This is a genomic window from Gemmiger formicilis, assembly GCF_016900095.1.
GTDB lineage: Bacteria > Bacillota > Clostridia > Oscillospirales > Ruminococcaceae > Gemmiger > Gemmiger formicilis_A.
On the sequence record NZ_JACJJP010000010.1, the window covers coordinates 57672 to 98961 of the forward strand.

Below are 41290 nucleotides of genomic sequence, written 5' to 3' on the forward strand. Positions count from 1 at the left end.
CAACTACGACTTTGCCACCGACGATATCGACGCCGTGCGCTACCAGGCCCGGGAGGAAATTGCCATCAAGAAGATGCTGGACGCGGAAGAGTGCAAGGCATTCTCCAACACCTTCCAGGACCTGTACGGCATGGAACAGCTGCCGGGTCTGGCCAGCCAGCACCTGATGGCCCAGGGCTACGGCTACGGCGGCGAGGGCGACTGGAAGGTGGCCGCCATGACCGCCATCCTGAAAGCCATGGGCGAGGGCGGCAACGGCTGCTCGCTGTTCATGGAGGACTACACCTACAACCTGGTACCCGGGGCGGAGTACAGCCTGGGCGCCCACATGCTGGAAGTCTGCCCCTGCTGCGCGGCCCAGCGGCCCCGCATCGAGACCCACCCCCTGGGCATCGGCATGAACGAGAAGGACCCTGCCCGGCTGGTGTTTGAGGGCAAGCCCGGCAAGGCCATTGTGGTGAGCCTGATCGATATGGGCGGCCGTCTGCGGCTGATCTGCCAGGACATCGAGTGCGTGAAACCCATCCTGCCCATGCCCAACCTGCCGGTGGCCCGGGTGATGTGGAAGGCCCTGCCCAGCCTGACAACCGGGGTGGAATGCTGGATCACCGCGGGCGGTGCCCACCACACGGTGCTGAGCTACGACGTCACTGCCGAGCAGATGCACGACTGGGCCAACATGATGGACATTGAGTTTGTCCACATCGGCAAGGACACCACCCCCGAAAGCCTGGAACACGATCTGTTCCTGGCAGACCTGGCCTGGAAGCTGAAATAAAGGAACCGGTCCGGAAAAGGACCTTCAACGCAAAAGGAGCGAACCACCATGAAATTCTATATTGATACCGCCAACGTGGACGAAATCCGCAAAGCCAACGACATGGGCATCATTGCGGGCGTGACCACCAACCCCAGCCTGATTGCCAAGGAAGGCCGTGATTATGCCGAAACTCTGGCCGAGATCGCCACCATCGTGGACGGCCCCATTTCCGGCGAGGTCAAGGCCACCACCACCGACGCCGAAACCATGGTCAAGGAAGGCGAGGCTATCTACGCCCTGGACCCCAAGCATATGGTGGTCAAGATTCCCATGACCGCCGAGGGCCTCAAGGCCATCAAGATGCTGTCTGCCAAGGGCATTCCCACCAACTGCACCCTGATCTTCAGCGCCAACCAGGCGCTGCTGGCGGCCCGGGCCGGTGCCACCTACGTCAGCCCCTTCCTGGGGCGGCTGGATGACATTTCCCAGCACGGCATTGAGCTGGTGGAAAACATCCACGATATGTTTTTGAACTATCCCGACATCCAGACCCAGATCATCGCCGCCAGCGTGCGCAACCCCATGCACGTGACCGACTGCGCCCTGGCCGGGGCGGACATTGCCACGGTGCCCTACAAGGTGCTGGAACAGATGATCCACCACCCCCTGACCGACGCGGGCATTGAGAAGTTCAAGGCAGACTACATCAAGGTCTTCGGCGAGTAAGCTTTGTCCCTCGCTTTGTATTTTCACGGACAGAAAAATGGCGGCAGCCGGCGGAAAATCTTTTTCGCCGGCTGCTTTGTTGTAGGGTGACAGAACGGGATTCCCGTATTATAATAAAAAGATAAGCCTTTTACACCTCCAGGAAAGTGAGCGATGCATCTTCCATGAACAAGACACCGGACAAAGAATACTTATTTGAAAGCATGCCGGTTCCCAGTGCCGTTATGCAGCTGTCTCTCCCCATCGTGATCAGTTCCCTGGTCACCATCCTGTACAACCTGGCAGACACCTTTTTCGTCGGTATGCTCAACGACCCCGTGCAGAACGCCGCGGTCACCCTGGTGTATCCGGTGACCCTGGCCTTCAACGCCGTCAACAACCTGTTCGGTGTAGGTGTGTCCAGTGCTATGAGCCGGAATCTGGGCGCCAGGGAATACGAACAGGTGCGCACCTGTTCCGCCTTCGGCTTTTACGGCGCCTTTGTCAGCGGGCTGTTGTTTTCAGCGCTGTGCACCCTGCTGCACACCCCGCTTCTGGCCCTGCTGGGCACTGACGCCCAGACCCTGAACGCCACCATGGGGTACATGCGCTGGACGGTATGGTTTGGCGCCCTGCCCGCCATCCTGAACGTGGTACAAAGCTACATGGTGCGCAGCGAGGGCAGCACCCTGCACGCCAGCATCGGCACCATGAGCGGCTGTTTTCTCAACATTCTGCTGGACCCCATCTTCATCCTGCCCTGGGGGCTGAACATGGGCGCCGCCGGGGCCGGCCTGGCCACCTTCCTGTCCAACTGCGTGGCCTGCCTGTACTTCATCGTGCTGGCCCGCATCAAAAAGGGCAACACCTTCATCACCATGAACCCCCGCCAGCTGCGCAAACTGACGGTGAAACAGGTGCGCAACATTCTGGGCGTGGGCATTCCCGCCTCCATCCAGAACCTGCTCAACGTGCTGGGCACTACCATTCTGAACAACTTCACCGCCCCCTACGGCGCCGCCGCCATCGCCGCCATGGGCATCAGCCAGAAGTTGTACACGATCCCCATGCAGGTTTCCCTGGGCTTTTCCCAGGGGATCATGCCCCTGGTCAGCTACAACTACGCCAGCGGCAACCGCCAGCGGATGAAGCAGGCCATCCTGTTCGCTCTGCGCATCATTGTGTTTTCCATGCTGGTGCTCAGCGTGGTGTATTTCCTGGGCGCCCCTGCCATGATCCGTGCCTTCATGGACAGCGAGGAAATTGTGGGATACGGCACCCGTTTTCTGCGGGTTATGTGCCTGGGGTTTGTGTTCCTGTGCACCGACTTTCTGGCGGTGGGCGTATTCCAGGCCCTGGGCATGGGCCGCAACGCCCTGGTGTTCGCCATCTGCCGCAAGCTGGTGCTGGAAATACCCCTGCTGTTTGTGCTGAACTGGCTGTATCCGCTGTACGGCCTGCCTTTTGCCCCGCTGATCACCGAAGTGTTTTTGTCCTGCATGGGCATTCTGATGCTGCGGCGGATCATGCGCGAGGAAGTGCACACCTGATCCATTTTCCTGAAACAAAAAAGACGCAGCCGCCGCTGCGTCTTTTTTGTTTTCAGCTGTACCGCGCCACAATCGCTTCCATTTCGTCCCAGCAGGCTTCCATGTCCTGCACCAGCTTGAACTGGGTGCGGGCCCGGTCCAGGTTCTGCCCCGGGCGGGCGGTGTGGAAATAGTGATCCCCTTCCAGATAATCGGTGAGGAACCGCATGCCGCATTCCAGGGTCATGAGCCGGGCACCCCAGGGCAGGGTCTCTTTCTCCAGCGGGGTGAAGGCATCCCCCGCCGCCTGCAGAAATCCCTTGACGTAGATTTCGAACAGCTCCCTGTCAAAGTTGACCAGGCTGAGGTCGGGCTCATCCTCCGCGCTGTGGTTGGCGCCGAACCGGATGGAGTCCCCGAAATCGTTGGCGGCCAGGCCCGGCATGACCGTGTCCAGATCGATGACGCACAGCCCTTCCCCGGTTGTGCGGTCAAACAGGATGTTGTTGAGCTTGGTATCGTTGTGGGTCACCCGCAGCGGCAGTTTTCCCGCCGCCAGCAGGTCGGTCATGACCGCACAGTCCCTTTGGCGGGCCCGCACAAAGGCGATTTCCTGCTCCACGCCGGCGGCACGGCCCAGAGAATCGGCTTCCACCGCCTTTTCAAAGTTTTCAAAGCGGCGGGGGGTGTCATGAAAATGCGGGATGGTCTCGTGCAAGGTGGCGGCGGGATACCCTGCCAGCTGCTTCTGGAAGTTGCCGAAGGCCACGGCGCTCTGGTAAAAATCTTCCGGTGTCTGGACCTGCTGCAGGCAGACGGTGTCCTCCACAAAGGCATACACCCGCCAGCAGCGGTTTTCTCCGTCCCGGAAATAGGCGCTGCCGGCCCGGGTGGGAATCACCTGCAGGGTGACGCGGGCGGGGTCGGCCCCCGCTGCTCTGCCTGGCGGCGCAGGTATCCGGTGACACCGCAGATGTTTTCCATCAGGCCGTCCGGGTCGGTGAAGGTATCGGTGTTGATCTTCTGCAGGATGTAGCGGCGGCGGTCACCGCCGGGTCTTTGTACTTCCACGCAGTAGGTGGAGTTGATGTGCCCTTGCCCGTAAGGTATGGCATCGGTCACCGTGCCGCCCCAATCCCAGGCCGCCAGCACATCGGGGCAGGCAACGTTGTTTTTCATGGAAAACACTCCTTTGTACAGGTGGATACCGAAAGCCTCTGCATTGCACGCCGTTTTCCCGTGCCGCCGGGCGTCGGGCTCCGAATCCGGATTTTCTCTCTTTTGATTCCATGGTACGGCACCGCCCTGCCCTTTGTCAAGGAAAAAGGGCGAAAAGCGGACAAAAAAGCGCCGGTTTCCGGAAACCGACGCAGATTTTTGAGATGTGCGGAAAAAGGCGGTTCAGCCTTCGTCCGGCAGGATACGCAGCGCCACATCGCGGCCGTTGATCAGGCTGGCCTCGTGCTCAAAGAACACCCGGCCCCCCACAGGCGTACACAGGGTCTGGCGGATGGCGCCCGAACAGGGGTCCACCACCTGGGCCAGGGCCTGGCCGCGCCGCACCTTGTTGCCCAGCTCGGTCATGTACACCAGCAGTCCGCCCTGGGCGGGCTGGATGTTGCACAGGGTTTCCTCCGCAAAGATGCGGGCCGGCTCCCCCTGGGTGACCTCACACTGGCAAAGCCCCCGGGTGTGCAGGAACCGCACCACCGCTTCCACCGCCTGTCTGGCAGCAGACACGTCGATGCGGTCGGTGGCGGGGGTGTACAGGGAGAAGGTCTGGGTGTCCCAGATCTGCCAGTTGTAGTTCAGGGTGGTGGTGTCGTAGGGATGGGGTTCCCGCAGCGCAATGTAAGGCAGACCGAAGTCCCGGGCCAGTTCCGGGTTCTGGTAGCCGGTTTTCATGATGCGCAGATGGGGCAGACAATGTCCCGGCAGATACAGGCTGGTCACATGGATGCCGTAGGTGTACCCCTGCAGGGCCGCAAAGATCCGCGCCGCAATGCGCTGGGTAGTCTCGCCCGCATCGTAGCCGGGGAACATGCGGTTGATGTCGGTGTTGTCCGCCGCCCAGAACCGCCGCCCCACGTTCATGGAAAACTGGTTGGCGCAAGGGATGACCAGAATGCCGCAGTCCTGCCCCAAAGCGCCAGCCTGTTCCAGGGTATCCAGGCGGCGGATCAACTGGGAACAGACGTACATCTGCTGGATTTCGTTGCCCCGCAAAGCCCCCATGACCGCCAGGGTCTTGCGCCCCGGCGTGCCGAAAAACCAGCCCTTCACGGCCAGGGGCTGGCGATAGGGGGTATCCAGCGTAAACAATACTTCCTCTCTCATACACTGCCTCCCAAAACACGGGCTATCAGCGAACCCTCATACACCACGGGGTATTCCCGCAGGGTGAACAGCAACCCGGTGGCGGGGCTGTGCAGCGTTTCACGGATACCGCCGGTGAGAGGGTCGGCCACAACGCCCAGTTCCTGGCCTTTTTCCACCCGGACCCCATGGGCCACCGCGGGGAAAAAGACGCCGGGGAAATTCGCATTCACGAAGGAGACCGCGCCGTCGCTGCTGACGATGGGCGGGGCGATGGGCGCCACCGGGGCGTCCCACATGCCCAGGTGTGCCATGAGGGACAGGATGCCGGTGAGCAGCTGCTCCCCGAAGGAACGGGTGATCCGGATCCCGATGCCCATTTCCACCACCAGGGTGGGGGTTCCCGCTGCGTTCAGGCTGTGGGCCAGGGTGGATTCCAGCACGGTGGCCGCGGCGTGAATCCAGATCAGGTTCATATTCAGGTATTTGGCCAGGGGCACCAGCTTTTCGGCGGTGTTCACGTTGATGCGCACCTGGGGAATCTCCCGCAGGAAGATGTTGCTGGCGTGGATGTCGATGCAGGCATCGGCGCCGGTGATGTCCTCCATGATGCGGGCGGCAATGAGCTCCGACATGGCGCCGTCCCGTCCGCCGGGGAAGGTCCGGTTCATGTCCAGGTCGCACAGGGGCATGCCCCGGGTCATGGTGCTGATGCCCAGAGGGTTCAGCGCCGGATAAATGTCCACGGTGCCATGCAGGTGTTCCCGGTTATCCTGCAGCAGACGGTTCAGCCGCCAGGCCACATACTGGCCTTCCAGCTCGTCGCCGTGGGTGCCGGTGACCACGCACAGCCGGGGGCCGCCCGACCCGATGCGGCGTTTCTGGATGACCAGATCTTCGCCCACGGCCAGGGGGACCCGTACCACTTCCTGTATCATGAGTTTGTATGCTCCTTCAAACTTGGTTTATTGTTCGCTGACCTTCATAAAGACGGTCTGGCACTGGTTGGCTCCTCCCAGAAAGACACCCCGCTCCATGGGGCAGTCGGTGAAATCCCGGCCCACACCAAACCGGATATACCCTTCGTCGGCCCAGCGGGCCTGGGTGGGATCGATGCCGGTCCAGATGCCGTCCAGCCAGACTTCGCACCAGGCGTGGCTGGCCCCCTCTCCTTCCGGCAGGCCGTTCACATACCGGGCGCTGAGCCCGCACAGCCGGGCCAGGGCCAGATACACATGGGCGTAGTCCTGGCAGACCCCCTGCCCCATCGCAAAAGCCCTGGCAGCGGTGGTGTCCACCCCGGTGACACCGGGGGTATACTGCATATGCCGCCCCACCGCTTCCAGCAGAGCCCAGGCTTTGGCCCGGGCGTCGGCGGGCAGCTCCAGTGCCGCAGCAGCATCGCGAAGAGCGGCGGAAGGCGCCGTGCACGGGGACGGATACCGGAAAATCCGCCGGTCGGGTTCCGGTTGTCTTGCCCCGTCGTCCCGCAGGACCTGCCCTGCCGCCCGGTAGTGAAACTGCCGGTGGGGGGCGTCGATGCGGCCGATCTGCAGCCGGTTGCCGAAGCCGTCCCGCTGTTCGGTGTAGGGCACGGCGGGGTCCAGCGTCAGGGCGGCGGACAGCACCCGCTGTCCGGGGAAATCGGCGGGCAGGCAGCGCAGCACAAAACTGTGGGCGGTGACCGGCCGGTCAAAATCCAGGGCGATATCGTAGGAAAATTCCAGCGTCCGGCTCATACCACAAACAGCCCTTCCACGCTGCGCAGCAGCTCGTCCTTGGGCACATCCTCCCCTTCCAGGGCGAAGGCGGTCACCCGGCCCAGGGCGTCGGGGTCGGTGGTCAGATCGGTCTTGTACAGCCGGTTCATCAGCTTGCCGGCTTCCCAGCGCAGACGCTCGGGTTCCAGGTCCAGGCGCAGCATCAGGCTCAGCCGCTCCACCATGCCCCCGGTCTTGGCAATGTTGCGCACCCCTTCGTGGTCCACCGATTCGTCAAAGCTGCCCCGGAAAGCCATGATGTCGTCCAGCACCCACTGCAGCTCCACGGCGGGTGCTTCGCTGCGGGCCGCCATGTTCATGGCGTTTTCGGCCATCTCCAGATAGGCCAGGGTGGGGGTGGAGATGGTCTCCCGCAGCACCATGCCGTTGCCCAGCAGGTTGTCCATACAGCCGCGCGCCGAACCGGGCACGGCGGCGTCAAAGAGATACCGGCGGCAGAAATCCTCGGCACTCTGGTAGACATTCTGCACCCCCAGGCGGCGGCAGATATCGGCGTAATCCACAGCGGAATCCGCCCCGTCCAGCAGAGTATCGTAGGTTTTCATCAAAAGTTGTACGGTCATATATACGCGCTCCGCATAGCGCCCCAGCCAGAACAGCCGGTTTTGTTTGGTCAGTGTGACAGGACCCATGTATCCTTGAAACCTCCTCCTTGTGACGAGTTGACGATGAAACTGTCCGGATTGCGGGAAAACCGGGTCAGGCCGCTGGGCCAGGCCACGGTGTCCTTGGCGCCGGACAGCACGAAGGCGCGCAGGTCGGCCTTGCGCTCCACCTTCTCGGTGCCTTCCATGATGGGCAGATCCTCGAAGTCGATGACCTCCTGGGCAATGAACCGCCGGGGCTGGGCCAGAATGGTGTCCCGCATCTTGTCCAGTTCCTCCCGGCTGAGCTTGCTGCCGAACATCACGCCATAACCGCCGGCTTCGGCCACATCCTTGATGACCAGGGTGTCCAGGTGGTCCAGCACGTATTTCCGGTCCTTCTCATAGAAGGGCAGATAGGTGGGGGCGTTGTGCAGGATGGCTTCCTCCCCCAGATAATAGCGGACCATCTTGGGCACAAAATAGTAGATGCCTTTGTCGTCGGCGGCGCCGTTGCCAAAGGCGTTGAGCACCGCCACGTTCCCCGCCCGGTAGGCGGCCATCAGGTTGGGGATGCCGATGAGGGAACTGGGCTCAAAGGTCAGGGGATCCATGTACTCGTCGGACACCCGGCGGTAGATGGCGCCCACCCGGCAGTCCTCGTGGGTGCCCTTGTAGTACAGCACATCGTCCCGCACGTACAGATCCCCCGATTCGGCCAGCACCGCGCCGGTTTGTTCGGCCAGGAAGGCGTGTTCAAAATAGGCCGCGTTGTATCGTCCCGGGGTGAACACCACATTGATGCCGCCGGTGTTCACGCTGTCCATGGTGCGGCGCAGCAGATCGCCGTAGCCCCGGTTGTCCATCACCGCATGGTGACGGAAGGTATCCGGCGAACAGCGGCGGCAGAGCTGCCGGGCAATGAGGGGATAGGACGCCCCCGAAGGAATGCGCAGGTTATCTTCCAGCACATACCAGGTGCCGTCCTTGCCCTTGACCAGGTCAATGCCCGAAATATGGCTGTATACCCCACCGGGAGGCAGAATGCCTTCGCAGGGGGCTAGATACCCCGGAGAGCGATAGACGAATTCTTCGGGCACGACGCCGTCGGCCAGAATGCGCTTTTCTCCGTACACGTCCTTCAGGAACAGGTTCAGCGCCCGCACGCGCTGTACCAGCCCCTTGGACAGCACATCCCACTCCCCGGCCGTGATGACCCGGGGAATGGCGTCGAAGGGAAACAGGCGTTCCTGAAAGGTGCCGTTCTTGTAAATGCCGAATTTGACCCCGTTGCGGGCCAGCTGGCGGTTGATCTGCTCTGCATGGCGGATCAGGTCTTCCATTCCAATCACCATCCCGATTACCAAAACTAAAAAAGAACAGGGCAAGGACGTTTTTCAAAGACGTCCTTGTCCTGTTCGTGTTACTATTATAGTGAATTTATCCCAACCCGTCAAGAAAAAATTGCGTGGGGACGAAAAGCGGTGACGGATTTTGGGAAACGGGGTCGTTGTGCGGGTCAGTTCTGCCGCCGGGCCGCCCTCCACAGCCGGAAAGCCTGTTCCGACGCAGCGGCGAGGTTTTGGCGGGCGGTGTCGGGGTCCATGGCCTCTTGCAGGGTGCAGATGCCGCGCAGAATGGGGAAAAAGGCGTCGATGCCCTGTTCGTTGCAGGCCGCGGCGTCGGGGGTGACGCTGCCCGCAAAGGCGATGACCGGTTTGCCGTATTCCTTGGCCAGCCGGGCCACCCCCACCGGGGCCTTGCCCATGGCGGTCTGGCCATCCAGGCGGCCTTCCCCCGTGACCACCAGATCGGCCTCCCGGATGTAGTCGGCCAGGCCAGTTTCGGCCAGCACAATACGGATGCCGGATTCCAGCACCGCGTTGGTGAAGGCCAGAAAGGCAAAGCCCATGCCCCCCGCCGCCCCGGCACCGGGATGGTCCGGGTCTGCCTTGCCGGGGCAGCGTTGTGCGGCAAGGGCCGCGTACCGCGCCAGCCAGCTGTCCATCCGGGCAATGGCGGCCGGGCCAGCCCCTTTCTGGGGGCCGTACACCGCACTGCAGCCCTGTTCGCCGCACAGAGGGTTGGTCACATCGCAGGCAACCTTGAATTCGCATTGGGCCAGCTCCGGCAAGACCCCGTCGTCGGTGATGGTGCACAGATTTGCCAGTCCGGCAGCGCCCCGGGGAATGGGGCGGCCGTTCCCGTCCAGGAATCCGTAGCCCAGGGCCTGGAGCATCCCCACGCCGCCGTCGTTGGTGGCACTGCCCCCAATGCCCACGATAAACCGGCGGCATCCTTGGACGATGGCGTCCCGCAGGACCTCCCCTACCCCATAGGTGGTGGCCCGCAGGGGGTCCCGGCGTTCCGGCTCCACCAGGGGCAGACCCGCCGCGCCGGACATTTCCACCACAGCAGTGCGGCCGTCCGGCAGGATGCCGTAGGCGCAGTCTACCGGGTCTCCCATAGGGCCGGTGACCGTTATCCGGCGCCGAGTACCGTTCAGGCCGGATACCAGCGCATCCACCGTGCCTTCGCCGCCGTCGGCCAGCGGCCGCACCGCCACCCGGGCGGCCAGATCGGCGCGCAGGGCGCCTTCCCGGACGGCGTGGCCGGCTTCCAGGGAGGTCAGGCTTCCTTTCAGGGAATCCATAGCAACCACGATTTTCATAAAACAGGCTCCTTTTTCTTGGGTTGTTTCCAGTATACCGCGGGTCGTGCCGGATTTCCATATTCGTCTTTGCCAAAGGTGCGGCCCCGTGGTATGATGGTCTTACAAAACAACCTGCCGGAAAGGGGGCCTGCTTGATGGCTAAAGTGGTTTTTCTGATGACCGACACCCAGCGGTACGACATGGTCAACGCCAATGTTTCCACCGGTCTGCATACCCCCAGCCTGGATCGCCTGGCAGCCCGGGGTATGCGGTTCACACGGGCCTACACCACCCAGCCGGTGTGTCAGCCCGCCCGGTGCGGCCTGTTCACCGGCCTGTATCCCCATTCCTGCAACAGCTGGACCAACTCTGCCGCCCTGTCCGCCGATGTGCACACCATCGGCCGGCGTCTGCAGGATCACGGGGTCCGCACCGCTTACGTGGGCAAGTGGCATCTGGATGGCGGGGACTATTTCGGGCTGGGCCGCTGCCCCGACGGCTGGGATCCGGACTACTGGTACGACATGCGCAATTATCTGGAAGAGCTGACCCCCGAGGAGCGCCGGGCTTCCCGCCGCAGCGCCACCATGGAAGAAACTTCCGACGTGCCCGCAGAGTTCACCTATGCCTACCGCTGCACCGACCGGGCGATCCGGTTTTTGCAGCAGCACGGACAGGAGGACCATTTCCTGCTGTGTGTTTCCTACGACGAACCCCATGGCCCCCATCTCTGTCCGCGGCAATACTGGGAACCGTACCGGGCCTTTGATTTTCCCCTGCCCTCCAACGTGACCGACACGCTGGAAGATAAGCCCGATTACCAGAAAGTCTGGGCCGGGGACCGTCTGCTTCAGGACCGCAGCGCGGTGCGGGTGCGCCTGCCCTACTATTTCGGATGCAACTCCTTTGTGGATGCCCAGATCGGCCGGGTGCTGGACGCCGTGGAAACCTACGCCGGGCCGGATGTGACGGTGATTTACACCTCCGACCACGGGGACATGCTGCAATCCCACTGTCTGATGAGCAAGGGCCCCGCCGCCTACGATGAGATCACCCGCATTCCCTTCTTTGTCAAGGGACCGGGCATCGCCCCCGGGTCGGTGAGCCGGGCGCCGGTCTCCCACATTGACCTGTGCCCCACCCTGTATGACCTCTTCGGGCTGGAACCGGCACCGGTGTTTGCGGGCCACAGCCTGCTGCCCCAACTGCGCGGGGAGACCGAGCGGGTGAACGAGTTTGTGTTTTTCGAGTTCGGCCGCTACGAGGTAGACCATGACGGGTTCGGCGGATTTCAGCCCCTGCGGGCGGCATTTGACGGGCGGTACAAGCTGAGCCTGAATCTGCTGTCCCAGGATGAATTTTACGACCTGGCACAGGACCCCGGAGAGACGGTAAACCGGATCCATGACCCGGCCTGCTATGAGCAGATCTGCCGGCTGCACGATGCCATTCTGGAAAACATGAACCGCACGCGGGACCCTTTCCGGGGGTATTACTGGCACTGCCGCCCCTGGCGCAAGGATGCCCCTCGCCCCACCTGGGACTACACCGGGTACACCCGGCAGTCGGAAAACGACTACGAAGCCCGGCAGCTGGACTACGCCACCGGTCTGCCCATGGAACACGCATGCCGGAAAAAAGAAGCGCCGCCCTCTTCCCAAAGAATGCCATGACTGTGCGCGGCGCGCTCTACATGGAAAGCTTCCGCGCAGTTTTCCTCTTTCTGATGCCCGTATGCAAAAAGGACGATCCTGTGTCTTTTGGACAGGATCGTCCTTTTCTGTTTTTGCCGTCCGGTGTTTTCGGCGGCTATTGTTGCAGATTTTGTTCGAACTGTTGTCCTTTCGTTTCCACATACGGAGCAAAGTCATCTTGGCGGAAACGCTCCAGACCTTCTGACGCCAGTTCGCGCCAGCTTTCGGCTTCGTGGAGCACCAGAATGGGATAAAACCACACCCCGTTCTTCTCGGCGGCGGTCTTGTCCCCGGGGGCGTCCCCCACCATCACCACATGGTCGGGGGCGTAACCCTTGCCCAGCAGGGCGGCAATGCAATCCGCCTTGCTGCCGGTGTCCTGGCAGCAGACCACATCCACCTTGTCCAGCAGGCCGCAGCGGGCCCATTCCTCCTCCACCGCCTCCCGGTTGGCGCTGGACACCACCGCCACATCCGCCACGGCGTGGGCGGCCTCCAGGCCTTCGGCGGCGCCGGGGAAGGGGTTCTTCTCGCTCTCGGGCAGGGCGTTGATGGCGGCGTTCACCTTCTGGGACCAGGACAGGGCCTTGGCCAGGCAGGGGCCCTTGGCGGTGGCCGCCGCCTGCTCCACCGCCCGGTTGCTCAGTTCCGGCGCGGATTGTACCCATTCGGTCAGCTCCTCCACTCCTTCGATGGGGCAATAGGTGCGGTTGATCTCGGTCAGGGCCATGGCCAGGCCCTTGAACCGGTTGACACCCCGGGTCATGGAATAGAGGTTGATCTCGTTCCAGCGTTCCAGAATGGGCTTTTCCCATTTCTGCAGGTTCCATTCCTCCACCATGCAGGGTCCGAAACACCGGAAATGCTTGATGTCCATGGTGTCCATGGCGCAGCCGTCGCTGTCCACGCAGACCAGCCAGGCCTTGGCGGGGGTAAAGTGCTGCAAGTCTTTCATAGATATCCTTCTCCTCACAGTCGGGTGTCCCAGCGGCCGCAGAACACGCTTTCGTCGGCCTGCCCCAGGAACGGGCTCTGCCCGGTGAGCTTGGCGATGGCGGCCCGGATGTGGGTGCGGTTGGGGGCATAGGCGTTGATGAAGGTGTGGATCTGGGGTAGGTCAATGAGGTGGTTGGTGTAGTTCAGGCTCATGGCCACGGTGGGCACCTCCTCATTGTACCAGGGCAGTTCCATGCTGTGGTTGCAGCTCCAGCGCACCCGCACTTCGTTTTCCTGGGCGTAGCCCTTGATGTTCAGCACCAGCAGAGCCCAGTCGTGGGTATCGATAAAGCTCTGACGGCTTTCGTGGCTGAGCATTTTGACAAAGTTCATGGGGGAAACACCGTTTTTCACTTCCAGGTCGTAGAAGTTGGGGCACAGGTCCACCGTAAAGCCGGCCCGCTCCAGTTCCTCCACCAGCACCTGCTTCACCGGGTCGCCCTTGTATCCCTTGGAATTGGGGGTGGTGCCCACATACACCAGGAACACCCGCTTCCTGGCCTGGGGGTTGATGGGCAGGTTGGCGCGGGTATCCTTGACCAGGGTGATGCAGCTGTCCGCCGCCTGGGCGGTATAAGCCTTGTGCTCCGCACAGCCGATGCAGTCCAGGGCACTCTCTTCCGGCATGCGCCGCTCGTTGAGGTGCAGCTTGGCCTTGAGGCCCAGGATGCGGTGCAGGGCGTCGGACAGGCGCTCCTCGGTCAGTTCGCCCCGGTCGTAGGCGGCCCGCACATAGGAGATGTCCTCCTCGATGTCGTTGGCGAACAGGAACATATCACAGCCCGCGATGATGGCCCCGGGCACCGCCTGGCTCCGCTTGACCCGGGCGGTCATGCCCACCATGTGGGACGCATCGGTGACGATGAGGCCGTTAAAGCCCAGTTCCCCCCGCAGCAGGTCGGTGAGCAGTTCGGGAGCCAGGGTGGCGGGCATGATATCCTTGTCCTGGATGCCGGGGCGCAGCTTGCGGCTCATTTCCGGCAGGGCAATGTGGCCCACCATCACCGCGTCCACACCGTCCCCGATCAGGGTACGGTAGACCTTGCCGAAGCTGGCTTCCCAGTCCTCCACGCTCAGGTTGTTCACCCCCATGACCAGGTGCTGGTCCAGCTCCTCCACACCGTCGCCGGGGAAATGTTTGATGGTGCAGGCCATGTTGGGGTTGGCTTCCTTGATGCCCTTGATGTAGGCCCGGGCGTTGGCGATGACCTTGTCCGGGTCGGAGCCGAAGCTGCGGGTGTTCACGATGGTGTTGCGCCAGTTCTTGTACACATCCACCACAGGGTTGAACATCCAGTTGGCCCCCACGGCGCTGGCCTCCCGCCCGGCCACCAGGCCCAGGTGATAGGCGTTGTCGGTGCCCTGACCGGCACCGCATTCCGCCGCCGTGGCCACAAAAGTGCCTTCCGGCGCGGCGCCGTTGCCGCCGTCGTCACAGTTGGCGGCAATGAGCAGCGGCAGCTTGCTGTTCTTCTGGAAGGTGGACAGCTGCTTGTAGATGGCTGCCTTGTCGCCGCCGTTCTGCCACCGCAGACCGCCCATGTGGGACTGGGCCAGCATGGCCTGGATCTGCCCTTCCCCGAAGCCGGGCTGGGCCTGCAGCAGGATGAACAGCTGGCCGATTTTTTCTTCCAGGGTCATGCCGGCGATGGAATCCTCCACCCATGCAATCTGTTCGTCGGTGAGATAAAAAGGCTTTGCCTTGAGATCGACCATAACAACCTCCTTTGTCATATCCTACGGTTTGTGTGTTTATCCGATTTCGGTCACCTGAAGCAGTTCCCGGAACGTTTTCAGGTTGTAATCTCCGGCCCCGTGGTCAGCGGCATCCCCCACGCAGGCCACCGCAAATCCGCCCGCATGGCCAGCCTGCGCCCCGGACAGGGCGTCCTCCACCACCAGGCAATCCGCCGGAGAAAGCTGCAGCATCCCGGCCGCCTTGAGAAAGACTTCCGGGTCCGGCTTGGAACGGGTGATGTTGTTGCCGTCGCTGACGGCGTCGAACCAGTTGTCCAGCCCGATGCTCCCCAGGATCAGCGGGGTGTTTTTGCTGGAAGAACCGATGGCCAGCCGCAGCCCGGCCGCCCGCAGGCGTTCCAGTGTTTCGCGGACTTCGTCGCTCAGGTCCCGGGGCGACATCTGGGCCAGCAGGGTGCGGTAGAGCTCGTTTTTCTCGGCAGCCATGGCCTGCTTTTCCGCTTCGCTGTACGCAACCGGGAATTTTTCCAGAATGATTTCCAGGCTTTCCATGCGGGAAACGCCCCGCAGCCGGTTGTTCACCGTGCGGTCAAAGGGCACCCCGATGCGGTCGGCCAGCTGTTTCCAGGCACGGTAATGGTATTCATCGGTGGAACAGATGACCCCGTCCAGATCAAAGATTATGCCTTTGTATTTCATTGTGCCATACTCCTTTCCCACGGTCTCAATATTGCAGATATTCCTTGCCGCAGAAGGGATCGATGGGACTCTTGCCCGTAAAGGCGGAGCGGCCCAGCAGTTTGTCGGCACAGGCCCGGATTATGGCATCGTGGTTGGAATAGCAGTTGATGTAGGTCTGGATCTGAGGCACATCCACCAGGGCATAGGGGTTGGCCATACTCACATACACCACCGGCACTTCGGCGGTGAACCAAGGGCAATTGTTGCCGTTGCCCCAGAAGGTGAACCACTGGTACCGGTTGGTCACCTGGTTGGAGGCGTTCTCCATGTTGCCGATATAGAGAACCATGTCGTACTGGTCATGGAAGGTTTTCACATCAAAGCGGGCGGTCTCAAAGGTTTCCTTTTCATAGGGAATCACGGTGAAGCCCGCTTCGGTGAGGCAGTGGGTCCAGGTATCCCGCACCCGGGGGGTGGAAGGATAGTCCCCCAGCACTTCCAGCAGCACCCGGGGCGTCTTTTCAGCGGAAAGGGGGAGATAGCCGGCCGTATCCTTGACCAGAGTCACCGCCTTATCGGCGCATTCCTCCGCCCAGGTCCTGTGCAGCGAGCTTTGCAGTACCGCCAGGTCCTTTTCCGGGGGGACAATCTCGGTGGGCGCCAGCTTGTGCAGGCCCAGGGCCGCCTTGGTGGCCAGAATGCGGGTGACGGCCTCGGTGAGGCGGGCGTCACTGAGGATGCCGCTGCGGTAGCCTTCCAGCATATACTGGTAATCTTCATCCAGGTCCTTGTTGAACAGGAACATGTCACAGCCGGCCTCGATGGCATAGGGCACCGACCGGTGCCGGGGCATGGCCACGTTGAAACCCACCATGCAGGTGGAGTCGGTGGAGATGAGGCCGTTGAAGCCCAGCTTGCCCCGCAGCAGCCCTTGCAGCAGTTCGGGAGAGAGGGTGGCCGGAATCAGCTTTTGGGGGAAATCCGGGTTGAAGTGTTTCTGATAGGCGGGCTGGGCAATATGCCCCACCATGACGGTGAGGGCACCGGCGTCAATGAGCCCTTTATAGATTTTGCCATAGGTGGCGTCCCAGTCTTCGCAGGAAAGGTCGTTGACACTGACCAGGATGTGCTGGTCCACCTCGTCACAGCCGTCGCCGGGGAAATGTTTGATGGACACCGCCAGGTTTTCCTCCCGGGCGGCGCGCAGATATTCCTTGCCGCAGGCCAGCACCATATCCGGGTCGTTGCCGTAGGTACGCACGTTGGTGATGGGGTTGCGCCAGTTGCGGTCAATGTCCACCACCGGGGCAAAGGCCCAGTTGCAGCCCACGGCCTTGCCCTCGGCACAGCTGATCTTGCCCAGCCGGTATGCCTGAGCAGGGTCGCCGGTGGCTGCCACCTGCATCTGCTTGCCGAACGCCGTGCCGTCGGTGGCAATGCCGTCCCCGCCCGCTTCCAGGTTGGCCGCAATGAGCAGCGGAATCTTGCTGTGTTCCTGCAGCCAGCGATGGCAGGCCTGCATCTCCTTGCCTTCCCCGCTGCGGTACATGATGCCGCCGATGTGATGGTCCAGCATGACATGCTGCAGGTAGCCGGGGTCGGCGGAATAGCCGATGGGCACAAACAACTGGCCGATCTTCTCTTCCGTGGTCATGCCCGCCAGGGTCCTTTCCACCCAGGCAACGGCTTCATCATCCAGAAAAAAGGGCTTTGCGCGCAGATCGATCATAGATTGTTTTCCTCCTTTCTTGTTCACACCTTGGGAATGGCGGTCAGGGCCAGGTTCAGAGCCTTGATGTCCTCCTCGGCCACATCTGGCTTTTCGTGGCGGATAACCTGTTCCAGGGTGAAGGTATCGGGCGCTTCGTGCATCAGCTTGCCGATGACCGGCTGCAGGGTGTCCACGGTGGCCGCCGCCTTCGGGTTGGCCAGCAGGGTGGAAAGACGGTCCCGCAGAGAGTAGGCATCTTCCGGGAAGAGGCGGGCTTCCTCGGCCTCATCCACAAACCAGTTTCGCACGTTCAGACCCGGGTCCTGGTCCACGTACACATAAGCGGCATCCGGCTCCGCCACCCGGCAGAACACCGCGCTGTCGGTGCAGGCGCCGGCCTGGGCGGTGACCCGATTTTCCCCGTTCTGCAGGGGCACACTGGCGAAGCAGGCGCTGCCGTTTTCCACCGGAGCCATGCGGCTTTCGCCGTTTACCGTCAGGGTCACCTGGGGCTGGTTGGAATACACCTTCACCGTCATGGTCTCGGCCGCCCGGTTCACATACCGCCGCTGGGCAATGTGGACAAAGGGGTCCTCCGACCACAAGGCCTTGTAGTAATAGAAAGCATCCTTGCGGGTCTTGCGGTCAAAGGTGACCAGGCCCTTGATGTTCCGGGATTTCACACCGCCCGCGTTGCGGATGGCAGAGACGAAGTCGAACATATTCCACACAAAGCTGCCCCACACAAAATCCCGCTGGGCCATATAGGGGTAGACGGTCTCGTGGTACAATGCCTGGAACTCCTCGGTGTAGTCATTGACACGGGGGGTGTCGCTGTGGAAGGCCGGGTTGCAGTCGGCCCCATATTCCGAAATGGCCAGGGGCATGGCGGGATTGACCCGGTGAAATTCGTCCAGGAACTTGGCGTGGTCGGGCATTTTGCCGTAATACCAGCCGAAATAGACATTGTAGGCGGTGACGTCGGTGACACGATTGAGGACGCTGTCGCATTCCACCGCATTAAGGTTGGCACTGCTGGTCAGACGGTCGGGATCCAGGCGATGGGCCAGCTCATTCAGACGGCCCACCCGCTCGGCCATGTACGGTTTATCCCCGAAGATGGCAATCTCATTCTGCAGCCCCCAGAAGAAGATGCTGGGATGGTGCAGGTTCTGCAGAATCATTTCGGTCAGCTGATCGGCGGCATTCTGCAAAAGCTCTTCGTTGAGGGTCAGCTTGAGCAGCGGGATCTCGGCCCAGACAGCCAGGCCCCGCTCATCGCACAGCTCGTACACCCGCTGGGGGTGGGGATAGTGGGACAGCCGCACCGCGTTGGCGCCCATCTCGGTGATGAGATCGATGTCGGTGCGCCAGTTGTCCTCCCCGGCAGCGGAAAAGACCCCCGCTGTATCCTGGTGTTTGGCCACACCCCGCAGTTTCAGGTGTTCACCGTTGAGGAAAAATCCCTTGTCCGGGTCCACCGAATACCGGCGGAAGCCCACCGTGAGAGCAACAGCATCCAGCGTTTCCCCCTGGCGGACCAGCTCGGCGGTCACCTGATACAGCGCCGGGTCCTTCCGGCCGTTCCACAGCCGGGGGTTGCCCAGTTCCAGGCGGGCGGTGCCTGCCGGGGAAAGGGTCTGCCGCAGCACTTCGGCACCATCCGGATCACACAGGGTATAGCAAACCTGCACATCGGCGGGCAGGGTGTCTCCGCCGGGGATTTCGGCCGTCAGAACACCCTTGTTCCCTTCCATCCTTGTGCGCAAAAGCACCCCCGACGTGCCGTGATAGCACACCGGGAAGTGCACCGCACCGGTGCAGATCAGTTCCACCTTGCGATGGATGCCGCCGAAACTGGCGAAGTCGCCGGACAGAGGGCTGACCGTCTCCCCCACCTCGTTGTTCACCTGTACGGTGAGCAGGTTGTTGCCGTCGGCGGCCAGGCCGTCGGTCAGTTCCAGGGCAAAGATGGTATAGCCGCCCCGGTGACCGCCGATTTTCCGGCCATTGAGGTAGACTTCACAGGTTTTGTCCACGCCGTGAAAGCGCACAAATACCTGCTGGCCCTGGGTGGGGGTCAGGGAGAATTGTTTCTGATAAACCGCGTTGCCACGATAGTAATCATCATCGGTATACCAGGTGTGGGGCAACGTGACAGCTTCGCCCTCCAGGGGCAGAGCGGGATCGGGCAGAACATCCGGGCATTTGCGGAAACGCCAACCCTCATTCCAATCCGTAACGGTTCTCATAACATGACTCCTTTCTGTTCTTCCGGTTCCGGCACCGGTTCCATGCTGCACGCTACATCCAGGCGCAGCGCCTGACCGGCCGCGGCCGCCGGTTCCCACCGGGGCAGGCCGGGGCCATTGGGGTCTCCGGTTCTGGCAAAGGCCAGCAGTGCCCCCACCATCACATCCCGCAGCTTGTAATCCTGGGGTGTGAAGGGACGCCAACAGTGGTCCAGGGTACCGAACCAGTACCAAAGATCGGCGCTGTGCCAGGCACCATGGTCATCCCCCGGCAGCTGACGGGTAAAATACCAGGCATAGGATGTCTGCGGCCGGGACGCCGCCCAGCGCACGCCATCCTGGGCCAGGCCGGGGACGATATCTTCGCTGTTGGCACCGCACAGGCAGGGCACATCCAGCCAACCGCCCGCCAGGGCGCCGGGGGTACCCGGCGCGGGGAATGCCGCTTCATCAAATCCGGGAGAGATGTAGTTGATCACTGTGGGGAAGCCATGCTTTTCAAACATACTGCCCAGGCTGCCCATGACCGCCTGGGGCGTCATGGCCCGCAGAGCGGCCAGATCGGGATTTCCCAGGCTGTGACGCCAGTCTTCCCAGAATTCCATCCGCTGGGCAGGGGTTGGCATCTCGTTGAACAGGTGGGATTGGGCCCCGCCGCCGCTGGACATGACCACCCGGCGGAACAGTCCCCGGGCCGCCGGGCTGCCGGCCAGCATCTGCACACTGCGGGCGCCGGCGCTCTGGCCCATGAGGGTCACGTTGTCCGGGTCACCGCCAAAGGCGGCAATGTTGTCATGCACCCAGCGCAGCGCCGCCAGCTGGTCGTACAGCTGATAGTTGCCCGCGTGCCCCGCTTCGGCCGCCAGGTCGGGCAGAGTGACCGCACCAAAGATGCCCAGCCGGTAGTTGAGGGTGACGGCAATGACCCCCTGTTCCGGCCAGACAGGCTCGTTGAACACCTTGTCCCAACCGGAGCCGCCCATAAAGGCTCCGCCGTGGATGTACACCAGTACGGGGGCGTGTTCGGCGTCGTCCGGGGCATAGATATTCAGATACTGGCAGTCTTCCGAGTAGGTGTAAGGCAATCCTTCCCGGAATTCATGCTCATAAAACGAGGGCTTGCCCCCCTTGTTGCGCGGGCCCATGGCCGCCATCTGCATGGCGTTGGGGCCGAAGCGGGTGGCGTCGAGGGTGCCGTCCCAGTGGGTGGTGACGCAGGGATACTGCCAGCGGCCGGCGGTGGCGTAGCGGATGCCGCGGAAGGCCGTGACTCCCGCCTGGGCAGCCATCCCCTGCACCGGGCCGCAGGGTGTCTGGCACAGATGATTGCGGATCATGAAAAAACCTCCTTGTTATGTGGAGTGTGAATACCAAAAACAGGGCCGGCACGCAGAGAACGTGCCGGCCCTTTCAGACAGACCGTCCTGCCGGCGGCACCGTCATTCGTACAGGAAACAGGCCACAGCCTGGCCGTCGCCGTGATCGCGCAGGGTGGGAACTTCCGCGCGGCACCGGTCGGTGGCATACTGGCAGCGCTCGCAGAAGGGGCAGCCTTTGGGACGTTCCAGCACGCTGGGAACTTCGCCCAGCAGCTTGATGCGTTCGCGTCCGGCTTCCACCTTTGGATCGGAGATGGGCACCGCCGAAAGCAGGGCTTTGGTGTAGGGGTGCAGCGGATTTTCGTACAGAGTTTCCGCCTTGGCCGTCTCCATCACCCGGCCCAGATACATGACCATGACCCGGTCGCTGATGTGCTTGACCACCGAAAGGTCATGGGCAATGAACAGGTAGGTCACATGGAGTTTGGCCTGCAGGTCTTCCAGCAGGTTGATGACCTGCGCCTGCACCGAGACGTCCAGGGCCGAGACCGGTTCGTCACAGATGATCACGTCCGGATTAGAAGCCAGAGCGCGGGCAATGCCCAGGCGCTGGCGCTGACCGCCGGAAAATTCCCGGGGAACGCGGGTGCGGTAAGCGGGGTTCAAGCCCACAAGGGAGAACAGTTCGTCGATGCGGGCATCGTATTCCGCCTTGGAGTGGACCAGATGGTTGATCTTGAGGGGCTCGCCCACGATGGATTCCGCCGTCTGACGGGGGTCCAGGGAGGAGAAGGGATCCTGGAAGATCATGGTAATCTTGGAACGGATGGGTTTCAGGTCGTGTTCCTTCATGTGGGCAATGTCGGTGCCCTTGTACAGGATCTTGCCTTCGGCGGGGGTCAGGGCCCGCATGATGCACTTGGCCAGGGTGGATTTGCCGCAGCCGGATTCACCCACAATGCCCAGGGTCTCGCCGGTGCGGACGTAGAAGCTCACATCCTGTACCGCGTGTACTTCACCGATCTTGCGCTTCATCATGCCGCGGTACAGCGGGAAACTCATGCGCAGATGGTCCACTTCCAGGCAGACTTCGTCGGAAATCTGTTTGGCGGCCGCCGCCTGGCTCTGCTCCCCCATGGCCCGGTGCTTGGCCTCGATTTCTTCCCGGGTCAGGTAGCAGCGGACATAGTGGTCCTTTTCCGGCTCGGCCCGCAAGTCGCAGAGCTTTTCCTTGCAGCGGTCTTCCCGGAAGGGGCAGCGGGCGTAGAACTTGCAATAGGTGGGCATTTCGGCCGGGTTTGGCGGCATACCCTCGATGGGAACCAGCTTGCGGTCCTTGGGATCATCCAGCCGGGGCACGGCGGCCAGAAGACCGCGGGTATAGGGGTGAGAGGGATTTTCAAACAGGGTGTACTTGTCGCCGGATTCCACAATGTTGCCACCGTACATGACATAGATGCGGTCGGCATACCGGGCCACCAGGCCCAGGTTGTGGGTCACGATGATGACCGACACATCCTCTTCCTTGGTCAGGCGCTGGATCAGTTCCAGGATCTGTGCCTGGGTGGTCACGTCCAGGGCGGTGGTGGCTTCGTCCGCAATGAGGACTTCCGGCTTGGCCGCCAGCACCATGGCGATCATGATGCGCTGGCGCATACCGCCGGAAAATTCCAGCGGGTACTGGTTGTAGCGGATTTCCGGGTTGGCAATGCCCACCTTTTCCATCATAGCAATGGCCTGGCGCTTGGCTTCGGCCTTATCCACCTTCAGGTGAGTCATGATGTTTTCGGAAATCTGGTACCCCACCGTCAGGATGGGGTTCAGGCTGGTCATGGGCTCCTGGAAGATCATGCCGATCTTGCCGCCGCGGATGGCCCGGGCCTGTTCGGATTCCGGCCCGTAGTCCAGGGCGTTGCCCTCGATGCCTTCCACGTGAACTTCGCCGCTGACCTTGCCCGGAGGAAGGATCAGCTGCAGAATGCTCATGGACGTGACCGACTTGCCGCTGCCGGATTCGCCCACCAGACCGACGATTTCGCCGCGGCGCAGCTCAAAGGAAACGCCATCCACGGCCTTGGTCCGGGTACCTTTGTCAAAGGGGAAGGTGGTGACGATATTTTTGGCCTCCACCAACAGTTCTTTCTTTTCCATCATGTACCTCCTTATGCACCGCGCAGCGAGGGATCCATGGCATCACGGATGCCGTCGCCCAACAGGTTCAGGCTGATGATCAGCAGGGCCAGGCAGATGCAGGGTGCCAGAACGTACAGCGGGCTGGTCATCAGGTAGGGGCGCGCTTCGTTGATGATGGAGCCCCAGGAGGCAGTGGGAATCTTGATGCCGATGCCCAGGAAGCTCAGGCCGCTTTCCATCATGATGGAGGTGCCCACGCTCTGGGTGGCCATCACGATAATGGGCGAAATGCTGTTGGGCAGCACATGCTTGATCATGATCTTGAGCTTGTTTTCGCCCGAAAGCTTGGCTGCCAGGATGTAGTCGGTGCTCATGACACTCAGGGAGGAGGCGCGCATCATGCGCAGCATACCGGGGATGGTGGTGATGCACAGGATGACCGCCATGTTCAGCATGCCGCCGCCCAGCAGGGACAGCAGCGCCATGGCCAGGGCCGTGCCGGGAATGGCCATGAAGGTATCGCAGGCGGCGATGAGCAGCTTGTCCACCGTGCCGCCGTAGAAGCTGGCTACCATACCCAGCAGGCAGCCGATGATGGCCGCCATCAGGGTGGCGATGACGCCGGTGAGGATGGACACCCGGGTGCCGTACACCAGGCGGGAGAACAGGTCGCGGCCGTAGATGTCGGTTCCCAGAAGGTGCTCCGCGCTCATGGGCGCAAATTTGTTGAGGATGTCCACCGCGTTGGGATCATAGGGTGCAATGAGGGGGGCAAACAGGGCGATGAGCAGGAAGAAGGCCGTGCCCACCGCCCCGATGATGACAATGCGACGACTGAACATGGTGTGGAAGAAACGGCGGATGTCACGCTGGCGCTGTTCGCGCATGATCTGCTGCCGACTTTTTTCTTCCGGTGCCAGGGTTTGTACAGACATTCTCGGTTCCTCCTTTCTCAGCTCAGACTGATGCGCGGGTCAACCACGACATACAGGAAGTCGGTGAAGAGATACGCCAGCGAGATAATCAGGGCGGACAGCATGACGCAGGCCTGCAGCACAGGCATATCCACGTTGTTGACCGATTCCACCATCAGGCTGCCGATGCCGGGGATGGCAAAAACATTTTCCACAAAGACGGTCATGCCCATCATCATGGCCAGGCGCTGGCCGATCATGGTGATGATGGGGACCAGGCCGTTGCGCAGAACATGCTTGTAGATGATGAAGCCTTCCTTCAAGCCTTTGGAACGGGCGGTGCGCACGTAATCCTGGCGGATGGCCTCCAGCATGCTGGAGCGGGTCTGGCGGCAGACACTGGCGATGCCGCCGATGGACAGGCAGAACAGCGGCATGATGATTTCGCGGATATGTTCCCCGAAATCATCCCAGGGGAAGGTGAACCCGCTGGAAGGCAGCCAGCCCAGTTTGATGCAGAAAATCCACAGCATGACAATGGCGATGACGAAGGATGGGATGCTGCTGATGATGTTGGCAAACATGGTCAGCACACTGTCCTGCCATTTGCCCCGCTTGACGGCGGTGATCACGCCCAGCAGGATGCCGATGGGGAACGAAATAATGGTGGAAGCGAAGCACAGGTACATGGTGACACCGAGCTTTTCGCCGATCACAGCGAGAACGTCGTCATGATACCGGTAGGAGGTACCGAAGTCGCCGTGGAGCACGTCGCCGGCCCAGGCCAGATACCGTACGGGAATGGGTTTGTCCAGATTCAGTTGTTTGAAAGCGACATCATATTCTTCCTGGGTGATGTCGGTGCCGTACAAGGCATAGACAGGATCCTTGGGCATCAGGGAAACCAGCAGGAACGTGAGAACGGAAACGATGACGATGATGATCAGCGTCTGTCCCAGCCGCTTGAACATATATTTTGCCACGCGCAGTCAACTCCTTCCGTGTTGCGGAAATCGGTTCAGAATCTCAAAATCCGGGATAAATGGGCAAAACGAGAGCACGGCGCAGCGGTCTTGCGGGTGGTCACCCGCATGCGGGCCGCTGCACCGTGCCGGATTGTTTTGCTCAGGTTGCCAGAATGTACCGCGCATCAGCTGCGGGTGGTCCACATTTCCATGGGATCCATCATGGTGCCGCACATGGCGTCATCGGTGAAGGTGGCCCAATCCTGGGTGAAGATGTTGGCGGTGGTGTTGTACATCGGCCAGATCCAGCTGCCGGTGTGGACATAGTAGTCGGAATAGTTGAACAGGGCAGTGTCTTCTTCTTCCTGGGTGGTGGCACTGGTGACGGCATTCCACAGGGTCACGATCTGGTCATCCCAGGTAGAGGATGCGCCGTAGGTGGCGGTGGGGTTGATGTGCTTGGTGAAGCGGTCGGTCTGCAGGGTGTTGGGGAAGTACAGGCAGGTGATGCAGATACCGGTCTGGGTGGCCTTGGCGCCGATGTAGTCGGACTGGACCAGGGTGTAGTCAACGAACTCGCACTCTGCGGTGATGCCGATTTCGGCCAGACCCGCCTGCAGCATGGTGGCGGCGCTGGAGAAGGGAGAAGACGTGTAGATGGTGGTGGTGAAGCCGTTGGGATAACCCGCATCGGCCAGCATCTGTTTGGCCTTTTCGGGGTCATAGCTGCTCTTCTCGATGGATTCGTCGTAGTAGCTCATGCCGGTCATGCCGATGGCGTCGGTGTGGTAGCCCAGAGAGCCGCCCAGGCCGGTGGCCATGGTCTGCCAGTCGATGCCGTACATGAAGATGGCTTCGCGGACTTCCTGATTGTACAGGGGATCGTTTTCGTCAATGGACAGGGGCACGGCCAGGAACTGGGCGTCGGCGCTGCCGCTGCTGGTCTTCATGGGCTCGAAGCCGGCGGCGGTCAGCTGATCCACCACGGTGGGATCGCTGGTGGTCATGCGATCAATCTCGCCGTTGAGGAAGGCCGCCAGCATGGTGGTGGCGTCGGCCATGTACAGGTACTCGATGCGGTCCGGGGCCGGGGTCTCATCGCCCCAGTAGTTTTCGTTGCGGGTGTAGGTCAGGGAAACATCAGGCACGAACTCTTCCAGCACATAGGGACCGGTGCCCATCATGTTGTTCAGCATCCAGTCAAGGCCCTTTTCGTCAAAGGTATCCTTGGAGAAGACGAACTGGCCCAGAACCCACTGTTCATAGTTCAGGGAGAAGGAATCCCAGGTGATCTGCACGGTGTAGTCGTCCAGGGCTTCCACGCTGGTGGGGCTGCCGATGGTGCTGTCGGTGCCGTAATCCGCACGGCTGGCCAGGCTGAACACCACATCGTCGGCCGTCATGGGGGTGCCGTCGCTGAAGGTGGCGTTCTGCACCAGGTGCAGGGTCAGGGTGTGGGCTTCGTCATCCCGCTCCCAGCTTTCGGCCAGGCAGGGATCCCAGGTCATATCCTGGCGCTGCCAGGCCAGCGGCTCATACACCGGCCAGCCGTAACTGGCCAGGCTGACCTGTTTATAAGGACTGAAGAACTCGCCCAGCACATCGGAGGTACCGAAGATCATGGTGCCGCCTTCTGTCTTTTCGCTGGCGGCCTCTGCCGTAGCGGTGTCGGTGGCGGCGCTGGAAGTTTCCTCCGTGGTAGAGGAAGAGGAACTGCCGCAGGCAGTCAGCAACATGGATGCCGCCAACGCAACGGCGCAGCCCTTTGCAAGCAAGCTGTGTACTCGTTTCATACTGTTCTCTCCTTTTTGTTTGTTGTTTTGTTCTTCGGGTCGGGACCCGGCCATCGCCGCGTTCCCTTTCGCTGGTTCCAGTAAACCATGCCCCGCCCCGCTTCGCAAGAATCACTCTTTTTCGTCCACATTCGTTTTTTGACAAACCGCAAAAAGTGACGCCCCACCCCGGTGAACACAGGAATGAAGGGTTGTGTTTATTCGGTGGAAATAACGCATCACGGGGTACACATCAAAAATCGATGGATCCTCAAAAAGCAATGTCTTTTTGTTGAAATCATCTATCCATCGCTATTTTTTCCAATTCCGTTTCCAGGTTTTCCGGTGCCTTCATCCCGTGTTCCTCCAGCCAGGCCCGCAGACTGGCAAAACGACGCCAGCCTGTTTCTTCGGCAGCCGCAGGCAACAGCCGGCGCAGGCAGGCTGCGGCTTCGGGGGTATCCAGCATCTTGCCCAGCAGTGTATCCAGGTGAAACACCTTTCCCAACGGCCGGACCGGACGATAGGTCACGGCATAGCGCCCGGCCCCCACCCGGCACACCCCCTTATCCACATCCGCAAACAGAGGATTGTTTTCCTTGTACAGTTCTGTCGGCGCAAAGGGCAGTTCCACCAGTGCGCGGCAGCCGAAGGGAACGGTCAGTTCCAGCGTGAAAAGGCCATCCGTTCCGGTTTTCCAGGCCACCGCATACCGGCCCGCCGCGCTGCGATATTCGGTACACAAGTGTCCGATGCGCCGGTCCGGCCGCGGCGCTATGCGGACGGTGCGGAATCCGGGGGCCGAATCCATCGGCCGCAGACCGGCGGCATACTGCCACACCCATTCCAGAACAGCGCCATAGCTGTAATGGTTCAGGCTGTTCATCCCGGTGGAGGAAATCTTTCCGTCGGCATCCAGGCTGTTCCAGCGCTCCCACACGGTGGTGGCCCCCAGTTTCACCTCATGCAGCCAGCCGGGATACTCCTCCCGGAGCAGCAAATCCCAGGCCAGTTCATCCATCCCGCATTGGCTCAGGGTCGGGCAGAGCAAGGGCGTGCCCACAAAACCGGTCCGCAGTTCGTTATCCACCAGAGCCAGGCTTTCCCGCAGCGCCGCCGCGGCACGGGCCGTGTCCGGCCACAGCCCGTAATGCAGTGTCAGAAGATGGGCCGTCTGTGTGTCCACGCAGCAGCGCCCCGTGGGGGAGAAGTATTCCCCACGGATCCCTTCCAGCACCTTTTCCGCCAGTTGCTCATACCGGCGGGCTTCTTCCGGCCGTCCCAGCAAAGCTGCTGTGCGGGCCACAATCCGGGCACTGCCCAGATAGTAGCTGTCTGCAATCAGCCCCTTATCCGTGGCGCCCTGCATGGTGTCCGCCCGGTGTGCCGGATGGTCCAGGGCCAGCCAGTCTCCGAAATGGAAGTGCCGGCGCCAACCGTGGTCGGTGCCGTCCACCCCGGTGATGTAGTCCACCCAGGCGCGCATGGAGATATACTGTTCCTCCAGAATCCGTTTGTCTCCGCTGAACAGGTACAGCACCCAGGGCAGAATGCAGACTGCATCCCCCCAGGCGGCGGAGCAGTCCAGATCTCCGTTGCGCCCTACGCTGGGCACCGTATTGGGTACACGGCCTTCCGCCTGGGCCTGTTCCTCCGCCATGTCATGCAGATACTTGCGGTAAAAGGCGTAATTTTCGGTAAAATAGCAGGCTGTGGGCGCAAAGACCTGGGCGTCGCCGGTCCAGCCCAGCCGTTCGTCCCGCTGGGGACAGTCGGTGGGCAGATCGATGAAATTGCTGCGCTGCCCCCAGCGCACATTTTCAATCAGGCGGTTCAGCAGCGGGTGTCCGGTGGTCAGGGTGCCAATGGGCTCCACATCCGACCACAGGGGCAACGCGGTAAAGTCCTCTGCCTTCAGGCCGGGGTACCCCTGCACCCGCACATAGCGATATCCGTAAAAGGTAAAATGGGGTTCCAGCACCGCATCCGTCCCCGCCGAGCGCCAGCGGTATTCGGCTGCCGCCGTGCGCAGATTGTCCCGGTAGAAACAGCCATCCTGGAGCACCTCCCCAAACTGCAGAAGAACCTCCTGCCCGGCCGGCACACCATGTACGTGCAGGCGAAAGATACCGGCCAGGTTCTGCCCTATATCCAGCACCTGTTCCCCTGCCGGAGTGCACAGCAGGGTGGCTTTCCGTTCTTCCTGCACCTTGACCGGCAGCGAAAACCGAGCCGTCAGGACCCCTTCCGGCTCCCGGCACAGGCGCACCGGTTCTTCCGGTGCGGGCGGCATGGTATCGTCCCTTCCCTCCCCCTCATAAATGCCGGAAAACACCAGATTGCTGCGCCGCACGCGCCAGCTTTCATCCGTAACCAGGCAGTGCTCCCTTCCGTCGCGGCACCGCACGTGCAGTTCGGCAATCAGCTTTTTCTCCCGCCCGTAAAAGGGCGGATCACCCGGTCTGGTATCCAGTCCGTACCGGCCGGCATACCAGCCGTTGCCCAGCAGAATCTGCAGCTGTCTGGCCCCGCCGTTGATGGCCCGGGTCAGATCCAGGGTCTGGTACTGCAGCCAGCGCCGGTAATCCTGGCACCCCGGTGCCAGGTATTCCTCCCCCACCCGCAGGCCGTCCACATACACTTCATACAGTCCCAGGCCGCATACATACAGCCGGGCGCTGGTTACGGGCCCAAAGTCCGGCAGGTCACGCAGGAAAATGGGATGCCGGGGGGCTTCCCCTATGCAGGCAACCCATTTTGCCTGCCACGGTTCCTTCTGCTTGGCGGTCTCAAACCACTGGGTTTCTCCGGTTGCCCGTTCCTGGGCATCGGTGCATACCGTGACTCGCCAATAATAGCGGGTACGCGGTGCCAACGTCAGCGTCAGTTCCGTGGCCAGAGAATCCAGCTCCGCCTCGCCCGTATCCGCCGCAACATCCGTGAATGCCGGATCTCGCGCTACTTCCAGGCGCGACGATACCGCCGTATGCCCCGCAGATTCTTCGACCTGCCAGGAAAACACCGGATTTTCCAACGCAAATCCCAATGGGTTTTTCAGATGATTGACCCGGCAATGCACAACCCGCATATACAGCACGCTCCTCGCTATTGATGATTGTTCTTTGTTTTAGATACAAAAATCTATATTATGCATACTCAGTAAATCACATCCGGGGGGACATCCGCAAGCTTCATATTTTTTCATGGCGCTTTTTTGACGTTGCTGCAACGAGCAGGGCAAAAAACAACGCTGCCGAAAAATATGATGTTTGACACCGTGTACGCGTAGTAGATATAATTCTATATGTATGGACTGCTGTGGCAACGCGGTCCTGTCTGCATTTTGAACAGGGGGAGGGTTCTGAATGCCGGATACTTCACCACACAAAAAAGGACGTTTGCGCCGGGAACGCGCATTGACCGTTGTGATCGGCGGTGCGGTTCTGGCCGTACTGATCTTTTCGTTTTCTCTGCTGCTGGTCAACATCAACCGCGTAAATCAAAGTACGGAACGGGTACTGAACGCCCAGGCCGAAACCGTGGCCCATCAGACCACCGACCTGCTGAACAGCTATGCCCGCCTTTGCGAAACGCTGACTGCCAATCAATCGCTGGACTCCTTTGCCGGATATGACGGCAGTGAAGGGGAAGAGGCCCTGACCGTGGCCGGCTATTCTTTGCGCAAAGACCTGAACTCTCTGGTGGCCATGTATGGTTCGGACATCAATACCCTGGCCGTGTATTTTACCAACAGCGATGCGGTGATCACCATGGCCCGGCAGCTGACCCGGGAACAGAATCATCTGTTTTTTGACAGCTACCCGGATCTTTCCCCTGCCGTTTTGCAGCAGATTCCCATGGGGCAGAATTGGCTGACCCATTTTTCCACCGACACGGACAGCCATTGTTATATCATCCGCCGCATTTCCAACCAGGGAAACACCGTGGCCTATGCCATGGTGGAATTTGATCTGGATGGATTCGTGACCCGCATTTCGCCGGACAACAGCTGTCTGTTTGTGGGCAACGCAGACGAGATCCTGTATTGCCGCACCGAAAACGAAGACGTGCTGGAAAGCCTGTCCCAGACCAGCGAAGTCACCAAACAGACGCTGGAAGACTGCCGGTATATCACCGTCGTATCCGAAACCAATCTGCCGGATGTGCGGATTCTGGTGGGCGTTTCCACCGAGGAACTTGTCCAGATCCAGTGGATTTCGCTGGTGGTCATGGCGGCCACCGGCATTCTGGTGCTGGCCAGCATTGTGATCCTGGTATTCTGGCTGAACAGACAGCTGTTTGCTCCCGTGGAATATCTGCTGGAAACCACCCGCCGCGAGGCCGGGGATGTGCAGAACAGCCTGCGTTCCATTGCGGAAGACTTTGTGGCCGCCAAACTCGACAACGATACCATGCGCCGGGAGCGCAGCAGTATCCTGCCGCTGGCCCTGGGACGGCAGCTCAACCGTATGACGGAATCTTCCAGCAGCGAGGATACCTTGCTCTGTGCCCAATCCAGCCTGTTGCTGGCCGGACTGCGCGACGGAGAAGGCTATGCACTGTTTGCCGTTTGCTGCGCGGAAGACCGCAGCAATTTCTTCAAGGATATGCGCCACGACCCGCGTCTGACCACCCAGGGAGATCTGTTCCACTATCTGCTCAACAATGTGCTGACCGACCTGGTGTTTCAGGATTTTCCCGGTACGGTGGCGCCTTTCCGGGACGAATGGTTCCTGGTCATCCTGTCCTGCGGCAGCGCGGCCGACGCTGAACAGATCGAAACCATTGTGCAGAAGCTGCTGGATACCTATGAAAAGACCTTCGATGCCACCTTGGTGACCACCCACACATTCTGGGGCACCACACCGGCGGAATTTGCCCGCTCGGTGTTCTCCATTTCGCAGGAAATTTCTTACATGGACTTCTGGGGTTCCAATCGGGAAGCCGGCGCCGACGACGGTATGGAGGATACCTTTCCTTTGTATCGCAAACTGATCCGCAAGGTTTTTGCCCGCCTGAATCTGGAGGATTACGACAGCATTCCCGCCTTGCTGGACGAACTGTTCGCTCAGACCCTGCCCAGCGGGATGGAAGACCTGCAGACCACCAAGCACCGGATCTATGCCCTGTCAGCCCTGATTCTGGCCAGCATAGACGAACAACTGGGCGGAGACCGGAATTTTACGGTAGTGAACAGCTTTGAGCAGCGCCTGTACCACACCGAAAACATTGCGGATTTCAAGAAAGAACTGACAGCCATCCTGAACGAACTGGCCGCCTACAAAAAGGCCGAAAACAACACGGCGGCCGTTCCCAGCAAAATGGAGGAGGTCAAGCAGTACATTCTGGAGCATTATACCGAAAACGAGCTGACCGCCTCTTCCATCGCCGCCGAATTCCAGATGAGCGGGTCCTATTTGTCCCGCGCATTCAAGGAACACACCGGTACCAACATTCTGGACTACATTCAGAAGCTGCGGGTGGAAAAAGCAAAAACACTGCTTGCCACCGAGTCCGTAAAGGTAGTGGCCCAGCAGGTGGGATTCTGGGATACCCAGGGCCTGGTGCGGGCGTTCAAAAAGCACGAGGGCGTGACCCCCAGCGAATTCCGCAAGCTCCGCGAAACGCCGCAGAGCTGACGGGCACGGAATTTGTCCCGGCATTGCCGTGGGAAGCGATTTTCCGCAACCAAAAAGGAGCAGCAGAACCATATGGTTCTGCTGCTCCTTTGTTTTGTCCTTTGCCGCCTTACAGGCTTTGCGCCAGATACCCGGCCACATCAAAATCATCCAGGGTGCAGTCCTTGCGCAGGTACAGCGGATGGTGGGGGTGGCCCTTTTTGGAGCGGGCGCCGGCGGAATACCAGCGGGCCCCCAGCTCGTTGCCGATTTCGATCATATCCCGCAGGCAGGTCGCCAGGTAGGGGCGCTTTTCGATGATGGTGCCCCAGGCAGCCCAGACGGCGGGGGCACCGCTGCGGGTCTGTTCCAATGCCCAGCGGAAAGCGGCCATGTTCTCCCGGTGCAGCACCGGGTTGCAGGTCTTTTCCATATCGTCGGGGCGGGTGGCCCGCTGGGCGTAGACGTTGAACATGATGAAGCTGTCATACCCGTTGCCCAGGGCGATGCGCTCCACCGACTTGAGGGTGTTGTCCAGGTCGTTGGGGGCGGCGGTGGACGGGTTGATGCCCACGCAGATCAGCGGCTTTTCGCCGGCGGTGCCCAGGATATAACGGTAATCACAGTACATACTGGGAACATAGAGCCAACGGGTAACGTCGTAGTCCTCATGGGGCAGGCGGGCCTGGGCCAGCGCCTGGGCAAAGGGCTGGATCACCTGCCCGGCGGTATCTTGGGTGGGAATGTGCATGGGAAGACCTCCTTGCGGGCGGCTTGCACACTCTGCCGCCCGATGCTATACTCACCCTATCAGGATACAGGCAGGAGAGAAACAATGCAATACCAAACCGTCAAAGAAGGTCGTTTTTTGTCCCGGCCCAACCGTTTTGTGGCCCATGTGGAGCTGGACGGGACCGAGGAGATCGTCCATGTGAAGAATACCGGCCGCTGCCGGGAACTGCTGGTGCCGGGGGCCCGGGTGTACCTGGCCGATTCCGGCAATCCCCACCGCAAGACCCGGTACGACCTGATCGGGGTAGAAAAGGGCCCGCTGCTGGTGAACATGGACTCCCAGGCCACCAACCGGGTGTTCGGGGAGTGGGCCGGGGCCGGAAACTTCCGCCCCGGGCTGACTCTGCTGCGCCCCGAGACGGTGTGGGGCAATTCCCGCTTTGATTTTTACTGGGAAGCCACCGGCGGCCGCAAGGGATTTGTGGAGGTGAAAGGGGTCACCCTGGAAGAGAACGGCCATGCCCGATTTCCCGACGCCCCCACCCTGCGGGGGGTGAAACATCTGGAAGAGCTGACCCGCTGCCGGGCCGAAGGGTACGAAGCCACCGTCTGTTTTGTGCTGCAGATGGGCGGCATGGTGGATTTTGGCCCCAACGACCTCACCCATCCGGCTTTCGGCGACGCGCTGCGCCGGGCCGCCGCAGCCGGGGTGGAGGTGCTGGCCATGGAATGTACCGTCACTCCCGACACCCTGACCATCCACAAACCGGTTCCGGTGCGGCTGTGAGCCCCCGGACATACAAAACAGCCGCCTCCTTATCCGGGAGGCGGCTGCTTGTTTCATGCGGGAAAAATCAGGCCAGAGCCTTTTCCATACGGGCGCGGATTTCCTTGAGGAATTCCAGGGAAGTGACCTTGCGGGCCGGGGTCTCCCCTTCCCACATGGCGCACAGGTCGCCGGTCATGACGCCGGACTCGATGGTGTCGATGGTGGCTTTTTCCAGGGCATCGGCAAATTTGCCCAGGGCGTCGATGCCGTCCAGCTCGCCGCGCTTGCGCAGGGCGCCGGACCAGGCAAAGAGGGTGGCCACCGGGTTGGTGGAGGTCTCCTCCCCCTTCAGGTACTTGTAATAGTGGCGGGTGACGGTGCCGTGGGCGGCCTCATACTCATAGTTGCCGTCCGGAGAAACCAGCACCGAGGTCATCATGGCCAGGGAACCGAAGGCGGTGGAGACCATATCGCTCATCACGTCGCCGTCATAGTTCTTGCAAGCCCAGATGAAGCCGCCCTTGGAGCGGATGACCCGGGCCACGGCGTCATCGATGAGGGTGTAGAAGTATTCGATGCCCAGGGCCTCGAATTTTTCCTTATACTCGGCGTCGTAGATTTCCTGGAAGATGTCCTTGAAGGTGTGGTCGTACTTCTTGGAGATGGTATCCTTGGTGGAGAACCACAGGTCCTGCTTGGTGTCCACGGCGAACTGGAAGCAGGAACGGGCGAAGGAGGTGATGGAGCTGTCCTTGTTGAACTGGCCCTGAATCACACCGGCGCCGTCAAAATCGTTGATGGTCTCCCGGAAGGTGGTGCCGTCCGCCCCGGTAAAGACCAATTCGGCCTTGCCCGGGCCGGGAACGCGGTATTCGGTGGCGCGGTACACGTCACCGAAGGCGTGACGGGCGATGGTGATGGGCTTCTGCCAGGTGCGCACCACCGGAGAGATGCCCTTGACCATGATGGGCGCCCGGAAGACGGTGCCGTCCAGAATGGCGCGGATGGTACCGTTGGGGCTCTTCCACATCTGGGTCAGGTTGTATTCCTGCACCCGTTGGGCGTTGGGGGTGATGGTGGCGCACTTGACCGCCACGCCGTACTTCTTGTTGGCGTTGGCCGCGTCCACCGTCACCTGGTCTTTGGTTTCCTCCCGGTGGACCAGGCCCAGGTCGTAGTACTCGGTCTTCAGGTCCACGAAGGGCAGAATGACCTCGTCCTTGATCTGCTTCCACAGAATGCGGGTCATCTCGTCGCCGTCCATCTCCACCAGGGGAGTGGTCATCTTGATCTTTTCCATTGGTACTTTCCTCATTTCTGTCGGACCGGTCACCCCGGGCCCGTTACTGGTTCCGCGCCGCTGGCGGCACGGACATGACAAGTTCGGATGGATTGAGATATGTCCCTATTATAATGCGCAGGGCAGGATTGCGCAAGCACCGCCCTGCGCAATCCTGCCCGCTTTCATTCTTCCCGGCGGTAAAAATACAGCGCCGCCAGCCCGATCAGCAGCGGAAACCCCACGATGCCGTAGTTGACGCCCCAGACGCCCCGGGCCGCCACCCCGGCGGCCACCGTGGGAATCCCGTTGAACAGCAGGGAGAGCAGCATCACGATGGCCACGACCAGACAAACCTTCTTTTTCACGGGAGCACCTCACTTTTGCCGGAACGGACCCGGCTTTTCTGTAAAAATTGTACCACACAGCGGCGGGCGTTGCCACCTTTTGCAAGAAAAATCCGCTTTCCCAGGCGGAAAGCTATACCCCCTTCCCCGTTTTCTATGTTAAAATGAAACAAAACGGCATTGCGGGAAGATACAATACAATCCCCTATCCCGCGGGAAAGGAAGAATCATGGACAGAAAACAGACGGTTTTTTCCCTCTTGCTGGGATTTTCCCTTGTTCTGGCGGGCTGCTCCGCGCCCGCAAGCACCGCACAGCCCTCCCCCACCCCGGCACAGTCATCCGAAGCGGCGGTGACCGCCGCCCCGGCCCCGGAGGTGACTACCGCCCCGGAGAATCAGCTGGTCTTTTCCCAGTCGGCGGCGGGGGCCCGGACGGCGGACGGGTTTTATACCGTCCATACCTATGACGACTGGACCGGCTGCCTGGTCTTTTACGACTACGCCTCCCGGCAGGCGGTTCCGGTGTGTTCCCAGCCCAACTGCGAACACCACGACGAAACCTGCCCCGCCTGGTTCGGGGACAAGGGCAACATTCCCCGCCTTCTCACCAACGGGGAACAGCTGGTCCTGTGCTACCTGAACACCCCCGCCCGCATCGAGACGGCCAACCCGGACGGCAGCAACCGCCGGGTTCTGTATGAGTTTGCGGCCAATGCCACCCCGGGAGATGGGCTGTGCATGGATGAAGATGCGGTGTACCTTCTGTCCACCAGCGTTTCCGATGAAGCGGACAGCCGCCAGGACCTGCTGCGCATCGACCTGGCGGACGGCAGCTTCGATCCCTTATGGAGCGGATCCACCACCGGCGGCAGCTACGCCTTTCTGGCGGGATGCCGGGACCATTACCTGGTACTGAAGGAAATCCGCCGCAACACCCAGCAGGCCGAAACGGCGGAACAGCTGGCCGACCAGACCCACACCCTGCTGTCGGTGGACCCCCGGGACGGCAGCACCGCCCCACTGTACGCATGGCAGCAGGGGGATCTGCTGGAATCCGCTTTGCCGGATACTTTGTACGGCATCACCGCTGACCACCGCCTTTGCGCCTTTGCCGGTGATGAGCAGCTCACCGAGCTGGCCCGGGACGACCGGTTTGTCCCGTCGGTGACCGTGATTCAGTACGCCGACGAGGACGCCCTCTGGTTTACCGCTCCGGAAAACGGCACGGAGGGAAAAAGCAGCCTGTACCAACTGAATCTGGCCGACGGGACCATTGCCCCGGTACCGCTGGCCCAGGGACGCTCCCTGACCGTGCTGGGGGAAACCGGCGACGATCTGTTTGTGCGCATCACCGCCGACGACAGCCTGCAGGCTTCTCTTGACACCCGGTATGCCCTGGTGCCCAAAGACCGGATGACCACGGCGCAGGACGACAGCGCACTGGAGGAATTCACCGAACTGTTCTGATGGTTGCCGCAGACGGTGACATCCCGGATACAACCGGTTCCTACAATCAAAGCAGGATTGGTTCACGATTGCAGGAATTCAAGTTTCGGGAGGTGCTTGTCTGTGAAAAAAGGAACTTTTTTACTGAGCGCATTGCTGGCCTGCCTGCTGCCGGCCCTGCCCCTGGCCGGCTGTGCTTTTTCCCCGCCGGAAGCCGTTACCGGGGGTGTACAGTTTACCGCGCTGCAGCAAAGCGACGGGTGGAATTACGGCGGCTCGGGACCGGACGGATTTTATTTTGTTTCCGCCGATTGCCGGGAGGACGGTTCCACCAATCTGCTGTATCTGGACTACGCCACCGGGCAGCAGGTCTATCTGTGCAGTCAGCCCAACTGCAGCCATGACACCGACGCCTGTACCAGCTATCTGCCCTACTCGGCCGGCGGAATTCTGTCCAGCGTGGTGGGGGACCGGCTGGTGCTGATCTTTCCGGGTAATCTCCAAGAAGCTGCCGGGACGGATACGGTGCTGCCCCACATCGAAACCATGGGCCTGGACGGCAGTGACCGGAAAACCACCGTCACCTTCGGGGCCAACTAGGTGATCAGTCGTCCCCTTGTGACCGATGGGCAGTACCTGTACACCCGGCTGAGCACCACCACTGAGGACGGCAGTTTCACCGCCCAGCTGGTGCGCATCGACCCCGACGGCGGAGAGCCCGAAGCCCTGTGCGACCTGAACCAGGAATGGCTCAAAGGCGGTGCGGGCTCCCGGCTGATTCTGTGGGACGCCGACCAGACCTACGCTGCCTACGACCCCGCCACCGGGGAACGCACCACCCTGTATCAGGCAGAGGACGCCCTTTTCACCTCCAACCTCTTTGGTTCCACCCTGGCGTATCTGCAGGATGGGGTCTTTCACCTCCTGGATGTAACTACCGGGGAGGACAAGGTCCTGTCCGGATACCAGGTTTCCGAGGAAGAAAAGCCCTGTATTTCCATCCTCGATGCCGATGAGGATCACCTGATCTTCCGCCTGGAAAACTCCGGATCCTCCACCTATTCCATGCTGACGGCAGACCAGCCCCCGCAGCCGTGGAACCTGGTGTATTCCGCCGGCGGCACCGACATGCCCTATGCACGGATCACCCCGGTGGGGGACGACCGGTATCTGGTGGTTGCCGGCCAGGATTCTCCCCAGGGTTCCGGTTTGCAGGAAGGCCCCTATGCCGTCACCGGCGCCCCGCAATACCGGCTGATGTCCCAGGAGGACTACTGGAACGGCATCGTCCCGAAATAACTTTGATACATCTCACCTGCATGCTATATGCAGAAACTTGAACACGGGAAGTTGAACGTATGCCCACACTTGTACTGGATTCTCTGCGCAAAAGCTATCCCCTGCCCGCCCCGCTGCTGCGGCGGCGGGAGACCGGCAGACCAAACCTCAAACAGGCCCTGGACGGGGTATCCCTGACCCTGGGTCCGGGGTTGTACGGCCTGCTGGGCCCCAACGGGGCGGGAAAGAGCACCCTCATCCACATCATCACCGGCACCCTGGCGGCGGATTCCGGCCGGGTGCTGTGGGACGGAAAACCCGCCCGGGGCATCGCCTTCCGCCGGGTGCTGGGCTACATGCCCCAGCAGCAGGGGCTGTACGACAGCTACACCGGGCGGCGGTTTCTGGCCTACCTGGCGGCGCTGAAGGAAATTCCCCGCGCCGACGTTGCCGCCCAGGTGGACCGGGTGGCGGCAGCGGTGAACCTGTCCGACGAGCTGGACAAGCGGCTTTCCGCTTATTCCGGCGGCATGAAGCAGCGGCTGCTGCTGGCCTCCGCGTTGCTGGGGGACCCGAAACTGCTGATTCTGGACGAACCCACCGCCGGGCTGGACCCCAAAGAGCGGGTGCGGCTGCGGGAACTTCTGGCCGCCATGGCCGTCGACCGCATCATCCTGGTGGCCACCCATGTGGTCAGCGACGTGGAATCCGTGGCCGCCAAGGTGATTTTGTTGCGGGCGGGACAGATTGTGGACGCCGCCCCGGTGCCGGAACTCATTGAAAAATACGCCCCCGGCCGTGGGCTGGAGGACGTATATCTGCATGTGTTCGGTGAGGGGGACGGAAAATGAGCCTGCTGTTTGCCGAACTGCGCAAGGTGTGGGGCCACCGGGTCTTTCCCCTGCTGCTGGCGGTGCTGGCCGCCGCCAACCTGCTGCTTCTCTGGATGGGCACCCGTCCCACCGCCAACCAGCCTGTCGCCGCGGCATACAAGGCCGTTGGTTCCGACCTGGCCGGTATGACCATGGAGGAAAAAGGGACCTTTCTGCACGGCAAGCTGACCGAATACGAAAGCCTTCTGCGCATCGACAACTATTACCGGCAACTGGCCTACGGCGGCAACGTAACGCTGCAAAGCTACCGGGAGGAAAACGCTCCCCTGTTTGAAGAATACGAACAGGAATATCAGGACAAAAGTTACGATTTGTATACCGACAGTCTGACCCTGGAATACCGGCTGTTCTACCAGCTGTGCGGCGAATACGACACGGTGGCCGGATACGGGGACTTTCTGGACAGCGTGCAGACCAAGGCCACCCAGCTGGCGGGCATCTCCATCTTCCAGAAAGATTCCACCGGCTACGATCTGAAAAACATCGAGGTCACCGCCCGCGTTTATGCGGGGCTGAAGGACATCGTCATCGATTACTATCCCCAGAAAGGGCTGTACACCGCCCTTTCCTACGCCTTCACCGATCTGATTCTGCTGGCGGCCATGCTGTTGCTGGCCCTTTTGTTGGTGCGGCAGGAGCGGGACAGCGGCCTGCTGACCCTGGTGCGCAGCCTGCCGGGCGGACGGCTGCAAACCGCCCTGGCCAAGCTGGGGGCTTTTGCCCTGTCCTTGCTGGCCGTTCTTCTGCTGTTGTACGGGGTGAATCTGGCCTACTGCGGGGCGGTGTTTGGGCTGGGGCCCCTGGCCCGCACCATCCAGAGTGTACCCGCCCTTATGCGGTGCACCATGCAGATCACGGTGGGGCGGTATCTCTTCCGGTTTCTGCTGGCCAAGTGGGCCGGGGCTTTTGTGATGGGGCTTTGGGTCATGCTGGCAGCCTTGCTGGCCCGCCGGGCTGCCGCCGGCTGGGTGGGGGCCCTGGTGCTGCCCGGGGCCATGTACGCCGTCCGGGCGGCCATCCCCGCCACCTCCCGGCTGAACGTGGTGAAATACGCCAACCTGGCCAGTCTGCTGCAAACCAACGAGCTGCTGGGCAACTACCGCAACCTGTACTGGTTCGGGTCCCCCGTCGGCCTGCCGCTGGTGGAATGGACCGCCGCCGTCTTGTTCGGTTCAGGGTTTGCGGCGGCTTTCTGCACCGTATTCGCCCGCGCCCAGCTTCTGCCCGCCCCCAAACGGAGCATCCTTCCGGTCATCCTGCACAAAACCCGCCCTACCACCGTTTTGCGGGAGGAAACCCGCAAGCTGCTGGTGCTGAACGGGGCGGCGGTGTTTCTGGCGGTGTTTATCGGGTTCGGCATCTGGCAGGGCGTTACCGCCGAGAGCTATCTCAACGCCGAGGAAATCTACTATGCCGGGTACATGAAAGAGATTTCCGGCCCGTACACCCAACAGACCAGGACCTGGCTGGAACAGCAGGGGGAGGAATTTGCCCCCCTGCTGGCGGCGCAGCAGAAGGTGGCCGCCGGGGAGCTGAGCCCCGACGCCCTGCTGGCCTATTCGGCATTGCAGCAGAAATACGGTGTGTACCAGAGAATCATCAACCAGAACATCAACGGATATCTGGGGCAGAATCCCCAGGCCTGGCTGGTGTACGAAAGCGGATACCGGGAACTGTTCGGCTTTTCCGGCACAGCGGACATCCAGGACACCCTGTATGCGGGGCTTTTGTGTGCTTTGTGCTTTTCGGGGCTGTTTGCCATGGAGCGCAAGGGCGGCATGGAGGAGATTCTGTGCACCACCCCCCTGGGCCGCAGGCGCACCGTGCGGGCCAAACTGGCGGCAGCTTCGGGGGCGGCGGTCCTCATCGCCGCCGGCACCTGCCTGCCCCATCTGATTCAGGTTCTGCGGGATTACGGTCTGCCCGCCCTCTTTGCCCCGGCCATGAGCGTTTCGGAACTGCAGAGTCTGCCGCCCGTTTTCACCCTGTCCGATCTGCTGCTGTTCTGGGTTGTCTGCCGGGTAGCGGCCTGTGTGTGCATGGGGGCCATCACCCTGACCCTGGGCCGGGCTTTCGGCAATGCCTTGCCCGCCCTCTTCCTCAGCGCGGTGGCCTATTGCCTGCCGCCGTTGCTGGATCTTTCCGGAATGGAGGGCGGCATCCGGTGGCTGGGGTTCTGGCCTTTGTTCCACGCTGCCGCCCTGCCGGCGGAAGGGGCCGGTGTGGTGACGCCGGTGTTGCTGGGCGCCGCCGTTGTCCTTTCCTGGGGACTGGGGACAAGGCTGTGCGATCAATATGAAATCAAAACCACCCGTTGAACGGGTGGTTTGAACAGGCCCTATAAGGGCCTATCTCCTGTGGTCGCTCCCTAAAGGGAGCCCCGAAAAGTCTGGCAACCACACTTTTACCACGGGCCGCCCCCTACTCGGGGGCATTTTTTATGCCTTCTTTGCGTTCTCCCCTG

33 protein-coding genes (1 of these 33 running past the window's edge) are annotated in these 41290 nt (G+C 61.3%); 11 read left to right on the forward strand and 22 right to left on the reverse strand.

The window, feature by feature from the left end; translation table 11 throughout:
* The 3 genes from araA to H6B15_RS06600 form a co-directional block, all read left to right on the forward strand.
* A protein-coding gene (araA, locus tag H6B15_RS06590; protein ID WP_204647203.1) for an L-arabinose isomerase crosses the window boundary here: on the forward strand, positions 1 to 778 show its 3' portion. Its footprint begins 692 nt before the window's first position; 778 of the gene's 1470 nt are visible here — the last part of the coding sequence; its start codon lies beyond the left edge, outside the window; its stop codon occupies positions 776 to 778.
* Positions 779 to 826: 48 nt separating this feature from the next.
* Positions 827 to 1486 carry a fructose-6-phosphate aldolase gene (fsa, locus tag H6B15_RS06595; RefSeq protein WP_204647204.1) on the forward strand — a complete coding sequence of 220 codons (660 nt, stop codon included), beginning with the start codon at positions 827 to 829 and terminating at the stop codon, positions 1484 to 1486.
* Between the two features lie 146 nt (positions 1487 to 1632).
* Positions 1633 to 3015 carry an MATE family efflux transporter gene (locus H6B15_RS06600; RefSeq protein ID WP_345941947.1) on the forward strand — a complete coding sequence of 461 codons (1383 nt, stop codon included), beginning with the start codon at positions 1633 to 1635 and terminating at the stop codon, positions 3013 to 3015.
* Between the two features lie 52 nt (positions 3016 to 3067).
* Here H6B15_RS06600 and H6B15_RS06605 read toward each other — a convergent pair whose 3' ends face one another.
* The 8 genes from H6B15_RS06605 to H6B15_RS06635 all read right to left on the reverse strand — a co-directional run bounded on the left by H6B15_RS06605 (position 3068) and on the right by H6B15_RS06635 (position 10346).
* Positions 3068 to 3895, reverse strand: a complete 828-nt coding sequence (locus tag H6B15_RS06605; protein WP_345941948.1) for a phosphotransferase enzyme family protein — start codon at positions 3893 to 3895, stop codon at positions 3068 to 3070.
* Entirely contained in the window at positions 3892 to 4173 is a 282-nt protein-coding gene (locus H6B15_RS15785; RefSeq protein WP_345941949.1) for a hypothetical protein, read from the reverse strand. The genes H6B15_RS06605 and H6B15_RS15785 overlap by 4 nt, the downstream gene beginning before the upstream one ends.
* Before the next feature lie 222 nt (positions 4174 to 4395).
* Complete coding sequence (locus H6B15_RS06610; RefSeq protein WP_204647205.1) at positions 4396 to 5331, reverse strand: M14 family metallopeptidase; 936 nt, start codon at positions 5329 to 5331, stop codon at positions 4396 to 4398.
* Entirely contained in the window at positions 5328 to 6248 is a 921-nt protein-coding gene (locus H6B15_RS06615) for a M14 family metallopeptidase (protein ID WP_204647206.1), read from the reverse strand. Before H6B15_RS06615 ends, H6B15_RS06610 begins: the two co-directional genes overlap by 4 nt.
* Positions 6249 to 6275: 27 nt before the next feature.
* On the reverse strand, positions 6276 to 7049 hold the full coding sequence (locus H6B15_RS06620; protein WP_204647207.1) for a transglutaminase family protein: 774 nt from the start codon (positions 7047 to 7049) through the stop codon (positions 6276 to 6278).
* Positions 7046 to 7723 (reverse strand): alpha-E domain-containing protein, encoded by a 678-nt coding sequence (locus H6B15_RS06625; protein WP_204647208.1) that lies wholly within the window; start codon positions 7721 to 7723, stop codon positions 7046 to 7048. The genes H6B15_RS06620 and H6B15_RS06625 overlap by 4 nt, the downstream gene beginning before the upstream one ends.
* Positions 7705 to 9018 carry a circularly permuted type 2 ATP-grasp protein gene (locus H6B15_RS06630; protein ID WP_204647209.1) on the reverse strand — a complete coding sequence of 438 codons (1314 nt, stop codon included), beginning with the start codon at positions 9016 to 9018 and terminating at the stop codon, positions 7705 to 7707. Before H6B15_RS06630 ends, H6B15_RS06625 begins: the two co-directional genes overlap by 19 nt.
* Before the next feature lie 176 nt (positions 9019 to 9194).
* Entirely contained in the window at positions 9195 to 10346 is a 1152-nt protein-coding gene (locus tag H6B15_RS06635; RefSeq protein ID WP_204647210.1) for a glycerate kinase family protein, read from the reverse strand.
* Positions 10347 to 10483: 137 nt separating this feature from the next.
* Between H6B15_RS06635 and H6B15_RS06640 the strand changes: the two genes are divergently transcribed.
* Positions 10484 to 12001 carry a sulfatase-like hydrolase/transferase gene (locus H6B15_RS06640; protein WP_243424316.1) on the forward strand — a complete coding sequence of 506 codons (1518 nt, stop codon included), beginning with the start codon at positions 10484 to 10486 and terminating at the stop codon, positions 11999 to 12001.
* Positions 12002 to 12137: 136 nt separating this feature from the next.
* Here the strand turns inward: H6B15_RS06640 and H6B15_RS06645 are convergent, their stop codons facing one another.
* From H6B15_RS06645 to H6B15_RS06695, 11 genes are all read right to left on the reverse strand, one after another.
* Positions 12138 to 12977, reverse strand: a complete 840-nt coding sequence (locus tag H6B15_RS06645; RefSeq protein WP_204647212.1) for an HAD family hydrolase — start codon at positions 12975 to 12977, stop codon at positions 12138 to 12140.
* A 14-nt stretch (positions 12978 to 12991) separates the two neighbouring features.
* The gene (locus H6B15_RS06650) at positions 12992 to 14734 is read right to left on the reverse strand and encodes a glycoside hydrolase family 3 protein (protein ID WP_204647213.1); all 1743 of its coding nucleotides are present in this window, start codon (positions 14732 to 14734) and stop codon (positions 12992 to 12994) included.
* A gap of 36 nt (positions 14735 to 14770) precedes the next feature.
* The gene (gene pgmB / locus H6B15_RS06655) at positions 14771 to 15415 is read right to left on the reverse strand and encodes a beta-phosphoglucomutase (protein ID WP_204647214.1); all 645 of its coding nucleotides are present in this window, start codon (positions 15413 to 15415) and stop codon (positions 14771 to 14773) included.
* 25 nt (positions 15416 to 15440) lie between these two features.
* On the reverse strand, positions 15441 to 17126 hold the full coding sequence (locus H6B15_RS06660; RefSeq protein ID WP_204647215.1) for a glycoside hydrolase family 3 protein: 1686 nt from the start codon (positions 17124 to 17126) through the stop codon (positions 15441 to 15443).
* A 23-nt stretch (positions 17127 to 17149) separates the two neighbouring features.
* Positions 17150 to 19360: a glycoside hydrolase family 2 protein gene (locus tag H6B15_RS06665; RefSeq protein WP_204647216.1), complete on the reverse strand. Its 2211-nt coding sequence runs from the start codon at positions 19358 to 19360 to the stop codon at positions 17150 to 17152.
* Positions 19357 to 20697, reverse strand: a complete 1341-nt coding sequence (locus H6B15_RS06670; RefSeq protein ID WP_204647217.1) for a carboxylesterase family protein — start codon at positions 20695 to 20697, stop codon at positions 19357 to 19359. Before H6B15_RS06670 ends, H6B15_RS06665 begins: the two co-directional genes overlap by 4 nt.
* Positions 20698 to 20799: 102 nt before the next feature.
* On the reverse strand, positions 20800 to 22830 hold the full coding sequence (locus tag H6B15_RS06675) for an ABC transporter ATP-binding protein (RefSeq protein ID WP_204647218.1): 2031 nt from the start codon (positions 22828 to 22830) through the stop codon (positions 20800 to 20802).
* A gap of 11 nt (positions 22831 to 22841) precedes the next feature.
* Positions 22842 to 23747: an ABC transporter permease gene (locus H6B15_RS06680; protein ID WP_204647219.1), complete on the reverse strand. Its 906-nt coding sequence runs from the start codon at positions 23745 to 23747 to the stop codon at positions 22842 to 22844.
* A 17-nt stretch (positions 23748 to 23764) separates the two neighbouring features.
* Positions 23765 to 24709, reverse strand: coding sequence for an ABC transporter permease (locus tag H6B15_RS06685; protein ID WP_345941950.1), 945 nt, complete (start codon positions 24707 to 24709; stop codon positions 23765 to 23767).
* Between the two features lie 167 nt (positions 24710 to 24876).
* Positions 24877 to 26484 carry an ABC transporter substrate-binding protein gene (locus H6B15_RS06690; protein WP_204647220.1) on the reverse strand — a complete coding sequence of 536 codons (1608 nt, stop codon included), beginning with the start codon at positions 26482 to 26484 and terminating at the stop codon, positions 24877 to 24879.
* 277 nt (positions 26485 to 26761) lie between these two features.
* A complete protein-coding gene (locus H6B15_RS06695; RefSeq protein WP_204647221.1) occupies positions 26762 to 29551 on the reverse strand; it encodes an alpha-L-rhamnosidase in 2790 nt (929 codons plus the stop codon).
* A gap of 337 nt (positions 29552 to 29888) precedes the next feature.
* Here H6B15_RS06695 and H6B15_RS06700 point away from each other — a divergent pair, with 337 nt between their 5' ends.
* The gene (locus H6B15_RS06700) at positions 29889 to 32102 is read left to right on the forward strand and encodes a helix-turn-helix transcriptional regulator (protein WP_345941952.1); all 2214 of its coding nucleotides are present in this window, start codon (positions 29889 to 29891) and stop codon (positions 32100 to 32102) included.
* 109 nt (positions 32103 to 32211) lie between these two features.
* On the opposite strand, the gene H6B15_RS06705 is transcribed toward H6B15_RS06700, so the two are convergent.
* Complete coding sequence (locus H6B15_RS06705; protein ID WP_204647223.1) at positions 32212 to 32832, reverse strand: DUF1643 domain-containing protein; 621 nt, start codon at positions 32830 to 32832, stop codon at positions 32212 to 32214.
* A gap of 84 nt (positions 32833 to 32916) precedes the next feature.
* Here H6B15_RS06705 and sfsA point away from each other — a divergent pair, with 84 nt between their 5' ends.
* On the forward strand, positions 32917 to 33600 hold the full coding sequence (gene sfsA / locus H6B15_RS06710) for a DNA/RNA nuclease SfsA (protein WP_204647224.1): 684 nt from the start codon (positions 32917 to 32919) through the stop codon (positions 33598 to 33600).
* 67 nt (positions 33601 to 33667) lie between these two features.
* On the opposite strand, the gene H6B15_RS06715 is transcribed toward sfsA, so the two are convergent.
* Entirely contained in the window at positions 33668 to 34882 is a 1215-nt protein-coding gene (locus H6B15_RS06715) for an NADP-dependent isocitrate dehydrogenase (RefSeq protein ID WP_204647225.1), read from the reverse strand.
* Positions 34883 to 35046: 164 nt separating this feature from the next.
* Positions 35047 to 35229 carry a hypothetical protein gene (locus tag H6B15_RS06720; protein WP_204647226.1) on the reverse strand — a complete coding sequence of 61 codons (183 nt, stop codon included), beginning with the start codon at positions 35227 to 35229 and terminating at the stop codon, positions 35047 to 35049.
* Between the two features lie 208 nt (positions 35230 to 35437).
* Here H6B15_RS06720 and H6B15_RS06725 point away from each other — a divergent pair, with 208 nt between their 5' ends.
* The 5 genes from H6B15_RS06725 (at position 35438) to H6B15_RS06745 (ending at position 41144) form a co-directional block, all read left to right on the forward strand.
* The gene (locus H6B15_RS06725; protein WP_204647227.1) at positions 35438 to 36676 is read left to right on the forward strand and encodes a hypothetical protein; all 1239 of its coding nucleotides are present in this window, start codon (positions 35438 to 35440) and stop codon (positions 36674 to 36676) included.
* 102 nt (positions 36677 to 36778) lie between these two features.
* Positions 36779 to 37255, forward strand: a complete 477-nt coding sequence (locus H6B15_RS06730; RefSeq protein WP_204647228.1) for a hypothetical protein — start codon at positions 36779 to 36781, stop codon at positions 37253 to 37255.
* On the forward strand, positions 37256 to 37954 hold the full coding sequence (locus H6B15_RS06735) for a hypothetical protein (protein ID WP_204647229.1): 699 nt from the start codon (positions 37256 to 37258) through the stop codon (positions 37952 to 37954).
* 59 nt (positions 37955 to 38013) lie between these two features.
* Complete coding sequence (locus tag H6B15_RS06740) at positions 38014 to 38784, forward strand: ATP-binding cassette domain-containing protein (RefSeq protein ID WP_204647230.1); 771 nt, start codon at positions 38014 to 38016, stop codon at positions 38782 to 38784.
* On the forward strand, positions 38781 to 41144 hold the full coding sequence (locus H6B15_RS06745; RefSeq protein ID WP_204647231.1) for a hypothetical protein: 2364 nt from the start codon (positions 38781 to 38783) through the stop codon (positions 41142 to 41144). The genes H6B15_RS06740 and H6B15_RS06745 overlap by 4 nt, the downstream gene beginning before the upstream one ends.
* Positions 41145 to 41290: the final 146 nt, after the last annotated feature.

What these genes read in the sequence shown, in the direction of transcription:
- H6B15_RS06650 (WP_204647213.1), bottom strand. Translation starts at nt 14,734, where the DNA reads ATGGTCGATCTCAAGGCAAAGCCTTTTTATCTCACCGACGAACAGATT.
- H6B15_RS06740 (WP_204647230.1), top strand. Translation starts at nt 38,014, where the DNA reads ATGCCCACACTTGTACTGGATTCTCTGCGCAAAAGCTATCCCCTGCCC.
- H6B15_RS06625 (WP_204647208.1), bottom strand. Translation starts at nt 7,723, where the DNA reads ATGGGTCCTGTCACACTGACCAAACAAAACCGGCTGTTCTGGCTGGGG.
- H6B15_RS06695 (WP_204647221.1), bottom strand. Translation starts at nt 29,551, where the DNA reads ATGCGGGTTGTGCATTGCCGGGTCAATCATCTGAAAAACCCATTGGGA.
- H6B15_RS06610 (WP_204647205.1), bottom strand. Translation starts at nt 5,331, where the DNA reads ATGAGAGAGGAAGTATTGTTTACGCTGGATACCCCCTATCGCCAGCCC.
- H6B15_RS06680 (WP_204647219.1), bottom strand. Translation starts at nt 23,747, where the DNA reads ATGTCTGTACAAACCCTGGCACCGGAAGAAAAAAGTCGGCAGCAGATC.
- H6B15_RS06645 (WP_204647212.1), bottom strand. Translation starts at nt 12,977, where the DNA reads ATGAAAGACTTGCAGCACTTTACCCCCGCCAAGGCCTGGCTGGTCTGC.
- H6B15_RS06670 (WP_204647217.1), bottom strand. Translation starts at nt 20,697, where the DNA reads ATGATCCGCAATCATCTGTGCCAGACACCCTGCGGCCCGGTGCAGGGG.
- fsa (WP_204647204.1), top strand. Translation starts at nt 827, where the DNA reads ATGAAATTCTATATTGATACCGCCAACGTGGACGAAATCCGCAAAGCC.
- H6B15_RS06640 (WP_243424316.1), top strand. Translation starts at nt 10,484, where the DNA reads ATGGCTAAAGTGGTTTTTCTGATGACCGACACCCAGCGGTACGACATG.
- H6B15_RS06635 (WP_204647210.1), bottom strand. Translation starts at nt 10,346, where the DNA reads ATGAAAATCGTGGTTGCTATGGATTCCCTGAAAGGAAGCCTGACCTCC.
- H6B15_RS06630 (WP_204647209.1), bottom strand. Translation starts at nt 9,018, where the DNA reads ATGGAAGACCTGATCCGCCATGCAGAGCAGATCAACCGCCAGCTGGCC.
- H6B15_RS06675 (WP_204647218.1), bottom strand. Translation starts at nt 22,830, where the DNA reads ATGGAAAAGAAAGAACTGTTGGTGGAGGCCAAAAATATCGTCACCACC.
- H6B15_RS06725 (WP_204647227.1), top strand. Translation starts at nt 35,438, where the DNA reads ATGGACAGAAAACAGACGGTTTTTTCCCTCTTGCTGGGATTTTCCCTT.
- H6B15_RS06660 (WP_204647215.1), bottom strand. Translation starts at nt 17,126, where the DNA reads ATGATCGATCTGCGCGCAAAGCCCTTTTTTCTGGATGATGAAGCCGTT.
- H6B15_RS06690 (WP_204647220.1), bottom strand. Translation starts at nt 26,484, where the DNA reads ATGAAACGAGTACACAGCTTGCTTGCAAAGGGCTGCGCCGTTGCGTTG.
- H6B15_RS06715 (WP_204647225.1), bottom strand. Translation starts at nt 34,882, where the DNA reads ATGGAAAAGATCAAGATGACCACTCCCCTGGTGGAGATGGACGGCGAC.
- H6B15_RS06745 (WP_204647231.1), top strand. Translation starts at nt 38,781, where the DNA reads ATGAGCCTGCTGTTTGCCGAACTGCGCAAGGTGTGGGGCCACCGGGTC.
- H6B15_RS15785 (WP_345941949.1), bottom strand. Translation starts at nt 4,173, where the DNA reads ATGAAAAACAACGTTGCCTGCCCCGATGTGCTGGCGGCCTGGGATTGG.
- H6B15_RS06665 (WP_204647216.1), bottom strand. Translation starts at nt 19,360, where the DNA reads ATGAGAACCGTTACGGATTGGAATGAGGGTTGGCGTTTCCGCAAATGC.
- sfsA (WP_204647224.1), top strand. Translation starts at nt 32,917, where the DNA reads ATGCAATACCAAACCGTCAAAGAAGGTCGTTTTTTGTCCCGGCCCAAC.
- H6B15_RS06615 (WP_204647206.1), bottom strand. Translation starts at nt 6,248, where the DNA reads ATGATACAGGAAGTGGTACGGGTCCCCCTGGCCGTGGGCGAAGATCTG.
- H6B15_RS06620 (WP_204647207.1), bottom strand. Translation starts at nt 7,049, where the DNA reads ATGAGCCGGACGCTGGAATTTTCCTACGATATCGCCCTGGATTTTGAC.
- H6B15_RS06705 (WP_204647223.1), bottom strand. Translation starts at nt 32,832, where the DNA reads ATGCACATTCCCACCCAAGATACCGCCGGGCAGGTGATCCAGCCCTTT.
- pgmB (WP_204647214.1), bottom strand. Translation starts at nt 15,415, where the DNA reads ATGAAATACAAAGGCATAATCTTTGATCTGGACGGGGTCATCTGTTCC.